The 56,927-nt window shown below is 66.8% G+C and carries 50 protein-coding genes and 2 tRNA genes (1 of these 52 running past the window's edge); 25 read left to right on the top strand and 27 right to left on the bottom strand.

Features of this window, described 5'->3' with window-relative positions; translation table 11 throughout:
* The 10 genes from HPA01S_RS14680 to rpsB form a co-directional block, all read right to left on the bottom strand.
* Positions 1-101, bottom strand: the start of a protein-coding gene (locus tag HPA01S_RS14680; protein WP_066271410.1) for an OmpH/Skp family outer membrane protein. The gene continues 418 nt to the left of window position 1, outside the view; 101 of the gene's 519 nt are visible here — the first part of the coding sequence; the start codon lies at positions 99-101; its stop codon lies off the left edge, out of view.
* Positions 101-2,425 carry an outer membrane protein assembly factor BamA gene (gene bamA, locus HPA01S_RS14675; protein ID WP_066271409.1) on the bottom strand — a complete coding sequence of 775 codons (2,325 nt, stop codon included), beginning with the start codon at positions 2,423-2,425 and terminating at the stop codon, positions 101-103. Before bamA ends, HPA01S_RS14680 begins: the two co-directional genes overlap by 1 nt.
* A gap of 13 nt (positions 2,426-2,438) precedes the next feature.
* A complete protein-coding gene (gene rseP, locus HPA01S_RS14670) occupies positions 2,439-3,803 on the bottom strand; it encodes an RIP metalloprotease RseP (protein ID WP_066271478.1) in 1,365 nt (454 codons plus the stop codon).
* A gap of 49 nt (positions 3,804-3,852) precedes the next feature.
* Positions 3,853-5,040, bottom strand: a complete 1,188-nt coding sequence (gene ispC, locus HPA01S_RS14665) for a 1-deoxy-D-xylulose-5-phosphate reductoisomerase (RefSeq protein ID WP_066271408.1) — start codon at positions 5,038-5,040, stop codon at positions 3,853-3,855.
* Between the two features lie 4 nt (positions 5,041-5,044).
* Positions 5,045-5,866, bottom strand: coding sequence for a phosphatidate cytidylyltransferase (locus HPA01S_RS14660; protein WP_066271407.1), 822 nt, complete (start codon positions 5,864-5,866; stop codon positions 5,045-5,047).
* The gene (gene uppS / locus HPA01S_RS14655; protein ID WP_066271404.1) at positions 5,859-6,608 is read right to left on the bottom strand and encodes a polyprenyl diphosphate synthase; all 750 of its coding nucleotides are present in this window, start codon (positions 6,606-6,608) and stop codon (positions 5,859-5,861) included. Before uppS ends, HPA01S_RS14660 begins: the two co-directional genes overlap by 8 nt.
* Before the next feature lie 26 nt (positions 6,609-6,634).
* Complete coding sequence (frr, locus tag HPA01S_RS14650) at positions 6,635-7,195, bottom strand: ribosome recycling factor (protein ID WP_066271402.1); 561 nt, start codon at positions 7,193-7,195, stop codon at positions 6,635-6,637.
* 46 nt (positions 7,196-7,241) lie between these two features.
* On the bottom strand, positions 7,242-7,952 hold the full coding sequence (gene pyrH / locus HPA01S_RS14645; protein ID WP_066271399.1) for a UMP kinase: 711 nt from the start codon (positions 7,950-7,952) through the stop codon (positions 7,242-7,244).
* A gap of 146 nt (positions 7,953-8,098) precedes the next feature.
* On the bottom strand, positions 8,099-9,016 hold the full coding sequence (gene tsf / locus HPA01S_RS14640; protein ID WP_066271396.1) for a translation elongation factor Ts: 918 nt from the start codon (positions 9,014-9,016) through the stop codon (positions 8,099-8,101).
* Positions 9,017-9,131: 115 nt separating this feature from the next.
* Positions 9,132-9,887, bottom strand: coding sequence for a 30S ribosomal protein S2 (gene rpsB, locus HPA01S_RS14635; protein ID WP_066271395.1), 756 nt, complete (start codon positions 9,885-9,887; stop codon positions 9,132-9,134).
* A gap of 364 nt (positions 9,888-10,251) precedes the next feature.
* On the opposite strand from rpsB, the gene HPA01S_RS14630 reads away from it, so the two are divergent.
* Positions 10,252-11,535, top strand: coding sequence for an FAD-dependent oxidoreductase (locus HPA01S_RS14630; protein ID WP_066271394.1), 1,284 nt, complete (start codon positions 10,252-10,254; stop codon positions 11,533-11,535).
* Between the two features lie 109 nt (positions 11,536-11,644).
* Entirely contained in the window at positions 11,645-13,243 is a 1,599-nt protein-coding gene (locus tag HPA01S_RS14625; RefSeq protein ID WP_245638664.1) for an NAD(P)H-hydrate dehydratase, read from the top strand.
* Positions 13,244-13,254: 11 nt separating this feature from the next.
* Here HPA01S_RS14625 and HPA01S_RS14620 read toward each other — a convergent pair whose 3' ends face one another.
* The 3 genes from HPA01S_RS14620 to rnr form a co-directional block, all read right to left on the bottom strand.
* Positions 13,255-13,806, bottom strand: a complete 552-nt coding sequence (locus tag HPA01S_RS14620; RefSeq protein WP_066271393.1) for a YggT family protein — start codon at positions 13,804-13,806, stop codon at positions 13,255-13,257.
* 63 nt (positions 13,807-13,869) lie between these two features.
* Positions 13,870-14,796 (bottom strand): gamma-glutamyl-gamma-aminobutyrate hydrolase family protein, encoded by a 927-nt coding sequence (locus tag HPA01S_RS14615; RefSeq protein ID WP_084360701.1) that lies wholly within the window; start codon positions 14,794-14,796, stop codon positions 13,870-13,872.
* Positions 14,797-14,820: 24 nt separating this feature from the next.
* On the bottom strand, positions 14,821-17,115 hold the full coding sequence (rnr, locus tag HPA01S_RS14610; protein ID WP_245638663.1) for a ribonuclease R: 2,295 nt from the start codon (positions 17,113-17,115) through the stop codon (positions 14,821-14,823).
* Positions 17,116-17,174: 59 nt separating this feature from the next.
* Between rnr and HPA01S_RS14605 the strand changes: the two genes are divergently transcribed.
* A tRNA-Leu gene (locus HPA01S_RS14605) sits at positions 17,175-17,259 on the top strand.
* A gap of 160 nt (positions 17,260-17,419) precedes the next feature.
* On the opposite strand, the gene rimO is transcribed toward HPA01S_RS14605, so the two are convergent.
* The 6 genes from rimO to HPA01S_RS14575 form a co-directional block, all read right to left on the bottom strand.
* Positions 17,420-18,805, bottom strand: a complete 1,386-nt coding sequence (gene rimO, locus HPA01S_RS14600; protein ID WP_066271385.1) for a 30S ribosomal protein S12 methylthiotransferase RimO — start codon at positions 18,803-18,805, stop codon at positions 17,420-17,422.
* 93 nt (positions 18,806-18,898) lie between these two features.
* The gene (phaR, locus tag HPA01S_RS14595; RefSeq protein WP_066271383.1) at positions 18,899-19,441 is read right to left on the bottom strand and encodes a polyhydroxyalkanoate synthesis repressor PhaR; all 543 of its coding nucleotides are present in this window, start codon (positions 19,439-19,441) and stop codon (positions 18,899-18,901) included.
* Positions 19,442-19,769: 328 nt separating this feature from the next.
* Positions 19,770-21,710 (bottom strand): acyltransferase family protein, encoded by a 1,941-nt coding sequence (locus HPA01S_RS14590; RefSeq protein WP_066271380.1) that lies wholly within the window; start codon positions 21,708-21,710, stop codon positions 19,770-19,772.
* Between the two features lie 339 nt (positions 21,711-22,049).
* Positions 22,050-22,126 (bottom strand) — tRNA-Val (locus tag HPA01S_RS14585).
* Positions 22,127-22,188: 62 nt separating this feature from the next.
* Positions 22,189-24,513 carry a RelA/SpoT family protein gene (locus HPA01S_RS14580; protein ID WP_066271378.1) on the bottom strand — a complete coding sequence of 775 codons (2,325 nt, stop codon included), beginning with the start codon at positions 24,511-24,513 and terminating at the stop codon, positions 22,189-22,191.
* 18 nt (positions 24,514-24,531) lie between these two features.
* Positions 24,532-25,452, bottom strand: a complete 921-nt coding sequence (locus HPA01S_RS14575) for an alpha/beta fold hydrolase (protein WP_066271376.1) — start codon at positions 25,450-25,452, stop codon at positions 24,532-24,534.
* A gap of 88 nt (positions 25,453-25,540) precedes the next feature.
* Here HPA01S_RS14575 and HPA01S_RS14570 point away from each other — a divergent pair, with 88 nt between their 5' ends.
* On the top strand, positions 25,541-26,311 hold the full coding sequence (locus tag HPA01S_RS14570) for a 3-hydroxybutyrate dehydrogenase (protein ID WP_066271374.1): 771 nt from the start codon (positions 25,541-25,543) through the stop codon (positions 26,309-26,311).
* Between the two features lie 74 nt (positions 26,312-26,385).
* On the opposite strand, the gene HPA01S_RS14565 is transcribed toward HPA01S_RS14570, so the two are convergent.
* Both HPA01S_RS14565 and HPA01S_RS14560 read right to left on the bottom strand, forming a co-directional pair.
* Positions 26,386-27,141, bottom strand: coding sequence for an SIMPL domain-containing protein (locus HPA01S_RS14565; RefSeq protein WP_066271370.1), 756 nt, complete (start codon positions 27,139-27,141; stop codon positions 26,386-26,388).
* Positions 27,138-27,452: a hypothetical protein gene (locus tag HPA01S_RS14560; RefSeq protein WP_157085037.1), complete on the bottom strand. Its 315-nt coding sequence runs from the start codon at positions 27,450-27,452 to the stop codon at positions 27,138-27,140. The genes HPA01S_RS14565 and HPA01S_RS14560 overlap by 4 nt, the downstream gene beginning before the upstream one ends.
* 148 nt (positions 27,453-27,600) lie before the next feature.
* Between HPA01S_RS14560 and ompR the strand changes: the two genes are divergently transcribed.
* The gene (gene ompR, locus HPA01S_RS14555) at positions 27,601-28,332 is read left to right on the top strand and encodes an osmolarity response regulator transcription factor OmpR (RefSeq protein WP_066271365.1); all 732 of its coding nucleotides are present in this window, start codon (positions 27,601-27,603) and stop codon (positions 28,330-28,332) included.
* Complete coding sequence (locus HPA01S_RS14550) at positions 28,332-29,735, top strand: ATP-binding protein (RefSeq protein WP_066271363.1); 1,404 nt, start codon at positions 28,332-28,334, stop codon at positions 29,733-29,735. Before ompR ends, HPA01S_RS14550 begins: the two co-directional genes overlap by 1 nt.
* A 20-nt stretch (positions 29,736-29,755) precedes the next feature.
* Here HPA01S_RS14550 and ispF read toward each other — a convergent pair whose 3' ends face one another.
* The gene (gene ispF / locus HPA01S_RS14545; RefSeq protein WP_066271361.1) at positions 29,756-30,277 is read right to left on the bottom strand and encodes a 2-C-methyl-D-erythritol 2,4-cyclodiphosphate synthase; all 522 of its coding nucleotides are present in this window, start codon (positions 30,275-30,277) and stop codon (positions 29,756-29,758) included.
* On the bottom strand, positions 30,274-30,996 hold the full coding sequence (ispD, locus tag HPA01S_RS14540; protein ID WP_066271358.1) for a 2-C-methyl-D-erythritol 4-phosphate cytidylyltransferase: 723 nt from the start codon (positions 30,994-30,996) through the stop codon (positions 30,274-30,276). Before ispD ends, ispF begins: the two co-directional genes overlap by 4 nt.
* Positions 30,997-31,112: 116 nt before the next feature.
* Between ispD and mfd the strand changes: the two genes are divergently transcribed.
* The 4 genes from mfd to HPA01S_RS14520 all read left to right on the top strand — a co-directional run bounded on the left by mfd (position 31,113) and on the right by HPA01S_RS14520 (position 37,046).
* Positions 31,113-34,604: a transcription-repair coupling factor gene (mfd, locus tag HPA01S_RS14535; protein ID WP_066271356.1), complete on the top strand. Its 3,492-nt coding sequence runs from the start codon at positions 31,113-31,115 to the stop codon at positions 34,602-34,604.
* 128 nt (positions 34,605-34,732) lie between these two features.
* Complete coding sequence (locus HPA01S_RS14530) at positions 34,733-35,713, top strand: Bug family tripartite tricarboxylate transporter substrate binding protein (RefSeq protein WP_066271473.1); 981 nt, start codon at positions 34,733-34,735, stop codon at positions 35,711-35,713.
* 27 nt (positions 35,714-35,740) lie between these two features.
* Positions 35,741-36,475: a phosphoserine phosphatase SerB gene (gene serB, locus HPA01S_RS14525; protein ID WP_066271354.1), complete on the top strand. Its 735-nt coding sequence runs from the start codon at positions 35,741-35,743 to the stop codon at positions 36,473-36,475.
* Positions 36,476-36,488: 13 nt separating this feature from the next.
* On the top strand, positions 36,489-37,046 hold the full coding sequence (locus HPA01S_RS14520) for a redoxin family protein (RefSeq protein ID WP_066271353.1): 558 nt from the start codon (positions 36,489-36,491) through the stop codon (positions 37,044-37,046).
* Positions 37,047-37,059: 13 nt separating this feature from the next.
* Here HPA01S_RS14520 and HPA01S_RS14515 read toward each other — a convergent pair whose 3' ends face one another.
* Positions 37,060-37,434 (bottom strand): translation initiation factor Sui1, encoded by a 375-nt coding sequence (locus HPA01S_RS14515; RefSeq protein ID WP_066271347.1) that lies wholly within the window; start codon positions 37,432-37,434, stop codon positions 37,060-37,062.
* 50 nt (positions 37,435-37,484) lie between these two features.
* Here HPA01S_RS14515 and HPA01S_RS14510 point away from each other — a divergent pair, with 50 nt between their 5' ends.
* Positions 37,485-38,759: a DEAD/DEAH box helicase gene (locus HPA01S_RS14510; RefSeq protein ID WP_066271346.1), complete on the top strand. Its 1,275-nt coding sequence runs from the start codon at positions 37,485-37,487 to the stop codon at positions 38,757-38,759.
* Here the strand turns inward: HPA01S_RS14510 and HPA01S_RS14505 are convergent.
* Entirely contained in the window at positions 38,756-39,691 is a 936-nt protein-coding gene (locus tag HPA01S_RS14505) for a LysR family transcriptional regulator (protein ID WP_245638662.1), read from the bottom strand. The two genes, HPA01S_RS14510 and HPA01S_RS14505, sit on opposite strands and share 4 nt — an antisense overlap.
* Before the next feature lie 163 nt (positions 39,692-39,854).
* Here HPA01S_RS14505 and HPA01S_RS14500 point away from each other — a divergent pair, with 163 nt between their 5' ends.
* The 14 genes from HPA01S_RS14500 to HPA01S_RS14435 all read left to right on the top strand — a co-directional run bounded on the left by HPA01S_RS14500 (position 39,855) and on the right by HPA01S_RS14435 (position 54,934).
* On the top strand, positions 39,855-41,093 hold the full coding sequence (locus tag HPA01S_RS14500) for an NAD(P)/FAD-dependent oxidoreductase (protein ID WP_066271342.1): 1,239 nt from the start codon (positions 39,855-39,857) through the stop codon (positions 41,091-41,093).
* A 9-nt stretch (positions 41,094-41,102) separates the two neighbouring features.
* The gene (locus HPA01S_RS14495; protein WP_066271340.1) at positions 41,103-43,064 is read left to right on the top strand and encodes a hydantoinase/oxoprolinase family protein; all 1,962 of its coding nucleotides are present in this window, start codon (positions 41,103-41,105) and stop codon (positions 43,062-43,064) included.
* On the top strand, positions 43,061-44,635 hold the full coding sequence (locus HPA01S_RS14490) for a hydantoinase B/oxoprolinase family protein (protein ID WP_066271337.1): 1,575 nt from the start codon (positions 43,061-43,063) through the stop codon (positions 44,633-44,635). Before HPA01S_RS14495 ends, HPA01S_RS14490 begins: the two co-directional genes overlap by 4 nt.
* A gap of 48 nt (positions 44,636-44,683) precedes the next feature.
* Positions 44,684-45,685 (top strand): tripartite tricarboxylate transporter substrate binding protein, encoded by a 1,002-nt coding sequence (locus HPA01S_RS14485; protein ID WP_066271336.1) that lies wholly within the window; start codon positions 44,684-44,686, stop codon positions 45,683-45,685.
* A gap of 16 nt (positions 45,686-45,701) precedes the next feature.
* Positions 45,702-46,106 carry a RidA family protein gene (locus HPA01S_RS14480; protein WP_084360699.1) on the top strand — a complete coding sequence of 135 codons (405 nt, stop codon included), beginning with the start codon at positions 45,702-45,704 and terminating at the stop codon, positions 46,104-46,106.
* A 110-nt stretch (positions 46,107-46,216) separates the two neighbouring features.
* On the top strand, positions 46,217-46,900 hold the full coding sequence (locus HPA01S_RS14475) for a TetR family transcriptional regulator C-terminal domain-containing protein (RefSeq protein WP_066271333.1): 684 nt from the start codon (positions 46,217-46,219) through the stop codon (positions 46,898-46,900).
* A gap of 276 nt (positions 46,901-47,176) precedes the next feature.
* On the top strand, positions 47,177-48,109 hold the full coding sequence (locus HPA01S_RS14470; RefSeq protein WP_066271332.1) for a PDR/VanB family oxidoreductase: 933 nt from the start codon (positions 47,177-47,179) through the stop codon (positions 48,107-48,109).
* Positions 48,110-48,117: 8 nt separating this feature from the next.
* Positions 48,118-49,392, top strand: a complete 1,275-nt coding sequence (locus tag HPA01S_RS14465) for an amidohydrolase family protein (protein WP_066271327.1) — start codon at positions 48,118-48,120, stop codon at positions 49,390-49,392.
* 20 nt (positions 49,393-49,412) lie between these two features.
* Positions 49,413-50,270: a creatininase family protein gene (locus HPA01S_RS14460; RefSeq protein ID WP_066271324.1), complete on the top strand. Its 858-nt coding sequence runs from the start codon at positions 49,413-49,415 to the stop codon at positions 50,268-50,270.
* Between the two features lie 83 nt (positions 50,271-50,353).
* The gene (locus tag HPA01S_RS14455; protein ID WP_157085036.1) at positions 50,354-51,352 is read left to right on the top strand and encodes an ABC transporter substrate-binding protein; all 999 of its coding nucleotides are present in this window, start codon (positions 50,354-50,356) and stop codon (positions 51,350-51,352) included.
* An 84-nt stretch (positions 51,353-51,436) separates the two neighbouring features.
* A complete protein-coding gene (locus HPA01S_RS14450; protein WP_066271472.1) occupies positions 51,437-52,258 on the top strand; it encodes an ABC transporter ATP-binding protein in 822 nt (273 codons plus the stop codon).
* Positions 52,255-53,067 (top strand): ABC transporter permease, encoded by an 813-nt coding sequence (locus HPA01S_RS14445; RefSeq protein ID WP_066271319.1) that lies wholly within the window; start codon positions 52,255-52,257, stop codon positions 53,065-53,067. Before HPA01S_RS14450 ends, HPA01S_RS14445 begins: the two co-directional genes overlap by 4 nt.
* 24 nt (positions 53,068-53,091) lie before the next feature.
* Positions 53,092-54,450 carry an FAD-binding oxidoreductase gene (locus HPA01S_RS14440; protein ID WP_066271317.1) on the top strand — a complete coding sequence of 453 codons (1,359 nt, stop codon included), beginning with the start codon at positions 53,092-53,094 and terminating at the stop codon, positions 54,448-54,450.
* 28 nt (positions 54,451-54,478) lie between these two features.
* Positions 54,479-54,934, top strand: coding sequence for a RidA family protein (locus HPA01S_RS14435; protein WP_066271314.1), 456 nt, complete (start codon positions 54,479-54,481; stop codon positions 54,932-54,934).
* 21 nt (positions 54,935-54,955) lie between these two features.
* Here the strand turns inward: HPA01S_RS14435 and HPA01S_RS14430 are convergent, their stop codons facing one another.
* The gene (locus HPA01S_RS14430; RefSeq protein WP_066271312.1) at positions 54,956-56,158 is read right to left on the bottom strand and encodes an HD-GYP domain-containing protein; all 1,203 of its coding nucleotides are present in this window, start codon (positions 56,156-56,158) and stop codon (positions 54,956-54,958) included.
* Positions 56,159-56,223: 65 nt separating this feature from the next.
* Entirely contained in the window at positions 56,224-56,841 is a 618-nt protein-coding gene (locus tag HPA01S_RS14425) for a hypothetical protein (RefSeq protein ID WP_066271309.1), read from the bottom strand.
* Positions 56,842-56,927 lie beyond the last annotated feature (86 nt).

The raw sequence follows: 56,927 nt of genomic DNA, 5'->3' as shown, positions 1-56,927 counted from the left end.
AAACCGATGCGCAGATCCTGGGCCGTCGCCGTGAAGGCCAGTAGGCCCAGCGCTGCAGCCAGCAGGTTGCGTCGGTCGAATATGCGGGAAAGAGTCTTCATCAAAAGGAGGTTCCGATCTGAAACTGGAATTTCTGGATTCTATCGCCAGGGAATTTGCGGATGGGATTGGCGATGGCGAAGCGCAAGGGTCCGACGGGCGAGATCCAGCTCAAGCCCACGCCCACGGAAGCGCGCAAATCTCTGGCGTTCGCACGGGTGTCATTTTCCCCGTACACGTTGCCCACGTCCACAAAGCCAAACATGCGCAGGGTGCGGTCGTTGCCGGCCCCCGGGAACGGCGTGATGAACTCTGCGCTCATGGCAATACTGCGATTGCCGCCGATGTTGACGAGTTCCCCGGCCTGCGCCCCCGACAGGATGGCCGAGGTCGGACCCAGGGTGCCCTGGTCGAAGCCGCGCACCGAACCGAGGCCGCCACCGTAGAAGTTCTTGAACAACGGGAACGGACGGCCGCCCAGGCCCTTGCCGTAACCCAGCTCGCCGTTGAAAGCCAGTGTGTACTGCTTGCTCAGCGGAATGTACTGCTGGATCTGGTAGTTGGCCTTGAGGTAGCGGGTGTCGCCACCAATGCCCAACTCGGTGTTGAAACGCTGCAGGCGCCCTTGCGTGGGCACCAGCGAGCTGTCTCGGCCATCGCGCGCCCAGCCGATGGTCAAGGGCACCGAGGTGCTGCTCTGACCGAAGGTGTCGGAGTAGGTCTGGTAAGCGCCGGGCAAACCGGTGCCGGGTTCGATGCGGGTCTGCTCGAAGCCGATGCCGAAGAACACTGTGTCTCGCTCGGTGAAAGGCACACCGAACTTGATGCTCATGCCGGGCGTGACCAGGCGGTAATCACCACCCTGCTGTGAGTACGGCTGGGTGGTGCGGTAATAGACGTCGATGGCGCGCGAGACACCGTCGGCGGTGAAGTACGGGTTCACCGTGCTCACCACGATCTGGCGGTTGTAGTCGCTGGTGTTGACGTCCACGCCCAGGTAGTTGCCCGAACCGAACACGTTTTCCTGCCGGATGCCGGCGATCAGCGACAGCTTTTCCGCCTGCGAGTAGCCCGCGCCGAGCGACAGGTTGCCGGTGGGCTTTTCGGCCACGGTGATGGTCATGTCCACCTGGTCGGGCGTGCCCGGCACCGGCTGGGTGTCGACCTCCACCTGGGTGAAGAAGCCGAGACGGTCCACGCGGTCGCGCGACAGGCGGATGCGGTCGCTGTCATACCAGGCCGATTCCAGCTGGCGGAACTCGCGCCGGATGACTTCGTCGCGCGTGCGGTTGTTGCCTTCGACGTTGATGCGGCGCACATATACGCGGCGCGCGGGCTGCGCACGAATGACGAAGGACACCTGCTTGTTCACGCGATTGATGTCGCGCGTGGGCTCCACTTGCGCAAAGGCATAACCGAAGGCGCCGAAATAATCGGTGAAGGCCTTCACCGTGGCGGACTCGTTTTCGGCGTTGTAGGCCTCGCCCGCACGCAAGGCCACCAGCGTCTTGAACTCTTCTTCCTTGCCCAGGTACTCACCCTCCAGTGCCACCGACTTCACCACATAGCGGTTGCCTTCGGTGATGTTCAGGGTGATGGACATGTCCTCCTTGTCGGGGGAGATGGCGACCTGGGTGGAGTCGATGCGGAATTCGAGGTAACCGCGCGTCAGGTAGTAGGAGCGCAGGGTCTCGATGTCGGCGTTCAGCTTGGCGCGTGAGTAGCGGTCCGACTTGGTGTACCAGCTCAGCCAGCCACCGGTGTTGAGGTCGAACAGGTTGCGCAGGGTCGACTCGGAAAACGCCTGGTTGCCGACGATGCGGATTTCCTTGATCTTGGCGACATCGCCTTCGACCACGCTGAAGTTGAGGTTGACGCGGTTGCGTTCGCCCGGCGTGACGGTGGTCACCACCTGCGCGGCGTACATGCTGCGGTTGATGTACTGGCGCTTGAGCTCCTGCTCCGCGCGGTCGGCCAGCGCCTTGTCGAACGGACGGCCGTCGGTCAGGCCGATGTCGCGCAAGGCTTTCTTGAGCACGTCCTCTTCAAATTCCTTGATGCCGGAGAAGCTCACGTCGGCCACGGTCGGGCGTTCTTCCACGATCACCACCAGCACGTCGCCATTGACCTGCAGGCGCACGTCGCTGAACAGGCCCAGGCCGAACAGCGAACGGATCGCGGTCGAACCTTTGTCGTCGTTGTACTGGTCGCCGATGCGGAACGGCAGCGAGGCGAACACGGTGCCGGGCTCCACACGCTGCAGGCCCTCCACCCGGATGTCGCGCAACGTAAAGGGGTCAACGGCCCAAGCCGGCAAGGCCGACAGCAAGGCCATCGCGAGCGCTGAAAGGGTCAGGCCGCGAAAGCCTCTGGTATTTTTTTTCATGGAAAGGAAGCGTTCAGCCAGCCAAGCGGGCCACATCATTGAACAAGGCAACGGACATGAGCGCCATGAGAACCACGACACCCCCGCGCTGCAGGCGCTCCATCCAGACATCAGACACGCTGCGCCCAGTGACACCCTCCCAAAGATAATACATCAGGTGTCCCCCATCGAGGACCGGCAGCGGCAGCAGGTTGAGCACGCCCAGACTCACGCTGATCAAGGCGAGAAACAGCAGGTAAGACGTGATACCGAGGCTGGCGGACTTGCCCGCGTAGTCGGCGATGGTGAGCGGGCCGCTGAGGTTCTTCACCGAGGCCTCGCCGATCAACATGCGGCCCATCATCTTGAGCGTCAGCCAGGACACTTCCCAGGTGCGCACCGCACCTTTGACCAGCCCGTCCACCAAGCCGTGGCGCACCGTCACCATCTCGGGCGCAGCACCGATGTAGGCCCCGACGCGGCCGACCCAGGCACCCGCCTGCTGCTCCGGCACCGGTGTGACGGTGAGCTGCAGTGTCTGACCGCCGCGCACCACCTCCCAGCGTTGTTCAACCGGCTGGCCCGCCGGCCCCGTGGCCGCGCGGATCAGGCCGCGCAGGCGGCCACCGTCGCCAACCGGCTGGCCGTTGATCTGGCGCACCACGTCGCCGGCGCGCAAACCGGCCGCGGCGGCGGCGCCGCCGTCCATGACCTCGCCCACCACCGGCGCGCTCCAAGGGCTGGTGATGCCGACCCGCTGGAACAGCGCCGCATCGGCTTCGCGCACTTCCAGCTCGCTCAAGGGCAGGGTCACCGGCCGCGTCGGCTCGCCTTCGTTCGGCGCCACCCAGAGCGTCAGGTCTTCGCTCGACAGCACGGCCTGGGTGAGGTGCCAGCGCAGGTCTTCGTAAGAGGCAACGTCGCTGGGCGTGGATTCGGGCGTGGCCACCTGTGCCACCCATTCGCCGCCGCGCAGACCGGCACGGTCGGCCAGCGATCCGGCCACCGGGCTGGCAAGGATGGGCTTGGGTTCTTCTACGCCGGTCCAGTTCAACATGGCATAGATCAGGATTGCCAGCAGCAGGTTGGCGGCCGGGCCGGCGGCCACGATGGCGGCGCGCGAGCGCAAGGGTTGGGTGTTGAAAGCCAGGTGGCGTTCGGCCGGGTCCACCGGTGCTTCGCGCTCGTCCAGCATGCGCACATAACCGCCCAGGGGTAGCGCACCGAGCGTGAACTCGGTCGGGCTGCCTTTCTTGCGCCAGGAGAACAGGGGTTTGCCGAAACCGACCGAGAAGCGCAGCACCTTCACGCCGCAGGCCACCGCCACCCGGTAGTGACCGTACTCGTGCACGGCGATCAACAGGCCGAGGGCTACCACGAAGGCAACGAGTGTGAGCATGGTGATATCGATCAAAAGTAAGTCGGCTGGGCGGGCCGGCCGCTGGCGCTCAGGCGGCCAGTGTGTTCACCCGGGCCAGCGCCAATGCCCGGGCTTCGGTGTCGATGGCCAGCAGGTCGGCCAGGTCCTGCGGCTTGGAGGGTGTGAGCGCCTGCAAAGTTGCATGGTTGACGCTGTGGATCTGGTCGAACCGCAGGCGGCGCTCCAGGAATGCCGCCACCGCCACCTCGTTGGCGGCATTGAGCACCGCGGTGGTGCCGACCGGCCCGGCCAGCGCGTCCCAGGCCAGGCGCAGGCCGGGAAAGCGCCGGTCGTCCGGCTTTTCGAAGCTGAGCGCGGCCAGGTTGGCGAAGTCCAGTGCGGCGGCGCCGGACTCGATGCGCTCGGGCCAGGACAGGCCGTAGGCGATCGGCCCGCGCATGTCCGGCGTGCCCAGCTGGGCCACCACCGAACGGTCTGTGTACTGCACCATGGAGTGGATCACGCTCTGCGGGTGGATCACCACCTCGATGCGCGAGCCCGGCAGGCCGAACAGGTAACTGGCCTCGATCACCTCCAGCGCCTTGTTCATCATGGTCGCCGAGTCCACCGAAATCTTGCGACCCATCACCCAGTTGGGGTGGGCGCAGGCCTGCTCGGGCGTGACGCTGGCCAGCGTGTCCGGGTCGCGGGTGCGGAACGGGCCACCCGAGGCGGTCAGCACGATCTTGTCGACCCGGCGCGACCAGGTAGCGGGGTCGTCGGGCAGCGACTGGAACACCGCCGAATGTTCGCTGTCGATCGGCAGCAAGGTCGCGCCGCCTTCGCGCACCGCCTGCATGAAGAGTTCGCCGCCCACCACCAGGGCTTCCTTGTTGGCCAGCAGCAGCTTCTTGCCGGCGCGGGCGGCGGCCAGGCTAGGCGCCAGGCCGGCGGCGCCGACGATGGCGGCCATCACCGCGTCCACCTCGGGCGCGCTGCTGACCTCGCACAAGGCCTGCTCGCCGGACAGCACCTCCACCTTCAGGCCGAGCTCGCGCACCCGTGCCGCCAGTTGCTGCGCGTGCGTGGCGCTGGCCATCACGGCGTAACGCGGGGTGAACTGCTGGCACTGCGCCAGAATGAGCTCCACCTGCGTGGCCGCGGTGAGCGCGAACACGGTGTAGCGCTCCGGATGGCGCGCGATCACGTCCAGCGTGCTGGTGCCGATGGAACCCGTGGAACCGAGGATGGTGACGGCTTGTGCGCGTTCGTTCATGGCGTCAGACCGAGATCAGCATCATGGCCAGTGGCAGCACGGGCAGCAAGGCGTCCACCCGGTCCAGCACCCCACCGTGACCCGGCAGCAACTGGCTGGAATCCTTGGCACCGGCGCTGCGCTTGACGAGCGACTCCACCAGGTCACCGATGACGCTCATCGCCACCAGAAACACCAGCGACAACACGGCCAGCAGCGGGCCCAGCGCCCACAGGCGTGCGTACAGGTTGTTGCCCTGTCCGTCCGCCCACAGCCAACCGGCAGCGAGCAGGCACACGCCGAGCAAACCGCTGATGGCGCCCTCCCAACTCTTGCCCGGGCTGATGGTGGGCGCGAGCTTGCGCCGGCCCAGGGCCTTGCCACCGAAGTAGGCCGCGATGTCGGCCATCCAGACCAGCAGCAGCACCGAAAGCAGAAAGTCCAGGCCCACCAGGCGCGCGTGCACCATGGCCAGCCAGGCGCAGGAGATCAGCACCAGCCCGACCACCAGGCGCAAACCGCGGGGCCACAGGCTCCAGCCGGCCACGCCGCGCGCCAGCATCACCACCGCCAGCAGCACCCAGAGCGCGCCCACCGCCAGCCACAGCAGGCGCAGCGACACGCTCAGACCACCGGCGGCCCAGATGCCGGCCATCAGCACACCCAGGCCGATGCCGATCCCGAGCGACAGCGAGGAGCCGCAGCCGTTGAGGCGCGCCCATTCCCAGCCACCGGCCACGATCAGCAGCAGGGTGAGCGCGGCGAAGGGTTCGATCGAGGGATAAAACAGGGCCGGCAGCAGAATCGCCAGCAGCAGCACGGCGGTGGTGACGCGTTGCTTAAGCATGTCGCTGGTCCGCGCCGGCCAACTCGGGCTCGGCGACCTGTTCGCCGGTCTGGCCGAAGCGGCGCTCGCGGCGCGCGAACTCGGCCAGGGAGCGGTCCAGCTCGGCGGCATCGAAATCGGGCCACAGACAATCGCTGAACACCAGCTCGGTGTAGGCAGACTGCCAGAGCAGGAAGTTGCTGATGCGCAGTTCGCCACCGGTGCGGATCAACAAATCGGGATCGGCCACGTGGGCCAGCGCCATGGCGCGCGACAGGTTGTCTTCGGTGATCTCGATGCCCTGCTCCACCAGACGCCTTGCGGCCTGCGCCATGTCCCAGCGGCCGCCGTAGTTGAAGCAGACGTTGAGCACCAGGGTCTGGTTGGCCGCCGTGTCGCGCTCGGCGGCCTCCAGGCCTTGCACCACGCGCGCCGACAGGCCGCTGCGGTTGCCGGGGAAATGCAGGCGCACGCCGTTTTTCTTCAGGCTCGGCACCTCGCGTGAGAGCGCCAGCACCAACAAGTCCATCAGGCCCGAGACCTCATCGACCGGCCGGTTCCAGTTCTCCGACGAGAACGCAAACACCGACAGCACGGGCACCCCGCGCTCGATGCAGGCTTTGACCACCCCGCGCAGCGCGTCCACGCCCTGCTTGTGCCCGGCGACGCGCGGCAGCCAGCGCTTCTGCGCCCAGCGGCCGTTGCCGTCCATGACGATGGCCACGTGTTGCGGCAAACGGGAAGGCGCGTGGGGTGCTGCCATGGGTGGTGGGGCGGGCAAAAAAGGGCTCAGACCGCCAGGATGTCCTGCTCTTTGGACGCCACCACGCGATCCACCTCGGCAATCATGCGGTCGGTGAGTTTCTGGATGTCTTCCTGCGAGCGGCGGTCGTCGTCTTCCGACGCCAGCTTGTCCTTGACCAGTTTCTTGACCGCTTCGTTGGCGTCGCGGCGCAGGTTGCGGATCGCGATCTTGGCGGCTTCGCCGTCGTTGCGCACGACCTTGGTGAGTTCCTTGCGTCGCTCCTCGGTCATGGCCGGCATCGGCACGCGGATCAGATCACCCTGGCTGGACGGGTTCAGACCCAGGTCGGACTCGCGGATGGCTTTTTCGATCTTCGCGCCCATGCCTTTTTCCCACGGGGCCACACCGATGGTGCGGGCGTCCAGCAGGGACAGGTTGGCCACTTGCGACAGCGGCAGCATGGAGCCGTAGTAGTCCACGTGCACGGTGTCCAGCAGGGCCGGGTTGGGGCGGCCGGTGCGAACCTTGGTCAAACCGTTCTTGAGCGACTCAAGCGATTGAATCATCTTGTGCTCGGCGGTCTTTCGAATGTCTTCGGTGCTCATGAATACTCCTCAATGCAGCAGGGATGGGGTGGATGCCGTGGCGGCATCAGACGTGAACCAGGGTGCCCTCGTCACCACCCTGCACCACCTTGCGCAGTGCGCCGGGCTTGAAGATCGAGAACACCTTCACGGGCAGTTTCTGGTCGCGGCAGAGTGCGAACGCGGTGGCGTCCATGACCTGCAGGTTCTTGCTCATGGCTTCGTCGAACGAGATGGTGGCGTAACGCGTGGCGTTCGGATCCTTGTTCGGGTCGGCGCTGTAGACGCCATCGACCTTGGTGGCCTTGAGCACAATCTCGGCGCCAATCTCGGCACCGCGCAGGGCGGCCGCCGTGTCGGTGGTGAAAAACGGGTTGCCGGTGCCGGCGGCGAACACCACAACCTTGCCCTCTTCGAGGTACTGCAGGGCCTTGGGACGCACGTAGGGCTCAACCACCTGTTCGATGGCAATGGCCGACATCACGCGTGCCACCAGGCCCGCTTTGTCCATGGTGTCGGCCAGGGCCAGCGAGTTCATCACCGTGGCCAGCATGCCCATGTAGTCGGCCGTGGCACGGTCCATGCCGACCGAACCACCGGCGACGCCGCGAAAAATGTTGCCTCCGCCAATGACGATGGCCACTTGCACGCCGAGGCGGGTGACGTCGGCGATCTCTTCCACCATGCGCACGATGGTGGCCCGGTTGATGCCGAAAGCGTCGTCGCCCATCAGGGCCTCCCCCGACAGTTTCAGCAGAATCCGTTTGTAGGCTGGCATGAGGCGACTTTCAGGAAATCAAAGAAAAGAGACTCAACCGGCAAGTGTAGCGAGGAGCCCGTCGACACCGGCCGGGGTGGGGCGCAAATAAGCCCCATACGGCACAACGGGCCTTGCGGCCCGTTGTTTCATGCAACCCGAAGCTATCAGGCGCCCTTGGCAGCAGCAACCTGCGCGGCCACTTCGGCAGCGAAGTCGTCCACCTTCTTCTCGATGCCTTCGCCCACCACGTAGAGGGTGAAGCCCTTCACGGTGGTGCCTGCGGCCTTGAGCATCTGTTCCACGGTCTGCTTGTCGTTCTTCACGAACGGCTGGTTGAACAGCGAAACCTCTTTCAGGTACTTCTGCACCGCGCCGTCGATGCGCTTGGTGACGATCTCGGCGCTCTGGGCTGGCTTGCCAGCGGCCACGAGTTCCTTGTTGGCTTCGTCGGCCTTGGCCACTGCCACCGAACGCTCGCGCTCGATGAACTCGGCCGGCACGTCGGCGCTGGTCAGTGCCACGGGCTTCATGGCGGCGATGTGCATCGCCGTGTCCTTGGCCGCGGTTTCGTCACCGTCGAACTCCACCAGCACGCCGATGCGCGTGCCGTGCAGGTAGCTGGCCAGCTTGGCGCCGCCGCTGTATTGCTTGAAGCGGCGGAAGCTCATGTTCTCACCGATCTTGCCAATCAGGCCGGTGCGCACGTCTTCCAGCGTCGGGCCGAAGCCATCCTGGCTGTAGGCCAGCGCGCCCAGGGCTTCAACGCTGGCGGGATTGTGTTGCGCCACCAGCTTGGCTGCGGCGTTGGCCAGCGCCAGGAAGCTGTCGTTCTTGGTCACGAAGTCGGTTTCGCAGTTGACTTCGATCACCGCGCCGGTGTTGCCTTCGATGAAGCTGGTGACCACGCCTTCGGCGGTCACGCGGCTGGCGGCCTTGCCGGCCTTGGTGCCCAGCTTGACGCGCAGCAGCTCTTCGGCCTTGGCCATGTCGCCATCGGCTTCGGTCAGGGCCTTCTTGCACTCCATCATCGGGGCGTCGGTCTTGGCGCGCAGTTCGGCGACCATGCTTGCGGTAATTGCCATGTTTCTTTTCTCCGTTCGCCGCGGCGCTCGCTCACGAGCCCGTCGGACTGTTCAATGATCGGTTGTCTTACAAAAAAGGGGCCACACGAGCCCCTCTTCCATGAGGAAGGCAGGCTCAGGCGGCCGCGTTTTCCTTGACTTCCACAAACTCGTCGCTGCCTTCGGCGGCCACGGCCTTGACCACATCGTTCACCGCGTTGTTGCGGCCTTCGATGATGGCGTCGGCGATGCCACGGGCGTACAGAGCCACGGCGCGGGCCGAGTCGTCGTTGCCGGGGATCACGTAGTCAATGCCGACCGGCGAGTGGTTGGTATCGACCACACCCACCAGCGGGATGCCCAGCTTTTGCGCTTCGAGCACGGCAATCTTGTGGAAGCCCACGTCGATGATGAAGATGGCGTCGGGCAGCGCGGTCATGTCCTGGATGCCGCCGATGTCCTTCTCGAGCTTTTCCATTTCACGAGCAAACATCAGCTGCTCTTTTTTGCTCATACTGTCCAGGCCGGCTTCTTTTTGAGCCTGCATGTCCTTCAGACGCTTGATCGAGGTCTTGACCGTCTTGAAGTTGGTCAGCATGCCGCCGAGCCAGCGCTGGTCCACGAAAGGCACGCCGGCACGGCGGGCCTCCTGGGCCACGATGTCGCGCGACTGGCGCTTGGTGCCCACGATCAGGATAGTGCCGCGGTTGGCGGAGAGTTGACGCACGAACTTGGCCGCCTCTTCGAACAGGGGCAGCGTCTTTTCGAGGTTGACGATGTGGATTTTGTTGCGGTGACCGAAGATGTACGGAGCCATCTTGGGGTTCCAGAAGCGGGTTTGGTGACCGAAGTGGACACCGGCTTCCAGCATTTCGCGCATGGAGATAGACATGAGTTAACTTTCCAGAGGTTGAGTCTAAAATCCAGCCCCGATCACCTGTGCATTGATGGCGTCGTGTTTCGACCCCTGTGCTGCAGGCGACACCCGGTTGGGCTGGTTTGCGATTTGCTTTGTCAGGCGCCACCCGAACGCTGGTCCGGATCTGCCCCTGCAAAGCCGTTCGATTATAGCCCAGCCTCTCCCGGCCTCCCCCTTGGGGGCGCTGCCCGTCCACGAGCCGCCTCCTGAAATCTTCTCTCTACCCTCTCATGCCCGATGCCCGACCTCCCGCTGCCCCACATCCAGGCGGCCCCGTTGCCCCCCATGGAAGTCTGACATCCACCCGCGCCGCCGGGGGCCGCTCTTGAGGCTCGCGGTGGTGGGTGCGGGCGTGGTGGGTACCACGACCGCTTTTGAGCTCACGCTCGACGGGCACCAGGTCACCGTCTTCGAACGCCGCAGCACCGTGGCCGAAGAAGCCAGCTTTGCCAGCGGCGCCATCGTGGCGGCGGGCTGGACGGCCCCCTGGCGCCAGCCCGAGCGCAGCCTGCGCTGGCCCTGGACGTCGCGCCCGGGTGGCATGCAGCTGCACGGCCTGCCTTCGCTGGGCGAATGGGGCTGGCTCTCGCGCTGGCGCAAGGCCGGTCTGGGCGAACGCCAGGCCGAGCAGCACCGGCAGATCCACCAGCTGGTGCGATACAGCCAGGAACGCCTGCTGTCCCTGACCGAAAGCCAATCGCTGGAGCACGACCGCAGCGAAGGCATGCTGGTGCTGCTGCGCAGCGCGCGCGAAGCCGAACAGGCTCGCCCCGCGCTGCAGCAGATGAAGGACCTGGGCATCGGCTTCCGCGAGCACGACGCCACGCAGGCGCGCGCCATGGAGCCAGCCCTCAACGCCGAAACACCGTTGCACGGTGCGGTGGAGCTGATGGGCGAGGCCGTCGCCAATTGCCGGGAGTTCGCACTATCGATCCGCGCCGAAGCCCAGCGCCTGGGCTGCGAATTCGAGTTCAACACCGCGGTGGAGTCGATTGAAAGCCGCGGCGCGAACGCGATCGACCTGCGCCTGAAGGCCTCCGGCTCGGCCCCGTCGCAACTCGCCCACACGCCCGACAGCCCGCAGCGCTTCGACGCCGTGGTGGTGTGCGCCGGCGTGCACAGCGTCGCCTTGCTGCAGTCCCTGGGCCTGCGCCTGCCGCTGCAGGGCGTGCAGGCGCACTCGCTCAGCGCCGCCATCCGCGAACCCCTGGACGCGCCGCTGTCGGCGGTGTTCGACACCCGGCACGGGGTGTCGATTGCCCGCCTGGGTCAGCGCATCCGCGTGGCCGGCGGCAACGACTTCGGTGGCACGCCGGGGCAGGCATCCAAAGACACGCTGCGCCGGCTTTACGGCGTGCTGGCCGACTGGTTTCCGGGCGCTGTTCGGCTGGCCGGGCCACGCGGCAGCGTGCAGGAATGGCAAGGCCTGCAAGCCACCTTGCCCGACGGCCCGCCGGTGCTGGGCGCTTCGCGCGTGCCGGGCGTCTGGCTCAACATCGGCCATGGCGCGGCCGGCTGGTCCATGGCCTGCGGCAGCGCCCGCGCGCTGGCCGACCGCCTGGCAGGCCGCGACGCCGACATCGCCATCACCGGTTGTTCGCCGCAACGCTTCGGCCTTTGAAGCCATCCGGCCAGGGCCGCCCGGTGCCCTGCAAACATGGTGAAATGCCTGCGCGGCGCGGCCCGAACCCCTGGGCCGCCCACCCTCACCTCTTCACAGGAGCGCCACCGTGAGCTCGCCCCATTCCAAGGCCGGGACCGGCCTGCGGCCCGTGCCTGGCACGCGGCGCGAGGCCCTGTACGGCAGCGACAGCACGCGCGAGATCGAGCGCGCGGCCGCCGCCGCCCTGCCCGCCCACACCCTCATGCAACGCGCCGGCCTGTCGGTGGCGCGCCTCGCAAGTGCCCTGCAACCACACGCCAGCGTGATCTGGATCGCCTGCGGTCCGGGCAACAACGGTGGCGACGGACTGGTGGCGGCCAGGCACCTGCAGCACTGGGCACAGGCGCGCGGTGACTCGCCGAAGATCGTGGTCACGCACGCCGCACCCGACCCGGCGCGCCTGCCGCCGGACGCACGCCAGGCACTGCAAGCCGCGCGCGAAACCGACGTGGTCTTCAGCGACACCCCGCCAACGCACTTCGATCTCGCCATCGACGCGCTGCTGGGCATCGGCCACCTCCGCCCGCTGGAAGGCGAGCTCGCGCGCTGGCTGGGCTTGCTGCGGCGCAGCGCATCGTCGGTGCTGAACATTGATCTACCCACCGGCCTGCACGCCGACACCGGCGTGCTCGCCACCACCGATGCAGAAGACGGCCCCTCCTCTTGCACCGGACCACGCCACACGCTGTCGCTGCTGACGCTCAAGCCGGGCCTGTTCACCGGCGCCGGCCGCGACGCGGCCGGCGAACTCTGGTTTGACGACCTGGGCGTCACGCCGCCAGCGTCCGTGCCGGTGGCGGCCTGGCTGGAAGACCACGGCAGATACACCACCTCCAACACCCGCCCCCACGCCAGCCACAAGGGCAGCTTTGGTGACGTGCTGGTGATCGGCGGCCAGGGCATCACGCTGCACGGCGCGGGCATGACGGGTGCGGCCGTGCTGGTGGCACGCGCGGCACTGCACGCGGGCGCGGGCCGGGTCTTTGTCGGCCTGCTGGAAGACGCCGCAGCCCCACAAACCCACTGGGATCCGGTCTGCCCGGAACTGATGTTCCGGCGTGTTGACCTGCTGCTGGAGCCAACCCAACTCCGGGCCGGTGCCGTGGTGTGCGGCTGCGGTGGTGGCGTGGCGGTGGCGGCCCTGCTGCCGTGTGTGCTGTCGGACGCGGCACGGCTGGTGCTGGACGCCGATGCGCTCAACGCGATTGCCGCCGATCCGGCGCTGCAAACCCTGCTCAGCCACCGTCTGGGCCGCGGCTGGATCACCGTGCTCACCCCCCATCCGCTGGAAGCGGCGCGTTTGCTGGGCACGGACACCGCCACGGTGATGGGCGACCGCCTGCGTGCGGCGAAGGCGCTGAGTGAACGCTTTGGCGTGTTGTGCGTGCTCAAGGGTTCCGGCTCGGTGGTGGCGGCGCCCGGCGAGGTACCGCGCATCAACCACTCGGGCAACGCCGCCCTGGCCACCGCCGGTACGGGCGACGTGCTGGCCGGCATGATCGGCAGCGCCCTGGCCCGGCCTATCGATGCCGGCGATTCGGCGCTGGCACGTGTGTGCCAGGCGGTGTTCCAGCACGGCGCGTTGGCCGACCGCTGGGACGATGGAGGCAACCGCGTCGGCCTGAGCGCAAGCCGGCTCGCCGCACGCGTGCGCGCCTGGGACTGAGGGCTGCGGCCTCAGCCCAGCAGCATCAGGCCGACCTGCAGCAGGATGATGAGCACCAGCACCGACAGGTCAACCCCGCCCACCAGCGGCACGATGCGGCGCACCGGGCGCAGGATGGGCGCACACAGGCGGTCCAGCGTGCCCATGACCGGCGACTGCGGCTGCACCCAGGACAGGATGGCGTAGCCGATCAGCAGGATCATCAGCCCCTGCAACAGGGTGCGTGCCAGAATGCGCAACGCCATGGTGAACACCAGCATCACCGAGGCTTCGGCCGTGAACGGCGCCGCCGACGCCGCGGTGGCCAGCAGCAACCACAACAGCCCGTAGGCCACAGCCAGCAGCAGCGCCGCGACCAGGCTGCCCCAGTCGATGCGGCTCTGTGCCAGACCACGCGGCAGCACCCGGCGCAACGGCACCACCAACCAGTCGGTCACCGCCATCGCCAGCCGGCCCGGCTGGGCCGACATGTGCACCCGCAGATGGTTCATCCAGGCGCGCAGCAGAGCCGCCGCGATCAGGAAGAAGAACAGGGTTTCGAGCAGGAAAAAGACGATGCGCATGGCGTGAGGAGGTCTGAAAACGACAGCCGAGTGTAGGACCTGTGCGGCGTGCCGCAAGCCGCCTCAGGCGCCCAGGCGCAGCGGGGCCCGTGGCACCCGCGGATCCGGCTCCAGGCCAGCCGCCAGGCGCGTGAGCGCCGCCTCGCGCGAGGCCTCCAGGAAGTCCAGCATGATGGGGGAGCTGTCGGCCAGCGCGTCACGCCCATGGTGGAACTCGGGGTGCCACTGCACGCCGCGTGCATAGGCCTCGCCGGTCCAGCGGATCGCTTCCACCATGCCGTCCAGCGTGGACACCGCCTCCACCACCATGCCCTTGCCGAGCTCGGCCACCGCCTGGTGGTGGATGCTGGTCACGCGCAACTGCGAGGCATTGGGGTAGAGCCTGGTGAGCGCCGTGCCCTGCAGAAAGGTCACGTCGTGTTCAAGCTGGTCGTACAGGTCAGTGTCGACGTGCGCGTGCGCCGCCGGGCATTGCGTGGGGATGTCCTGGTACAGCGTGCCGCCAAACGCCACGTTGAGCAGTTGCGCCCCGCGGCACACGCCCAGCACCGGTTTTTTCTGCGCGAGAAAGGCGCGCAGCAGGGCCAGTTCATACCGGTCGCGCACCACATCGCCCTGCCAGCGCGGATCCATCGGCGTCTGGCCATAGGTCTGCGGCGCCACGTCGGCGCCGCCTTGCAGCACCAGCGCGTCCAGCTCCTGCACCACGTGCTCCACCTTGAGGTGTCGCGCCGCGTGTTTGCTGTCGTGTGCCACCGCCGGCACCATGAAGGCCACGGCCCCGTGCTCCATGATCCAGTGCGCCAGCGACTGCTCGATGTACTGCAGGATCTTGTTGCGAAAGCCCAGCTCCTGCGGCGCCTGGTGCAGCAAGCGCGCCGACACGCCGATGCGCAAGGCTCGGCCGATCGGCACCGTGCTCGTCGCAGCGCGTTGAGCCTTCGCCAGCTTGTCGACGGCCTTCTTGGCGGTGGCGGCTGAAACAGGCATGGTTCTCTTCAGCGTGGCGCCGGCTCAGCGCCGGCTCTTGCGGGACTGGCTGGCGGTGCTGCGCGCGCCACCCCGCTCGGTCTTTTTGCCCGCCGCCTTGCGGCCTGCGGCCTTGGCCTCCGCTGCTGGCGGCTTGGCACCACCGGAGCGCTCCTTGCCACCGGCACTGCGCCGCTCCTTGCTGCTGCGGCCTCCGGCGGGTACGCCGCCGCCGTCGGATGCACCCGGCGACGAGCCCGTCTTGTCGCGCATGGCACGCAACACCAGATCGTCGTTGCCGCTGACCAGACGGAAGTCGATGCGGCGGCCGTCCAGATCGACGCGGCTCACCTGCACCTGCACCCGGCTGCCCAGCGCATAACGGATGCCGGTGCGCTCGCCACGCAACTCCTGGCGCGCTTCGTCGAAACGGAAGTACTCGCCGCCCAGTTCGGTGATGTGCACCAGGCCTTCAACGTACATCGCATCCAGCGTGACGAACAGGCCGAAGCTGGTGACCGAACTGACCACACCGCTGAACTCTTCGCCCAGGTGCTCGCGCATGTACTTGCACTTGAGCCAGGCTTCGACGTCGCGGCTCGCTTCATCGGCGCGGCGCTCGTTGGCGCTGCAATGCAGGCCCGCGGCCTGCCAGGCCAGGGTGTCGGCAGAAGGCTTCTTGACCGGCTCGCCCGGCACCGGTGGTTTGACACGGCTGGCCAGGCGCTTGCTCAGCTTCGCGTGGGCCTCGCCCGGTGTCGGCAGCGCAGGCAGTTCATAACGCTTGCGCGCCAGGATGGCCTTGATCACACGGTGCACCAGCAGATCGGGATAGCGCCGGATCGGACTGGTGAAGTGGGTGTAGGCCTCGAACGCCAGGCCGAAGTGGCCGCTGTTGATCGGGGTGTAGATCGCCTGCTGCATGGAGCGCAGCAACATGGTGTGGATCTGCTGCGCCTCCGGGCGGTCCTTGGTCGCGTTCGCGATCGCCTGGAAGTCACCCGGCTTGGGGTTGTCGCCGATGGTCTGCGACACGCCCATGGCCTTGAGATAGTTGCGCAGTATTTCCTGCTTCTCCGGCGTCGGGCCTTCGTGCACCCGGAACAGGCCGGTGTGTTTTCCCTGGTTGATGAAGTCGGCCGAACACACGTTGGCGGCCAGCATGGCTTCTTCGATCAGCTTGTGCGCGTCGTTGCGGGTGCGCGGGACGATTTTTTCGATGCGGCCGGACTCGTCGCACACGATCTGGGTCTCGGTGGTCTCGAAGTCCACCGCGCCGCGTTCGCCGCGCGCCATGAGCAGTGCACGGTAAACGTCGTGCAGGTTGAGCACGTAGGGCACCAGGCCCTTGCGCTGAGCGGCTTCCGGCCCACGCGTGTTCTGCAGGATCGCGGCCACCTCGGTGTAGGTGAAGCGCGCGTGGCTGAACATCACCGCCGGATAGAACTGGTAGGCATGCACCTCACCCTTGGCATTGACCAGCATGTCGCACACCATGCACAGGCGCTCCACGCCCGGGTTGAGCGAACACAGGCCGTTGGAGAGTTTCTCCGGCAACATGGGAATGACACGGCGCGGGAAATACACCGAGGTCGCGCGGTCGTAGGCGTCGACGTCGATGGCTGAGCCCGTTTCCACGTAGTGGCTCACGTCGGCGATCGCAACCAGCAGGCGCCAGCCCTTGCCCTTGCCGACCTTCGCCGGCTCGCAGTACACCGCATCGTCGAAGTCGCGTGCGTCTTCGCCGTCGATGGTCACCAGCGGCACATCGCGCAGGTCCACGCGATGCTTGTGGTCGGCGGAACGCACATGGTCCGGCAGCGCACGGGCCTGCGCCAGCGCGGCGTCCGAGAATTCGTGCGGCACGCCGTACTTGCGCACCGCGATTTCGATCTCCATGCCGGGGTCGTCGATCTCGCCCAGCACTTCCTTCACGCGTCCGACCGGCTGGCCGTACAACGCGGGCGGCTCGGTCAGCTGCACCACGACCACCTGGCCGGGCTTGGCGGAGCCGGTGGCACCTTTGGGAATCAACACATCCTGGCCGTAGCGCTTGTCTTCCGGAGCCACCAGCCACACGCCGCTCTCTTGCAGCAGGCGGCCGATGATCGGGGAGTCCGAGCGCTCGACGATCTCCGTCACACGGCCCTCGGGCCGGCCCTTGCGGTCCAGGCGCACGATGCGGGCCTTGACCCTGTCCTTGTGCAGCACCGCGCGCATCTCGTTGGACGGCAGGTAAATATCGGCCTGTCCATCATCGCGAATCACAAAACCATGTCCGTCTCGGTGGCCAGACACAACACCTTCATATTCGGCCAACAGGCTATTTTTTTCGTTCAATTTTTTTCTCAGCTTTTTTCGAGCAAATTTTCTCTGCTATACTTGCGTTTTTCCTGAAAGCCCAGGTGGCGGAATTGGTAGACGCACTAGTTTCAGGTACTAGCGAGTAACATCGTGGAGGTTCGAGTCCTCTCCTGGGCACCAATCATAAGGGCTTGCAAACGCAATGTTTGCAAGCCCTTTTCTTTTGTCTTCGCGACACGAAAAACCTGCAGGCAGGCTTCACGCACCGTGAGACATTGCTTCGCTTCCTGAAGCGCCCGGCACGATGGCCGGGCGGGTGATGACGTCAACGGGAAACCCGTCAAACCGGCACCGCCAACAGGTCATGCCCTTGTGCAGCGACCACGCGGGCCTTGGTGAATTCACCGACCTTCATGGTCTTGCTGATCTTCTCCGGCGGCAGCAGCCGCACGACGCCGTCGATCTCGGGCGCATCGGCATAGCTGCGGCCAATGCCACCCTTTTTCCCCAGCCCGGGTGCCGAGTCCACCAGCACCTGCATGGTCGCGCCCACGCGCTGCTGCAGCTTCTCGGCCGACACAGTCTCGGCCACGGCCATGAAACGCGCACGGCGCTCTTCGCGCAATGCATCGGGCACGGCGTCGGGCAACTCGTTCGCCGTCGCACCCGGCACGGGCGAATAGGCAAAACAGCCTGCACGGTCGATACGCGCCTCGCGCACAAAATTCAACAGATGGTCGAACTCGGCCTCGGTCTCACCCGGGAAACCGGCGATGAAGGTGCTGCGCACCACAATCTGCGGGCACAGCTCGCGCCAGCGCGCAATGCGTTCCAGATTCCTTTCGCCGCTGGCCGGACGTTTCATGCGGCGCAGCACATCGGGGTGGCTGTGCTGCAGCGGCACGTCCAGGTAAGGCAGACACAGGCCATCGGCCATGAGCGGGATGATCTCGTCCACATGGGGATAGGGGTACACATAGTGCAAGCGCACCCATGCGCCGTAGGCCTGGGCGATCTCGCCGAGGGAGCGCACCAGGTCGAACATGCGGGTCTTCACCGGCTTGCCGTCCCAGAAGCCAGTGCGGTACTTCACATCCACACCGTAGGCCGAGGTGTCCTGGCTGACCACCAGCAACTCTTTCACGCCCGACTCGAACAGCTTGCGCGCTTCGGTCAGCACATCGCCGATCGGGCGGCTCACCAGATCACCCCGCATGGACGGGATGATGCAGAAAGTGCAGCGGTGGTTGCAGCCTTCGCTGATCTTCAGATAAGCGTAGTGGCGCGGCGTGAGCTTGATGCCCTGCGGCGGCACCAGATCCACGAACGGATCATGCGGCTTGGGCAGGTGCTCGTGCACCGCGGTCATCACCTCATGGGTGGCGTGCGGACCGGTGACAGCCAGCACGCTGGGGTGCATCTGGCGCACCAAGTTGCCGCCGCCCTCGCCTTCGCGCGCGCCAAGGCAGCCAGTGACGATGACCTTGCCGTTCTCCGCCAGCGCTTCGCCAATGGTGTCCAGGCTTTCGCGCACCGCGTCGTCAATGAAGCCGCAGGTGTTGACGATCACCAGGTCGGCGCCGGCAAAGGTCTTGGAAGTTTGATAGCCCTCGGCGCTGAGTTGCGTGAGGATGAGTTCGGAATCGGTCAGTGCCTTGGGGCATCCCAGGCTGACAAAACCGACTTTGGGCGCCGCGTGGGGCGGCATGGCAAGCGTTTCAGACATGGTCCGATTGTCTCAGACCTGCCCACAAAACACACTTGAAGAAAAAACGACCTACCCCGGCACCCTCAGGTATGGCGGCAGGTCGGCCGGGTGTTATCGCTTGAGCCCCAGCGCTGCCAGCATCTGCTCGCTGTTCTTCTGCATCTGTTCCTGCATCTGCGTGAAAGCATTGCGCGACTGCTCCAAGTATGTGCCCATCATGCCCTGCATCATGGGCGACTGCACGTTCATGAACTGCTTCCACGCCTCCGGATTGGCACCGGTCGACTGCTCGCTCATCTTGTGCTGCAGGTCCATGAAAATCTGGACGTTCTTCTCCAGGTAGGCTCCCATGAAGTCCTGCATGGCGTGGCCGTAGAAACGGATGATGTTCGCCAGCACCTGCTCGGTGAAGATCGGCACGCCCGCGGTTTCTTCTTCCAGAATGATCTGCAGCAGGATGCTGCGCGTCAGGTCGTCGTTGCTCTTGGCATCACGCACCACGAAGGACTCGTTGTCCATGACGAGCGCCTTCACCTCGGCCAGCGTGATGTACGACGAGGTGTCGGTGTCGTACAGACGCCGGTTCGGGTACTTCTTGATCACACGCACGGCTGGCGCACGCTCGCTGCCGCTACCGGCCTTGGTTTTTTGCACTGCAGGACTTTCTGGAAAGGGGGTCACAAGCGCCCCACATCAGCGGGGGAGGATACGGCACATTCTAAAAAGGCCGCCGCGCCCGCCGGACATGGGTTTTCCCTGTGCGGGAAGCCCTGCGACAAGAATCCAGGAAACACGCCAGTGAGGCGATAACGCCGCCCGTCAATCACGCCAAGCGCGCGGAAGGCCCGATGCGCAGACGGCTCCTGCCCAGTTGCGTCACGCTTGTGCCGAGGAAAAGGCCACGGGGCTTGAAATCCTTTGAGAGCACTGCAGGCTCCCACCAGGATTCAACAATGCAAGAAAGACTTCGGGAGCCCTGATCTCACGGCTTGCCGCCATGAGCGATTAGGGCCAGTTTGGGCTGCACGACCTGCTGATAGATGCGAGCCTTCTGAAACGCGTCAGCGACGACCAGCGCCCCCTCAAGGGTGATGTGCATGCCATCCAGACTGTATGGCAGCGTGTGCCCTGACTTGGCATAGGTATCCGATGGCGCGAACAACTGCTCACGCTCCAGGAAAAGCACGTTGCTCAAGTCTTTGGCATCCTCACGCAAGCTCGCGTAAGCCTCTTCTTCCTGCTTGTCGCCACCCTTGGCGTACTGCCCCAGATCAAACGGCGTTTGGTAAAAAAGGCTGCGCTGAAAGCGTTTCAACACGTTGGTGTCGTACCGGGTTGGCGCCGGCATCACCATGACCGAGGGAACCATTCCGGCCGTTTGGCGCACCGTCTGCATCACCTCGTTCAGATAACCGGCCTTCAGTCCATTGCTCCATTGCCCGGCAAAAACGACCAAGTCGTAGTTGGCCACCTCCGCCGCCAGCATCCGGCGATTCAGCATGCATTGTTCATAAGCAGGGTGACTGGGCGGACCATCAAAAGCGGTGCCCGCGATGGGGATGCACCAGTTGGTCGTCACCGCATTGATCGCCACAGCATTGGCCTTGCCAAGTTCATCCCAGAAGGGCTCAAAGTGCCCAGCGAAAGAATCGCCAAAAAGCAATACCTTGGGGCGTTTGCTGCGGTCCCCCAACGTACAGACGATCGCATCTTTCGAGGGCACCAGGCGGGTGTCATTGTTGAAATCGTAGAAGCAGTAGCCATTGTCCCGCCGCGGCATCACCTGCTGCCCTGTCACCGACAGGTACTGAGGACTCAAACGCGATTCAAACCCATTCTGGTAGACGATGACCGCGCATGCGATGGCCGCCACCACGAACAAACCTCCAAGATTGGGGCCCAGCACCCTCGTCCAAAAGGAAGACGGCAACATCCATCTTTTTCGGTTTTCAACAATGTAGTAAGACAAGGCCCCCAACCCCACCGACAACAACATTCCGGCAGCCATCCAGACAAGATCGGTACCCTTGCCCGCATAGTTGAGCCATACCACCAAGGGCCAGTGCCACAGGTAAACGGAGTAAGACACGGCACCAAACCATTGGAAGACCCCATTGCCCGTGATCCGGGAGTCTTCACGGGAGGCCACAATGACCAAGACCGTCCCCAACACCGGCAAGGCGGCCGCATACCCCGGCCAGGCAACCGCCTCCGAGAACGCCACGTAGGCGACGAGAATCGCCCCAACGCCCAAGGCCTCAGTCCATTTTTTGGCCGTGCTTGTCAGCTGGATGGGATACAGGAAAGCCAAGCCACCCACCAGCATTTCCCAGGCGCGCGTAGGCAAGAGATAAAACGCCGAGCTGGGCCAACGCCCCGTTGCATAGACACACAGTGCAAACGATGCAACGGCACCCGCAGCCAACACGTAGCGCAAGGGCTGCAAGCGCATGAATCTGCGCAGAATCACCAGCGCAATCGGGTACAGCACATAGAACTGCCATTCCACGGACAGAGACCACGTGTGCAGCAACCACTTCTCTTTGGATGCTTCATCAAAGTAGCCGCTTTCCTTGAGATACACAACGTTGGAGCTGAAGGAAAGACTGCCCAGCGCGTGTTTGCCCAACGTGCCGAAGTCAGTTGGGTGAAGAAAGAACCAACCCAACACCACCAGGACGCCACAAAGCACCGCCAGGGCAGGAACGATCCGCTTGGCCCGTGCCAGGTAAAACGCGCTGATTTTGAAAGTCTGCGCTTCCATGCCTCGAAAAATGATGGAGGTCATGAGGAAGCCGGAGATGACAAAAAAGACGTCTACCCCCGAAAAACCACCAGGCAACACTGCTCCCAAAAAATGAAAGAGCACAACACCCAGCAACGCAATGGCACGCAATCCGTTGATGTCGGTACGAAAATTCATGTTGGATCGGATCGTCTGATAAGGGCCGGAGCGGCAACGGCACCACGGTAAAAACCGGCATGGCGGGCGCCATATTAGCGACACCTCCAGAATCATTGGCGCAGGCTTGCCGCATTGCCATGACATACGCACGCTCTACAACCGAATCGGGAAGGATGGTCCGTCAAGCCGGTGAAGCACGGGTTGAACAAGCATCTGCCTGATCCGCGACGTCCATCAATCGTACCGGATGTACGCTTGGGGCCCAGGGGCAGAAGGGACGCTGCGCTTGACGTGCACCTCGCCCCGAAGGCTGGAAAGCAAAAAGCCCTTGCAACTCAATAAATTGCAAGGGCTTTTTGGTAGGCGCGATTGGACTCGAACCAACGACCCCCACCATGTCAAGGTGGTGCTCTAACCAGCTGAGCTACGCGCCTACAAACGATCCGAAGCCTCGCAGTATAGCAGTCTTGGAGCGCTCTTCCGAGCGCTCCTGCATTTATTTGCGGCGCACCACGCGCACACCCGCCACATCGCCCACCACTGCCATGGCTCGCGCCACCTGGCGCGCGTCGGCCACCTCGATGGTGAAGGTCATCCAGGCGATGTCACGCACAGACTGCGTCTGCACGCCGATGACGTTCATCTTCTCCCGTGCGAACACGTCCGAGATGTCGCGCAGCAGGCCCTGACGGTCTTGCGCTTCGATGGCGACGTCCACCGGGTATACCGCCGCACGCCCGTCCCGGTCGGGCGCCACGTGGCCGGTCCATTGCACCTCGATCACCCGGTCGGGGTTCTTGCGCTGCAGATGTGCGAAGTCGCTGCAGTCGGCGCGGTGGATGCTCACGCCCTTGCCGCGTGTGACAAAGCCACCGATCTCGTCCGGCGGTGCCGGCTTGCAGCATTTCGCCAGCTGCGTCATCAGCGAGTCCACCCCCACGACCAACACACCACCATTCGGTTGGGCTGACGGTTTGCGTGGCTTCTTGAGCCAGGTCGGGATTTCCGACGGCGCTTCGGGCTCGGGCGGGCGCAACTGCGTTTCGATCGCACGCAGCGACAGCTCGTCCTTGCCGACCTGTTCAAACAGCTCCTGGGCCGAGGCCAAGCCCATGGCCACCGCCAGGTCGTCGAGCTTGGTCGCGGTTTTGCCTTCACGCTGCAAGAGTTTTTCCACCGCCTCACGGCCGCGCGCCATGGTCTCTTCCATGGCCTGGGCGTTGAACCAGGCGCGCACCTTGCTCTTGGCCCGGTGGCTGACCAGGTAACCCAGCTCGCCGTTGAGCCAGTCGCGCGACGGCCCACCCTCTTTGGTGGCCGTGATCTCCACCGTCTGCCCGTTCTGCAGCGGTGTGTTGAGCGTCACCATCGCGCCGTCCACACGCGCGCCGCGGCAGCGGTGGCCGAGGTCGGTGTGCACCGTGTAGGCAAAGTCGACCGCCGTGGCGCCCTGCGGCAGTTCCACGATGGCAGCGTCGGGCGTGAGCACGTAGATGCGGTCGTCGAACAGCCCCTTCGCAGAACCGCTCAGGTCACGCTCCCAGGCCAGCAGTTGGCGCAGCACGGCGATCTTGGCGTCGTACTCCGAACTCGCGGCCACACCGGCGTAACCCTTGGCACCAGCTTCCTTGTAGGCCCAGTGCGCGGCCACACCGTGTTCGGCGTGGTCGTGCATTGCCTGGGTGCGGATCTGGATTTCGAACGCCCTGCCCTCCGCATCGCGCACCACGGTGTGCAGCGACTGGTAACCGTTCGGCTTGGGTTTGGCGATGTAGTCGTCGAACTCGTTGGCCACCGGCGTGTAGCTGGCGTGCACATGGGCGAGCGCGGCGTAGCAGTCGTCCACGTTCGGCACGATCACGCGCAGCGCCCGGATGTCGAACACCTGGTCGAAGTCCAGCGACTTGCCGCGCATCTTCCTGACGATGCTGTAGATGTGTTTCGGGCGGCCCTGCACCGATGCCGTCACGCCCTGCCGCTGCAGGTCGATCTCGAGCAGCTGGCGCACCTGCTCCACATGGGCCTCACGCTCGACGCGTTTTTCATCCAGCAGGCGCGCCACGTGTTTGTAGGTCTGCGGCTCCAGAAAACGGAAGGCGAGGTCTTCCATCTCCCATTTCAGTTGCCAGATGCCGAGGCGGTTGGCCAGCGGCGCAAACACGTGCAGGGATTCGCTGGCCAGGGCCTCGCCGGGATCGCCTTTGCAGGCGGCGTAGTAGCGCAGCGTCTGCAGGCGCGAGGCCAGGCGCAGCATGACCACGCGCAGGTCGCGCGAGAACGCCAGCAGCATCTTGCGCACGTTCTCGGTCTGGCTCGCAGCGAGTTCGGACACCGGCGTCTTGCCCGGGGTCGTGACCGGCAGCGAAAGGTCTTGCGCGGCCTGTCGCTCCTCGTCCTTCTTGGCCTGCGCTGCGGCGGTCTTTATGCGCGCCAGGCGCTGCAGCTGGACCAGTTTGGTGGTCTCCAGCGCCAGCGCCGCAAAGTTGTCGCCAAATGCCTTGGCAATCACCTCCTGCGGCCGGTTCAGGTGCTGGCAGGCATACACCAGGTAGACCGCGGCCTGCATGGCCTCGGAGCCGCCGATTTCTTGCAGCACACCAGCCACCGCATCGGCATGCGCCAGGGTGTTTTCACCGGTATCGAGTTGCTCGCTGTCCAGCAGGGGTTCCGCGAATGCGCGGGCACGGGCCAGCGCGTGGGCCTGCCTGGGCAGACTGTCGGAGGTGGCGGCCACGATCGCGGACGGCACCGCCGAGGGGAGTTCGGGCAAGGCCACTGTGGCGGGTGCGTCAGCGGAAGGAGGCGGATTCGATCGCTTCATGTCTTGTTCAACGCGGGTTCAATCGGCCCAAAGAAAATCCCTGACGGCGGCCAACTGATCATCGGCCACCAAGGTCGGCGCATGGCCGACGCCCTGAAACACCACGCAGCGGGCCTTGGGACCACGCGCCCCCATCTCGCTGGCCGTGGCCTCGCTCAACAGGTCCGACTGTGCGCCGCGCAGCAACAAGGTGGGTGCCGTGATGCTGTCGTACATGCCCCAGAGGCTGGCTTCGCCGTCGCTGGCGATCTGCCGCGCCTGGGCCTGGTCGGCCATGCCGGTCAGCGCCTTGAGCGGCATCGCAATGGCCGGGTCGTAGTGGAGGTGCCAGCGCCGGTCGCGCTCGCGCAGCAGCGGCAGCGACAAAGCCCGCCACTGCGCCTCGGTGTGCGGCCCGAAGCTGGCGGAAATGGCGGCCAGGTAGTCCATGGCGGCTTGCTCGCTGTCGAACGACGGATCCAGGCCCAGGTAGGTTGCGATGCGCTGCAGCGCCTCCCACTGGATGCTGGGGCCGACGTCATTGAGCACCAGCCGACGCGGTGCCAGTGGTGGCTGTGCCGCCACCACCATGCCTATCAGGCCGCCCATGCTGGTGCCAACCCAGTCGATCACGGCCTGCGGGTCCTGCGCGCGCAGCTGCATCAACAAGGCGGCCAGGTCGGCGGCGTACGTGGGAATCTGGTAGCCCATCGGGTCGGCCAGCCAGTCGCTGTGGCCGCGACCGGCCACGTCGACGGCAATGACACGGGCGCGCTCGCTCAGCGCCCGGGCCAGCGTGTCGAAGTCACGCCCCTGGCGCGACAGGCCGTGCACGCACACCACCACGTGGTGAGAGCCGTTCTGCGCGCAAGGCCAGTCCCAGTAAGCCAGCCGACGGGGTTCACCGCTGCGGGAGGCCTGGCCGTTGACGGTGAGATGCTGAAGGGTCGGTTCTGCCATGGGGATGTTGTGTTTGGAAGACCAGGGACGTCCGTGATAATGGTTCAAGCGCTTTTTCAACCCATCGTACTGGAACTGGAATACACCCATGCTCGCCAACAAGACCGCCCTCGTCACCGGCTCCACCAGCGGCATCGGCCTGGGCATCGCCAAGGCCCTCGCGCGCCAGGGCGCCAACATCGTGCTCAACGGTTTTGGCGACCCCGCGCCGGCCAAAGCCGAGATCGCAGCGCTCGGGGCCAAGGTGGCCTACCACGGCGCCGACATGAGCCAGCCCGATCAGATCGAAGCCATGATGGCCTTCGCGGCCAGCACCTTCGGGCAGGTCGACATCCTCGTGAACAACGCCGGTATCCAGCACGTCGCGCGGGTGGAGAGCTTTCCGGTGGAACGCTGGGACGCGGTGATCGCCATCAACCTCAGCAGCGCCTTCCACGCCACCCGGCTGGCCCTGCCGGCCATGCTCAAGAGCAATTGGGGGCGCATCATCAACGTGGCCTCGGTGCATGGGCTGGTGGGCTCGGCCGAAAAGTCGGCCTACGTGGCGGCCAAACACGGCGTGGTGGGCCTGACCAAGGTGACCGCGCTGGAAAACGCCACCACCGGCGTGACCTGCAACGCGATCTGCCCGGGCTGGGTGCTCACTCCCCTGGTGCAGAAGCAGGTGGATGCGAAGGCCGAGGCCAAGGGCATCTCCAATGACGAGGCCACCCGGCAACTGCTGGGTGAAAAGGAGCCCTCGCTGCAATTCACCACGCCCGAAGAGCTGGGCGAGCTGGCGGTGTTCTTCTGCTCGGCCGCGGGCAACAACGTGCGCGGCGTGGCCTGGAACATGGACGGCGGCTGGGCCGCTCAATAAGCCCTCTGGCGCACGCCACAGGAAGCAAAAAGCCCGCGGCATGCGGGCTTTTTTGCGTGACGGGCTCAGCGCTCTCAACGCAGCTGGATCGAGCCCGACACGGTGACGTTGACGGTCGACTTGCCCGCCTCCACCGGCACCGCCGCGTCCGACATGGCGGCCTTGGCTTCCATCGCCAGCATGCGCGGCTGGTGCGGGCGGCTTTCCTGGTCGGCCGAGCTCACCGACACCTCACGCAGGCTGTAGGCGGTGAAGCCAAAACCCTTGCTGACTTCGTCGGCGCGCGCCTTGAAGCGCTCGATGGCCATGGCCTGCACGTCCGATTCCAGCTTGCGGCGGGCATCGCGCGACAGCGAGAAGCTGGTGCCGGACATGGTCAGGGTCTGGATCTTGCCGGCCGTGGCGCTGATCGCCGCAAAGTCACGGCCTTCGATCACCAGCTCCGTGCTGCCCTGCCAGCCATTGATCTTGCCGTTGCTGGTGTAGCGCGGGTAGAGGCTGAACTGGCCGGTGCGCACTTCCAGCTGCTGCGGCTTGGCGTTGGCACGGGCAATCGCCAGTGCGGCGTCCAGGGCCTGCTTGAGCTGGTTCTGCACGGTGGCGGCATCGCTGCCTTCGCGCGTGGTGTTCAGGCTCATGCTCAGCCAGTCCTGCGGCACTTCCAGGAAACCGCTGGCAGAGATGTTCACGACGTTGGCGGGCACGGGGGCGGAATTCTGGGCCATGGCGGCGGTACTGGCGCCGAGCCCGAAGGCCAGCAGTGCGGGAAGAAGAAGACGGGTGGGAACGAAGGAAGAACGGGCAGAAAGGTTGAGAGTGGACAGGGTCATGGTTTGAATTTGAAGTCCTGGTAGGGCTGGTCACGCAGCTGCTCGCGCAGGCGCTGGCGTTCCTCCTGGGACAGTCGATAGGGTTTTCGAGTGTCGTCCATGTCATCGAAGGGCTGCCGCAGGGCATCGCGCAACCGCACGGTCGTGCGGGGATCGGCCTCTTCGGCCACGATCGGCATGACGACCACCGGCGAACCCGCCACCAAGGCATGCACGCGCTGGTCTTCCGGGGCGGCGACCGCCGGACCCAGGGTCGCCAACAACAAAGCACTTGGTAGATACGTTTTCATGGTGCACTCAAGTATGGTCATTGCGGCGATTGTGTGATGTGCCTCAGGTGAAGCCGTTGCCAGCGCAGGCAATATCTGTAACAGCGTGTCAAGAAAATAAAAATCGTGTCCTGACAAGCACTTGGCGCTGCCACAATCGCGTTTGTTACATTTATCGGAAGTTGCTCTTATGCCACAAACCAACGCCCGCCCCAACAAGGTACTGGTCGTCGACGACGACGTCCGCATCCGCGACCTGCTGCGCCGCTACCTGATGCAGGAAGGTTTCGAGGTCATGCTGGCCGAAGATGGGAAGGCCCTGAACCGTGTCCTGCAGCGCGACTCGGTCGACATCATCGTGCTTGATCTGATGATGCCCGGCGAGGATGGCCTCTCGATCTGCCGCCGCCTGCGCGCCAATGGCGACCGCACTCCCATCATCATGTTGACCGCCAAGAGCGAGGACGTGGACCGCATTGTGGGCCTCGAAGTCGGTGCCGACGACTACCTGGGCAAACCGTTCAACCCGCGCGAGCTGCTGGCGCGCATCCACGCCGTGCTGCGCCGCCGCCCGCCAACCGAAGTGCCGGGCGCACCCTCGCAAGACCAGGAAGTCGTGAAGTTCGGCCCGTTCGAGTTCGACCTGAGCTTGCGCACCCTGCGCAAAGACGGCGCCGACCTGCCCCTGACCACCGGCGAATTCGCCATGCTCAAGGCCTTGGTGCGCCACCCGCGCCAACCGCTGTCGCGTGAAAAACTGGCCCAGCTGGCACGCGGCCGCGAGTTCGAGCCGTTTGACCGCAGCCTGGACGTGCAGGTCTCGCGCCTGCGCAAGCTGATCGAGGAAGACGCCGCGTCGCCACGTTACCTGCAGACGGTGTGGGGCGTGGGCTATGTGTTCGTTCCCGACGGCAACGCCTGATGAGCGACGAGTCGCGCGTACTCTTCGAGACCGAACCCATCGCCTTGGAAACCGCACCGGCCCCGCTGGAAATGCGGCCTTCGCGGGGCGTAAGCCTGTTCTGGCGCACCTTCTTCTTCCTGTCCCTGCTGCTGATCGGCTGCATCGTGGCCTGGTTGCAGACCTTCCGCGCCCTGGAATACGAACCGCGTGCGCTGCAGAGCGCCAACCAGCTGGCCTCGCTGGTCAACCTCAGTCGCGCTGCGCTGGTGCACTCGGACGCCATCGCCCGGGTGTCCCTGATCAAGACCCTGGCGAGTGAAGAAGGACTGCGCATTGCGCCGCGCGAGCCGGCCGACACCTTCCGCCTCTACAACACCGACGCGCTGAGCCGCAACGTGGCCGAGCGGCTCAGTGGCCGGCTCGGGCCCGACACCCTGGTGGCGCGGGAGGTGAATGGCACGCCCGGGCTTTGGATCGGCTTCACGATCGACGGCGATCCGTACTGGCTGCTCACCGACCCTTCGCGCATCGGCCCGGTGGCGGGTACCACCTGGCTGATCTGGCTGGGCATGGCCGCCGTGCTGTCGCTCGCTGGCGCCGCGTTGATCGCGCGCCTGATCAACCGGCCGTTGAAAAAGCTGTCGTTCGCGGCCGGTCGCGTGCGCGAGGGTGATTTCAACGCCAGCCAGCTCAACGAAGCGGTGGCCACGAGCGAGATCCGTGAGGTGAACATCGGCTTCAACCGCATGGCCCAGCGCCTGTCCAAGATCGAGCAGGACCGCGCGCTGATGCTGGCCGGCATTTCCCATGACCTGCGCACGCCACTGGCGCGGCTGCGGCTGGAAACCGAAATGAGCGTGGACGATCTGCAGGCGCGGGAGCACATGGCGGCCGACATCGACCAGGTCAACGCCATCATCGACAAGTTCCTCGACTACGCGCGGCCCGACCACCTCTCGCCCTCACGCGTCAACCTCAACCAGGTGGTGGACGCCGCGATCTTCGCCGTCGGCCAGGACGCCAGCACCTACATCAGCACCAACATCCCGCTCGACACCGAGGTGATGGGCGATGCGGTGGAGCTGCAGCGGGTTTTTTCCAACCTGCTGGAGAACGCCTTGCGCTACGGGCGCGACCCCGAAAGCGGCATCGTCAAGGTTGAGATCGCGGCCAAGGCGAAGGACGACATGGTGCTGGTCAAGCTGCGTGACCATGGGCAAGGTGTGCTTCCCGAGCAACTGCAACAGCTCACACAGCCGTTCTTTCGGGGTGATGTCTCACGCTCCGCCGCAACCGGCACCGGCCTGGGCCTGGCCATTGTGGAGCGCGCGATCACGCGCATGGGCGGGCGTTTTGCGCTGGCCAACAGCAGCACGGGTGGCCTGGCCGCACACATGAAGCTGGTGAAGGCCCCGGCCTGATACCGGCGCCGGGTGGCCGCTCAGGCGGCTGCCCGGTTGGTGGTGCTCACCACCAGCAACACCGCCGCACGCGCCTCCATCGACAGGCCTTCGCCCACCGGGCCGATCTTCTCGGCCGTCTTGGCCTTCACGTTGACCTGCCCCACCGCCACGCCCAGCGTGCGTGCGATGTTGTCGCACATCGCGCCGATGTGCGGCGCGAGTTTGGGCGCCTGTGCGACCACCGTGCTGTCGACGTTGCCGATCTCGAAACCCGCGGCCCGCACGCGGCGTGCGGCTTCGGCCAGCAAGACGCTGGAATCGGCGCCCTTGAACTTTGCGTCGGTGTCGGGAAAGTGGCGACCGATGTCACCCAGCGCCGCGGCGCCGAGCAGCGCGTCGGTGATGGCGTGCAGCAGCACGTCGGCATCCGAGTGGCCGAGCAGCCCCTTGCTGTAGGGAATGTTCACCCCGCCGATGATGAGCGGGCGGTCGGCCACGAGGGCGTGCACATCCCAGCCCTCACCAATGCGAAACGGAGGCAATGGGGAAAACGGGTTCATGTTCGGCTCCTGATGACGGCTTCGGCCAGGGCGAAGTCTTCGGGGTAAGTGATCTTGAAGTTCTGCGCGCTGCCGCGCACCAGCAGTGGCCGATGGCCCGCCATCTCCATGGCACTGGCCTCGTCGGTCACGCCGGCAAAACCGCTCGCGGCGCGGGCGGCCAGGGCATGGTGCAGCGCGCCGAGGCGGAACATCTGCGGCGTCTGGGCCAGCCATTTGCCACCGCGATCCACGGTGGCGGCCACACGCCCATCCTGCTCGGCCTTGAGCGTGTCGGGCAGCGGCAGGGCCAGCAGGCCGCCCACCGCGTCGTCCTGGCAGGCGTCGATCAGCTGATTCACCTGCAGGGGGGTGACCAGGCAACGCGCCGCGTCGTGCACCAGCACCCAGTCGTTGTCGTCAGCGCCCTGCTCGCGCAAGGCCTGCAGGCCGTTGAACACGCTGTCGGCGCGCGTGGCACCGCCGCAGCGCGCGAGCAGCGTGCCCACCGGTTGGGCGGACCAGAAGGCGTCGTCGGGGGCGATCACCACCACGCAGAGGTCCAGCCGGGTAACGGCGCGCAGCGCGTCCAGGGTGTGCATCACCATGGGCTGGCCGGCGATGGGCTGGTACTGCTTGGGCTGTTCGGTGCCGGCCCGGGAGCCGGTGCCGGCGCAGGGCAGCAGCGCGTGGCAGCGGGGTGTGGACTTGGAGGGCAATTCGGAAATGGCGTCGGGCATGTGTGAGCGCATTCTAAAATCAGGCCTTCACACCCCCTGCCGATCGCGGCCGGGGGTGTTCGTCGTTGCCGTTCCGGCCGCCCGCTTTCCCAGCCCTCCTGCACGCCACCTGCTCCATGGACTTGCCCATCCTCTCTCCCGGCAAACGCCACACCCTGCCCCACCCCGGCGGCTCGGCCGATGCCCTGCTGCTGGCCCAGCTGGGGGCGCGCGAGAAGGCGGCCGGCCGGCTCACCGCCATCGTCACCGCCGACGCCAACGACGCGCAGCGCCTGATCGACGAGATGGCGTTCTTTGCGCCCGATCTGCGCGTGGCGCTGTTTCCCGACTGGGAAACCCTGCCCTACGACACCTTCTCGCCGCACCAGGACCTGATCAGCGAACGCCTGGCCACGCTCTGGCGCATCTCGCAGCGCGACAAGGACACCGGCGCCGACGTGGTGCTGATTCCGGCCACCACCGCGCTGTACCGGCTGGCACCGCCCTCCTTCCTGGCCGGCTACACCTTCCACTTCAAGGTCAAGCAGAAGCTGGACGAGGCCAGGCTCAAGGGCCAGCTCACGCTGGCGGGTTACCAGCACGTGACGCAGGTGGTGAGCCCCGGCGAGTACGCGGTGCGCGGCGGCCTGATCGATCTCTTCCCGATGGGCAGCCTGGTGCCATATCGGGTGGACCTGTTCGACGACGAGATCGACAGCATCCGCACCTTCGACCCCGACAGCCAGCGCAGCCTCTACCCGGTGAACGAGGTGCGCCTGCTGCCCGGGCGCGAGTTCCCGATGGACGACGCGGCGCGCGCCAAATTCCGCAGCCGCTGGCGCGAACTGCTCGAAGGCGACCCGACCAAGAGCCGCATCTACAAGGACATCGGCAACGGTGTGGCCACCGCCGGCATCGAGTACTACCTGCCGCTGTTCTTCGACGACACGGCCACCGTGTTCGACTACCTGGGCGCAGACGCCACGGTGGTGCTGCATGGTGACCTGGAGCCCGCCTTCCAGCGCTTCTGGCAGGACACCAAAGACCGCCACCGCCTGCTGCGCGGCGACACCGAGCGCCCCGTGCTGCCACCCGAGGCCCTCTTCCTGGCCACCGACCAGTTCTTCACCTGCGCCAACCAGCACGCCTTGTTCGTGGTGCGGCCTCCTCAACAGGACATCGAACACGGCGCGCACGTGCAGAAGCTGGGTGACCTGTCCGTGGTGCGTGGTGCGGAAGACCCGCTGTCGCGCCTGCAGGCCCACATCCGCAACACCGCGCACCGCGTGCTGCTGCTGGCCGAGAGCGATGGCCGGCGCGAGAGCCTGCTCGATTTCCTGCGCGCCAGCGGCGTCAGCCCACCTGCCTTCGATTCGCTGGCCGAGTTCCAGGCCAGCGACGAAAAAACAGGCATCGCCACCGCCGCGCTGCACGTGGGTTTTTCGTGGCTGGACGATGGCATCGACTTCGTCACCGAAACCGAACTCTTCGCCGCCGGCCCGACCACGCGCCGGCGCAAGAAGCAGGAACAGGTCAGCGACGTTGACGCGCTCATCAAGGACCTGTCCGAACTCAACCTCGGCGACCCGGTGGTGCACAACGCGCACGGCATCGGTCGTTACCGCGGCCTGGTCAACATGGACATGGGGGAGAAGAACCCCGACGGCACGCCGGCGCTGATGGAGTTCCTGCACCTGGAGTACGCCGACAAGGCCGTGCTCTACGTGCCGGTGAGCCAGCTGCAGCTGATCGGCCGCTACACCGGCGTGAGCGCCGACGAGGCGCCGCTGCACAAGCTCGGCAGCGGCCAGTGGGAGAAAGCGAAACGCAAGGCCGCCGAGCAGGTGCGCGATGCGGCCGCCGAGCTGCTCAACATCTACGCCCGCCGCGCCGCGCGCCAGGGTCACGCCTTCCGCTACTCGGCGCAAGACTACGAGGTGTTCGCCAACGACTTCGGCTTCGAGGAAACCGCCGACCAGCGCGGCGCGATCCACGCGGTGGTGCAGGACATGATCAGCCCGCGCCCGATGGACCGCCTGGTCTGCGGCGACGTCGGCTTCGGCAAGACCGAGGTGGCCCTGCGCGCCGCCTTCGTGGCCGTCACCGGCGGACGCCAGGTAGCGTTTCTCGCGCCCACCACGCTGCTGGCCGAGCAGCATTTCCAGACGCTCTCCGACCGTTTTTCGAAATGGCCGGTGAAGATCGCCGAGATGAGCCGCTTCCGCTCGGCGAAAGAAATCACCGCCGCCGCCAAGGGCCTGGCCGATGGCTCGGTGGACATCGTGGTCGGCACACACAAGCTGCTCAGCGAGAGCGTGAAGTTCAAGGACCTCGGCCTGCTCATCATCGACGAGGAACACCGCTTCGGCGTGCGCCACAAGGAGCAGATGAAGGCCTTGCGCGCCGAGGTGGACGTGCTCACGCTCACTGCCACGCCGATCCCGCGCACGCTGGGCATGGCGCTCGAAGGCCTGCGCGATCTGTCGGTGATCGCCACCGCGCCGCAGCGCCGCCTGGCCATCAAGACCTTCGTGCGCAGCGAGAGCAACGGCGTCATCCGCGAGGCCGTGCTGCGTGAGCTCAAGCGCGGCGGTCAGGTCTACTTTCTGCACAACGAGGTGGAGACGATCGAGAACCGGCGCCAGAAGCTGGAAGAAATATTGCCCGAGGCACGCATCGCCATCGCGCACGGCCAGATGCCCGAGCGCGAGCTGGAGCGCGTGATGCGCGACTTCGTGGCGCAGCGCTTCAACGTGCTGCTGTGCTCCACCATCATCGAGACCGGCATCGACGTGCCCACGGCCAACACCATCGTGATGAGCCGGGCCGACAAGTTCGGCCTCGCGCAGCTGCATCAGCTGCGCGGGCGCGTCGGCCGCAGCCACCACCAAGCCTATGCCTACCTGATGGTGCCGGACATCGAAGGCCTGACCAAACACGCGGCACAGCGGCTGGACGCGATCCAGCAGATGGAAGAACTCGGCAGCGGCTTCTACCTCGCCATGCACGATCTGGAGATCCGCGGCGCCGGCGAGGTACTGGGCGAGAACCAGAGCGGCAACATGCTGGAAGTGGGCTTCCAGCTCTACAACGAGATGTTGAGTGAAGCGGTGAGCTCGCTCAAGGCCGGCCGCGAGCCCGACCTGCTCTCTCCGCTGTCGGTCACCACCGACATCAACCTGCACGCCCCCGCCCTGCTGCCCAACGACTACTGCGGCGACGTGCACCTGCGCCTCTCGTTCTACAAGAAGCTGGCGACGGCGAAGAACACCGACCAGGTCGATGCGCTGCTGGAAGAAATCGTCGACCGCTTCGGCAAGCTGCCACCGCAGGCACAAACGCTCATCGACGTGCACCGACTGCGCTGCATCAGCGCGCCGTACGGCGTGGTCAAGGTGGACGCGGCGCCGGGCGTGATCCAGATCACCTTCCGCCCGAACCCGCCGTTCGACTCCATGCGCATCATCGAGCTGATCCAGAAGAACCGCCACATCAAGCTGGCGGGCAACGAGAAGCTGCGCATCGAACGCGCCCTGCCCGAGGTGAAAGACCGCGTGCAGATGGTGCGCGACATCCTGCGCTCGCTCGGCCAGCCGCAGCCCGTGCAGGCCGCGGTGCCGGCGCCCTAGGCTTCAGGGCCGGGGCGGGTGCGCCCCGTATTCAGCGGCATGGAATTTGCGTAGATTGGCAGGGCCGCTCCAAAGGGGTGGCCCTGATCCTTTCCAACGCACACGCCATCCCCGATACGGAGCCCGCCATGTTGATCCACCGCCGCACCTTCCTGCCCGTCGCCAGCGCCCTGCTGGCATTCACCCTGAGCGGCCCCGCGCTGGCGCAGAGCACGTACCCCGACCGCGTGGTGAAGATCGTCGTCGGCCTGCCGGCCGGTGGCAGCGCCGACATGATCGCGCGCACGCTGGGGCAGAAACTCAACCAGCAGTTCGGCCAGCCGGTGGTGATCGAGAACCGCGCCGGTGCGTCGGGCCAGATCGGCATGCCGGCGGTGGCCCGCGCCGCCGCCGACGGCTACACGCTCACGGTGTCGCCCGCCTCGTTCCTGACCACCAACAAGAGCATCTTCAAGGCCCTGCCCTACGACCCCGAGGCCGACTTCATCCCGATCTCCCGGCTGGTGAACCAGCCCATGGTGCTGGTGGTGAACAACAAACAGAAATACCCCACCGCCGCAGCGTTCCTGGCCGCGGCCAAGGCCGCACCGGGCGGCATCACCTACGCCTCCTCGGGCGACGGCAGCCCGCAGCACCTGGCCGGCCTGATGTTCGAAACCCGCACCCAGGCGCGCATGCTGCACGTGCCCTACAAGGGTGGCGCGCTGGCCGTCAACGACACCCTGGCCGGCAACGTGGACGCCATGTTCGCCGTGCTGCCCGAAGCCCTGCCGCACATCCAGTCCGGCAAGCTGCACGCGCTCGGCCTGCTGAGCCCGCAGCGTTCGCCGGTGCTGTCCGCCGTGCCGACCATGGCCGAAGCCGGCCTGGCAGACCTGAACCTGTCGGCCTGGGTCGGCCTGCTGGCACCGGCGAAAACGCCGCGCCCCATCATCGACCAGCTCAACCGTGCCGCGCAGACCGCCATGGACGCCGAGTTCAAGGCCAAACTCGCCGCCAGCGGCATCGAGGTTGCGCCCAGCACACCCGAAGAACTGCAGCGCATCATCGCGTCCGAGATCAAGCTGCACGCCGAGCTGGTCAAGGCCGCCGGCCTCACGCCGCAGTGAGCCGCCATGGCAGGGATAATCCCGGCCATGACACAAGCTCCCGCCGCCACCGAGTTCGCCCCAGGCCTGATGGTCCGGGGTTTCACGCCGCCGTTGAAGCTGAGCGACTTCAAGCTCATCGCCTTCGACATGGACTCCACGCTGATCAACATCGAGTGCATTGACGAGATCGCCGACGCGGTGGGCAAGAAGGCCGAGGTGGCCGCCATCACCGAAGCCGCCATGCGTGGCGAGATCACCGATTTCAAGGACAGCCTGCGCCTGCGCCTGGCCCTGCTGAGCGGCGTGACCATCGCCGACATGGAGCAGGTCTACACCGAGCGCCTGCGCATCAACCCGGGTGCGGCCGAGCTCATCCAGGCGTGCAAGGCGGTGGGCATGAAGGTGCTGCTGGTCTCGGGCGGCTTCACCTTCTTCAGCGAACGTGTGCGCGACACGCTGGGCATCGACTTCATGCGCGCCAACATCCTGGAAATTGAAAGCGGCCCCAACTGCGGCCAGCTCACCGGCCGCCTGGTGGAGCAGGCCTGGGGCGACATCTGTGATGGCGCCGAGAAGCGCCGCACGGTGCTCGAAGTGGCCTCGCTGCTCGGCATCGAGCCCGCGCAATGCATCGCCATGGGCGACGGCGCCAACGATTTGCCCATGATGCATGCGGTCGGCCTGTCGGTCGCGTACCACGCCAAACCGGCGGTGCGTGCGCAGGCCAACGTGGCGATCAACGAAGGCGGGCTTGATCGCCTGCTTGAAGTGCTGCGCTGAGCGCTGCCACAGCATGGCCCGCACCGGTCGCCTCGCCCGCTGGGGACAGTCACTGCGCCAGCAGTGGAAGAACCACCTGCTGACGCTGCTGATGGTGTGTGGGGTGCTGTACGGCGTGCAGGCCTGGCAGACCCGCGACGTGCCGGCCGGTGCCGCGCCCGAGCTGGCCTTCAGCCTGCTGCAGCCCGACGGCAGCCGCACCCAGACCACGCTCGCGCAATGGCGTGAGCAACACCCCGGCCAGCCGGTGGCGCTGCACGTGTGGGCCGAGTGGTGCCCCATCTGCCGCGCCGAAGAAGACAGCGTGACCCGCCTGGCCGGCGACTGGCCGGTGCTCACCGTCGCCATGCAGTCCGGCCCGGCCGAGCAGGTGGCCGGCGTGCTGGCCCGGCGCGAACTGCCCTGGGCCACGGCCATCGACGCGCGCGGCGCCATCGCCCGCGAACTCGGCTTCAAGGCCGTGCCGGCCTTCGTGGTGGTGGATGCGAACGGCCAGCTGCGCAGCGCCACCGTGGGCTACACCAGCGAAATCGGCATGCGCCTGCGCCTCTGGTGGGCGCAGCTGTTCTGAACCGCAGCGGGCCTTAGCCGCCTGCGCGCTTGACGGTGTGGCCCTGCGCCTTGAGCGCAGCCATCACCTTGTCGATGTGGTCGCCCTGGATTTCGATCACGCCGTCCTTCACCGTGCCACCGGTGCCACAAGCGGCCTTGAGCTGTTTGCCCAGCGCCGCCAGCGCCACCGCATCGAGCGCCACGCCCTTGACCACGGTGACTGCCTTGCCACCCCGGCCCTTGGTTTCGCGCGACACGCGCGCCACACCATCGCCCGCGGCCAGGGCGGCAGCCGCAGCATTGGCCTTGCAGCGGCAGTCGGCCAGCGGCTGGCGGCAGTCGGGGCACATGCGGCCGGCGTCGGTGGAATACACGAGGCCACCCAGGGAAGAAAGCGCTTTTTTCATGGGCTCGCATCGTACCCGCGCGCACCCGGGCCGGTACACTGGCCCGATCCATGCCATTCACCGCCCTGGGCCTTGCGCCCCCTCTCGCCCGCGCCGCCGCCGAACTCGGCTTCACCACGCCCACACCGATCCAGCACGACGCCATCCCCGCCGTGCTCGCCGGCCACGACCTGCTGGCCACGGCACAGACCGGCTCGGGCAAAACCGCCGCCTACGCCCTGCCCCTGCTGCACAGCCTGCAGGCCACCGATGCCCGGCACACGCCCCGGCGCGTGCGCGCGCTGGTGCTCGTGCCCACGCGCGAACTGGCCGCGCAAGCCGGTGAGGTGCTGCGCTCGCTGGCCCAGCACCTGCCGCAGCGTCCCAAGCTCGCGGTGGTGTTCGGCGGTGTGTCGATCAACCCGCAGATGATGGCGCTGCGCGGCGGTGCCGACGTGGTGGTGGCCACACCGGGGCGTCTGCTCGACCTGGTGCAGCACAACGCGCTGCGCCTGTCGGACGTGCAGCTGCTGGTGCTCGACGAGGCCGACCGCCTGCTCGACCTGGGTTTTGCCGAAGAGCTCGACCGCGTGCTCGCACTCCTGCCGGCGCGCCGGCAGAGCCTGTTCTTCTCGGCCACCTTCCCGCCCGAGGTGCAGGCCCTCGCGGGCGTGCTGCTGCGCGAACCCTTGCGCATCGACGTGCCTTCTGCGCCCGTGGAAGAAGCGGTGATCCTGCAGCAGGCATACCGGGTCGACACGAACCGCCGCACCGAGTTGCTGCGTCGGCTCATCAAGACGCAGGGCTGGCAACGTGTGCTGGTGTTCGTCGCCACGCAATACCTGGCCGACCGCGTGGCCAGCAAGCTGCACCAGGGCGACCTTTACGCCACCTCCTTCCACGGCGGCCTGAGCCAGGGCGCGCGGCAGCAGGCGCTGAAGGAGTTCAAGGAAAAACGCTGGGACGTGGTCGTCACCACCGACCTCGCGGCACGTGGCATCGACATCGAACAGCTGCCGGTGGTGGTGAACTACGACCTCCCTCGTTCGGCAGTGGACTACGTGCACCGCATCGGCCGCACCGGCCGTGCAGGCGAGAGCGGGCTGGCGGTGAGCTTCGTCAGCCCGGCCAGCGAGGCCCACTGGCACCTGATCGAAAAACGCCAGGGCCTGTCGCTGCCGCTGGAAGTGCTGCCCGGGTTCGAGCCCACGGAAACGGCACCACCGTCGGCGCCCGGCGATGGCGGCCAGGGCAACGGCGGCATCAAGGGCAAACGCCCGAGCAAGAAGGACAAGCTGCGCGCCGCAGCTGCCGCCGCCGCGGCAGACGGCCACAAGCCCGACTAAGCCGCCGCCTTGCTGCTGCGGCGCCGCGGCGTGGCACCGCCGCCCCGCGCCCGCAGCATCGCCAGAAAAGTTGCCGCCGCCGGCGACAAGGACTGCCCCTTGCGCTGGTACACGAAGTACTCGCGCTGGATGGCCGGAGCCCGCAGCGGCACGAAACGCACACCGAAGTTGTCGGCAAAACCGCGCGCGTACTCGGGCGCCAGCAACACCCCCATGCCATGGCCGGCGAGCGCCATGGCGGTGGTGAGATAACCCACATCACTCGCCGTGTTGAGCGAAAAGTCGTGCCCATGGGTGTGCAGCACACGCTCCACGTGACGGCTGAATTCCTTCGAGTACACGATCCAGCGCTCGTCGCTCAGGTCCTTCCACGCCATGCTGGCGCGGCCGTGCGCCGGATGGGACTGCGCGCACACCAGGTGGATCGGCACGTTCATCAGGAAACTGCGCGTCACGTCGTCGCCCGTCACCCGCTCGGGGCCGATGCCGAGCTCCACCGCACCGTGGCGCACGGTGTCCACCACGTCGTCCGCCACCGCGTCCACCAGCCGCAGGTTGATGCCCGGGTGTTGCTGGCCGAACTCGGTCAACACCGAGGCGACCCAGGTGCAGGCCATCATCTGCGAGGCCGCCACACGCAGGAAGCCGCGCCGCAAGGCGCGGATCTCGGAGGCGCCCTCCACCACCTGCCGCAGGTCCTCCAGGATGCGCTGCGCCAGCGGCAGCAGGTTCTTGCCGGCCTCGGTGAGGGTGATGGCGGTGCGGCTGCGGTCGAACAGTTGCAGGTGCAGCTCCTGCTCCAGCTGCTGCACCAGCATGCTCACGGCCGACTGGGTCAGGTTGAGCTGGCGCGCCGCGCCCGTGAAGCTGCCGCTCTGGGTCACGGCGGCAAAGGCCCGCATCTGTCGCAGGCTGATGTTCATACGGTTCATGGGCGCACCAGAAAATGGCTGGGGTCACGGCGGCGGTGCGTGCATGCACCTCCATCAATTTTCATGATGAATGTATCAAAAGAATTGGCTTGTCTGATAGACAAGGCGGTTCATAGAATGCCGCGAGCCTCCCCCTTCCACCCCCTGAGAGTCCGCAGACCCCATGCACATCGCCGTCATTGGCACAGGCATCGTCGGCGCCTGCACAGCCGCCTGGCTGCAGCGCGACGGCCACCAGATCACCTTCGTCGACCCACTCGAGCCGGGCGAAGCCTGCTCGTTCGGCAATGCCGGCTCGCTGTCGCCCAGCGCCTGCCTGCCGGTGGGCATGCCCAACATGTGGAAGAAAGTGCCGAGCTGGCTGCTTGATCCGCTCGGCCCGCTGACCATCCGCACCGCCTACCTGCCGCGCGTGGCGCCCTGGCTGCTGCGCATGTTGCAGCACTCCACGCCGCAAGAAGTGACGCGCATCGCAACCGCGCTGCAGACCTTGTTGCGCCCCATCTTCGAGTGCTACGAGCCCCTGCTGCAGCACGCCGAGGCCGGTGCACTGGTGCGCCGCAGCGGCTGCCTCTATGTCTATTCGTCGCGCGAAGCCGCCGACCAATGGAAATGGGGCATGGCCTTGCGCAAGTCGCTGGGCGTGAACCTGGTCAACGTGGAGCGCGACGAGCTCGAAGAACTCGAACCCGACCTCAAGGGCCGTTTCCGCTTCGGCATCCTGGCGCCCGACAACGGCTCCACGCTGGACCCGTCGCAACTCGTCAAGGCCCTGGTGGCGCAGAGCGTGCGCGACGGTGCGCGCCACGACCACCGTTCGGTCACCGGCTTCGAGCGCCAAGGCCGGCGCGTCACCGGCCTGCGCATGGACAGCGGTGAACCGCTGGCGGTCGATGGCGTGGTGGTGGCCGCCGGCGCCTGGTCGGGGCAGCTGGCGAAACAGCTCGGCGACCGCGTGCCACTGGAAACCCAGCGCGGTTACCACGTCACCGTGCGCAGCTCCAACCTGAAGCTGCGCCACACCGTGATGGCCTCGGAGAACAACATCATGGTCAACCCCATGGCCATGGGCCTGCGGCTGGCCGGCACGGTGGAGTTCGCCGGCCTCAAGCCGGCACCCAACTACGCACGCGCCCAGGCGCTGCTGCGCCAGGGGCAGTTGCTGTTCCCGCACCTCGACACCTCGGAAGTCACGCAGTGGATGGGGCACCGCCCCTGCATGCCCGACAGCCTGCCGGTGATCGACCGCAGCAGCCAGGCCGACAACGCCTGGCTGGCCTTCGGCCACGGCCACATGGGCATGTGCATGGGCGCCAGCACCGGCCGCGAGGTGGCCCACCTGGTGGCCGGTCGCGCCACCCAGGTGGACCTGTCGCCCTTCAGTGCAAAACGTTTTCGCTGAGGGCCGGCCATGACCACCACGCGCTGGGCCATCGGCATCGACATGGGCGGCACCTTCATCGACGTGGTGGCCTGCTCCACGGACGGTGCGCTGCGAAGCCTCAAACACCCGCGTGAAGCGGGCCAACTCGTGCAGCCGATCCTGCAGGCCGTGCAGCGCATGCTGGACGAGAACGGCATTCAGAGCGCGCAGATCGCGCGCATCGTGCACGGCTCCACCGTCGTCACCAACCTGCTGCTGGAACAGAACGACGGCCCGATCGCCGTGCTCACCAACACCGGCATGCGCGACGTGCTGGCGCTGGCGCGCCAGGACCGGCGCGACCTGTACACCGCCGCCGTCTTGCCGCCCACGCCCGAACGCCGCCTGTTCCCGGCGGCGCAGCGGCACGAGATCGCCGGCCGCGTGGACGCCCAGGGCGCCGAGGTCGAAGCGCTCGACCGCGACCAGGTGCTGGCGCTGGCCCGGAAGATCCACGCCGCCGGCGTGCGCGCGGTGGCGGTGTGCCTGCTGTTCTCGCACCTGCGGCCCGCGCACGAGCAACAGGTGCGCGCCTGGCTGCTGGAGGCACAACCGTCGCTGATGGTCTCGATCTCGAGCGACGTCGATCCCAAGCCGCGCGAGTTCGAGCGTTTCCTCGCCACCGCCTTCGACGCCTACAGCAAGCCCATGGTGCAGCAGTACCTGCAGACGCTCGGCGGCGCACTGGCCGAGCGCGGCCTGCCCGCACCCGAGCTGATGCGTTCCGAAGGCGGCATCGCGCCCTGGCGGGACGCGCTCGCGCGCCCGATCACCCTGGCCATGTCCGGCCCCTGCGCCGCCTTGCAAGGGGTGGCCGCCAGCCTGCCGCACACCGATGCCGCGCAGGTCGTCATGTCCATCGATGTCGGCGGCACCAGCACCGACATCGGCATTCTGGAAGCGGGCCGCCCGCTGTTCACCGACACCCTGCTCTGCGGCGATCTCACGCTGCGGCTGCGCTGCGCCGATGTGGAGTCGCTCTCCATCGGCGGTGGCAGCCTGGCCAGCGTCAACGCCGGCGGCGGGTTGCGCCTGGGGCCACGCTCCCAGGGCGCCTGGCCCGGCCCGGCCGCGTATGGCCTGGGCGGCACCAACGCCACGCTGACCGACGCCCTGTTGCTGTTGGGCCGGTTGCCGCAGCGGCTCTCCGGAGGCGTGACGCTGGACCTGGCCCTGTCCGAAGCGGCCGTGGCGCGCGACATCGCCGAACCGCTGGGCATCTCGGTGCGCGACGCGGCACAGGCCATCGTGGCAACCGCCGCCACCGCCATGGCCGAGAGCGTGAAAATGCGCGCCTTCCAGCGCGACATCCATCCGGCCGACTGCCTGCTGGTGGCCGCCGGCGGCGGTGGTGCACAACACGTGGCAGAGGTGGCCGAGCTTGCCGGCGTTTCGCAGGTGCGCGTGATCGCCAACGCCGGCGTGGTCGCCGCGCTCGGCCTGCTGGCATCGGCGCCCACACAGACGGTGGAGAAGGCCTGCAGCCTGCCGCTGTCCGCCGATGGCTTGGCCGGGCTGGTGGCGCTGCGCGACGCACTGCAACCGGACACCCCGTGCGCCGCGATCCGCTGGAGCCTCGAAATCCTGCACCGCGGCCAGGGCAGCCCGGTCGAAGTGGCCTGGTTGCCCGAGGACGATCTGGCCACGCTGCAAGCGCGCTTTGCGGCGCGCTACGAAGCCTTGCGCGGCCAGATGCCGGCACGCAGCGACGCGCAGGTGGGCCTGCTGCGTGGCGTGTTCGAACAAGCCGTGCCCCAACCCGGCATCAACGCCAAGCACCTGCGCCCCGACGCCGCGCTGTGGGACGGCTGCGCAGCACGCGGCACCGGTCCACAGGCCTTGTTTGCGGCCACCACCACGGTGTGGGTGCCGGCCGGCTGGCAATGGCTGCAGGAGGCCGATGGCTCCTTGTTGCTGACCCACACCGCAACCACGGGAGAACCGGCATGAACACGCACCTGATCCTGATGGAGCCCGTGCGGCTCGCGCTGCAAGGCATCGTCGACCGCATGCAGAGCCGCATGATGCGCGCGGCCTACTCGTCGATCGCACGCGAAGGCGGCGACTGCGCGGCGGCGGTCTTCCTGCCCGACGGCCGCCTGCTCGCGCAGGCGCGTTCGCTGCCGCTGCTGCTGGGCTCGCTGATCCCGGCCGTGGCCGGCGTGCTGCAACGTTTTCCCGCCGCGCAGATGGCCGATGGCGACGCCTTTCTGATGAACGACCCCTGGTCCGGCGGCACCCACCTGCCCGACCTGATCGTGGTGCGCCCCATCGTGCACGACGGCGCCGTGATCGGCCTGGCCGCGGCCATCCTGCACCACCAGGACGTGGGCGGCATGGCAGCGGGTTCGATCCCGCCCAACGCCACCGACATCCACCAGGAAGGCCTGCGCATCCCGCCGGTGCGCTGGCGCAGCGCGGGTGTGGTCGACCCCAACATCGAAACCCTGCTCACCGCCAACAGCCGCACGCCGGGCAACCTGCTGGGCGACCTGAACGCGCAGTGGTCGGCCGTGAGCCTGGGTGCGCACGAAACGGCGGCGCTGCAGGCACGCACAGGCAGCAATTTCCACGCGGTGTGTGATGCGCTGCTGGCGCAGTCCGAACGCATGACCCGCGACGCACTGCTCGCCGTGCCCGATGGCAGCTGGCACTGGCAGGACCAGCTCGACGGCGACGGCATCGACACCACGCCGGTGCAGATCGCGGTGCGGCTGCACAAGCAGGGCGATACGCTCACGATCGATTTCACCGGCTCGTCGCCACAGACGCGTGGCCCGGTCAACGCATCGCCGTCGAGCATGATGTCGGCCATCCTGTTCTTCATGCGTTCGCTCGCACCACAGGCGCCGAACAACGCCGGCTGCCTCGCACCCGCCACCTGGGTGTTGCCCGAAGGCAGCGTGGTCAACCCGCGCCTGCCGGCGGCGGTGAACGCACGCACCGCCACGCTCAAGCTCGCCTGCAACGCCATGCTCAGTGCCTGGTCGCTCGGCGCGGCGCGTGAACCGCTGGCGTCCAACGCGGGTGTGGCCACGGTGCTGTCGCTCGGCGGCACAGCGGCAGACGGCCAGCGCTGGCTGATGACCGAGATCATCGCCAGCGGTGCCGGCGCAAGCGCACACGGCGATGGCACCAGCGGCATCTCCACCGACGTCGGCAACGCCCGCAACACGCCGGTGGAAGTGATCGAAGCCGAAGCGCCGCTGCGCGTGAAGACCTACGCCATCCGCGAAGGTTCTGGCGGCGTAGGCCGCTTCGAAGGCGGCCACGGCGTGCGCCGGGTATACGAATTGCTAGAAGGACATGGCAGCGTTTCCTACCGGGGCGAACGCCATGTCAGCCGCGCACGCGGCAGCCAAGGCGGCGGCGATGGTTCACCATCGGCCGCGCGCATCGAAAGAGCCGATGGCCACGTTGACGTCCTGCCCGCACGGGCACGTGTCGAGTGGTCGGCCGGAGACCGACTGGTCATTGAAACGGCCGGAGGAGGCGCATGGGGTGCCGCAGCAGAACGCTGAGGCACCAACCTCCAACCCCCAACCCCTTTGAATGAAAGTGGCATCCACATGACCCGCATCAACTTTCCATCGCGCACCCTGAGCGCACTCGCACTCGCCGCCACCGTCGGCCTCGGCGCCCTCGCCGCACCCGCGGGGGCCCTGGCGCAGAGTTACCCCAACAAGCTGGTGCGCATCGTCGTGCCGTTCCCGCCCGGTGGCAGCACCGACCTGCTGGCGCGCAAGCTGGGCGAAAAACTCGGCACCACCTGGAAGCAGACCGTGCTGGTGGACAACCGGCCCGGCGCCGGTGGCACCGTCGGTGCAGACCACGTCTCCAAATCCGAACCCGACGGCTACACGCTGCTGCTCGGCGTGACCGGCAGCAACGGCATCGCCGGTGCGCTGTACCCGAACCTGCCCTACGACGTGGTCAAGGGTTTCACGCCGGTCACCGCGGTGGTCAGCGCTCCGCTGCTGATCGTGAAGAACCCGAACCTGCCAGCGAAGACGCTGCCCGAACTGATCGCCGCCGCGCGCGCACGGCCTGGCTCCATCACCTACGGCTCGGCCGGCAGCGGCACCTCCATGCACCTCACGGGCGAGATGTTCAAGCTGGCCACCAAGGCGTCGCTGCTGCACATCCCGTACCGCGGCAGCGCCGGCGCGCTGAGCGACCTCATGGGTGGCCAGATCGACCTGATGTTTGGCGACATCCTGGTGGTGCAGCCGCAGATCGCAGCCGGCAAGCTGGTGCCGATCGCGGTGACCTCGAAAGAACGGCACCCGCTGTACCCGAACGTGCCGACGGTGGCCGAAAGCGGTTACCCCGGTTTTGAAGCCCTGTCGTGGCAAGGCCTGTTCGCGCCACCCGGCACACCCGCCGCCGTGGTGGAACGGCTCAACAAGGACGTGAACGCCGCGCTGGCAAGCCCCGACATCCAGGACTACTTCGTCTCGCGCGGCTTCAAGCTCGGCGGCAGCAGCGCCACCGACTACAAGAACTTCATCGAAGCCGAGGCCAGCAAGTGGGCCGGCATCGTGAAGGCCTCCGGCGCCAAACCCGATTGACCGACTGACCGATCGAATGACAACCCCAAACCCCGGCATTGAATACGTGGGGCCGCCCGTGCAACGGGCTGGCCTGGTGCAACCCATTTCGCCCGCCGTGGTGGTCGAAGACCGCTTGGTCTTCGTCGCCGGGCAGGTGCCAATGCGCAACGGCCAGCCCGCGGGCGAAGACATCGCGAGCCAGACCCACTACACGCTGGACCTGATCGAGGACATCCTCAAGCGCGCGGGCTGCACGCTGGCCGACGTGGTGAAGACCACGGTGTGGCTGGTCAACGCACAGGACTACCCCGGCTTCAACGCCGCGTACGCCGAACGTTTCCCGGCCGCCACCGCGCCGGCACGCTCGACCGTGATCTCGGGCCTGATTGCCCCGGTGCTGGTGGAGATCGAAGCCACCGCCCTGCGTCCGCCGCGCTGAACACACCGTGCGGGGCCGTTCCAGGGACGCACCAAAACGGCGCGCCTGCTATCATGAAATCCCTCTTTTCAGCGCCTGGCAGCCGCCGTCTTCCAGCGCGATCCCGGACCATGACAGCAGCACGATCTCCGGCGCGGCCCACGCCCCGCGCCGATGCCCACACGCCCGCTCGACCCGTTCGCGCCGTGCGGGAAAGCCGACAGCGCATCCTGGCCGCCATCCGCGAAGCCGCCATCGAAGAGTTCAGCCTGCATGGCCTCAAGGGCACGTCCACCCAGGCCATCGCCGAGCGTGCGGGCCTCACCAAACCGCAGCTGCACTACTACATCACCGGCAAGGAAGAGCTCTACAGCGAGCTGCTCGACTCCGTGATGAAGGCCTGGAAGATCGAGTTCGCGCCGCCCGGGCTCACCGAGCCGGCCGACATCCTGGCGCACTACATCCGGCAGAAGCTCGACCACGCGTTCGACCAGCCCACGGTGTCGCGCATCTTCACGCGCGAGATCCTCGACGGAGGCCACAACCTGGACCGCTACTGGCCCAATGCACGCATCTGGATCCAGAAGGAAGTGGCCATCATCAACGGCTGGATCGCACGCGGCCTGATGCGGCCGATGAACGCCCACCTGCTGCTGATGCACATCTGGGCCATGACGCAGCACCACGCCGACTTTGCACTGCAGGTGCGCGAGATCTGCGGCAGCGAACGCGACCCGGCACCGCTGGACCGCGAGACGGTGGCGCACGACCTGGTGCCGTTCGTGCTTCGCGGCTGCGGCCTGATGCGCGACTGAACACCGCGCAACACCTCACCCTGCCTCAAGGCGGCGCCGTCTTTCAGCGCCGCGCCACCAACACCACGCCACCGCCTGTTGCCCTGTTGCATCCGATGAAAAGCCGAGGGTTTTCACGGTTTTCCGACGGTCTTTTTTTCTTATACTGACCAAATAGTCAAATTAAACGGTCAGAAATTGAGCTCCCTTTCCACCGCGGCCACACCAGTTGTCCCGGACACCCCCTCTTCACAGACCCCAACCCCGCGTGGCGAGATCACGATCCGGGTATCCCAGGTGCTGCGCCACACCTCAGAGGTCAGCGGCTTCGTGCTGCAGCGCATCGACGGCCACCCCCTGCCCACCTGCGAGGCCGGCGCGCACATCGACGTGTACCTGCCCGGTGACCTGGTGCGCAGCTACTCGCTTTGCGGCGACCCGGCGCGCAGCCACGAGGCCTACGAGATCGCGGTCAAGCGCGAAGACCGTGGCCGCGGCGGTTCGCGCGCGGTGCACAGCTGGGTGCGCGAAGGCGAAATCCTGCGCATCGGCGCGCCACGCAACCTGTTCCCGCTCGCGCCGCAGGCGCCACACCACCTGCTGCTCGGCGGCGGCATCGGCATGACGCCGATGGTGGCCATGGCGCACGCCCTGCATGCGCGTGGCGAGCCGTTCACCCTCGCGGTGTTTGCGCGCAGCGCAGCGTACCTGCCGCTCAAGAACGTGCTCGACACCGCGCCCTGGCGCGACCGTGTGCAGACCCACTTCGACGACGCCCCCGTGCGGACCAGCCCGGCCTCGCTGGTGGCGGCCGCGCCAGCCGGCTCGCACGCCTACTACTGCGGGCCGGAAGGTTTCATGCAGCACGTGCGCGAAGCCTGCCAGCACTGGCCGGCCGAGCGTGTGCACTTCGAGTACTTCAACGCACCACCCAAGAGCGAAGCGGCCAGCGCCGCGGCACCGGCAACGGCCGGTTTCGAGGTGGTGCTGGCGCGCAGCCAGAAGCGGCTGACGGTGGGGCCCGAGCAGAACATCGCCCACGTGCTGCAAAGCGCGGGCGTGCGTGTGGACACCGTGTGCGAACAAGGCATCTGCGGCTCCTGCATCACGCCCTACCTGGACGGCACACCCGATCACCAGGACTTCTGCCTGACCGAAGACGAGCGCGCGACGCACATCGCCATCTGCTGCTCGCGCAGCCGCACGCCCACGCTGACCCTGGACCTCTGACCCGCCCCATGAGCCTGCCGCCCTCACGCCCTCCTGCCGCTCCCGAGGTGATCAGCAACGCGCGCCTGCCGCGCTGGCTGCTGGCGCCCGACTGGCCGGTGCAGGGCCACACACCATCGCTCGCGCGCATCGAGCTCGCCGCAGGCCGTGTCGCCCGCGTGCTGCCCATGACGGCGGCCACGCCGGTGGCGCAAGGCGACTGGGATGTGCAAGGCGCGCCGGTGCTGCCGGGCTTCGTGGACGCGCATACCCACCTGGACAAGGCCTTCATCCTGCCGCGCATGGGCGCGGCGAAACCCGGCCTGCTCGGTGCCATCGACGCCGTCATCAGCGACCGCGCGCACTGGACCCATGCTGACCTGCGCGCACGCGCCGAAAAAGGCCTGCAGTGGGCCTGGCAGGCCGGCACCACCCACATGCGCACCCACATCGACTGGTGGGACCCGCAGACGCCGCCACTCGCCTGGCAGGTGATGACGGAGCTCGCGGCCGAATGGCGCGGCCGCGTCCACCTTGAACAGGTGGCCCTGATCAAACTGGCGCCGTTCCAGAACGCCGACGATGCCCTGCGCCTGACGCGCAGCGTGGCCGAGACCGGGCCACACGCGCTGCTCGGTGGTTTCGTGCACTCCAGCAACTGGGACGCCGCCGCCCTGCGCAACCTGGTGCTGGCCGCGCAGGCGGTGGACCTGGACCTGGACCTGCACGTTGACGAAGAACTCAACCCCGACGCACAGGGCCTGGCCTTTGTTGCCGGCCTGCTGCGCAAGATCGGCTTTGGCGGCCGGGTGGTCTGCGGCCACAACTGCGCCCTCGCCGCGCAGGACGAGGCCCGCGTGCAGGCCACGCTGGAAGCGGTGGCGCGCGCGCCCATCACGCTGATCTCATTGCCCATCACCAACCTGCTGCTGCAGGACGCGGTGACCGGCCGCACGCCGCGACTGCGCGGCCTCACGCTGGTGAAGGAAGCGCGCGCGCACGGCATTCCGCTGCTGTTCGCCAGCGACAACGTGCAAGACCCGTTCTGCCGCGCCGGCAGCCTGGACCCGCTCGAAGCCATGCAGGCGGGCGCGCTCACCGGCCAGCTCGACAGCCCTTTCGACCTCTGGTCCGACGCCCTCTGCCGCAGCGACTGGCTGCTGCGCCACCCGCTGGCGCGCCCCACGCTGGAAGGCGCCAGCGCCGACCTGGTGGTGTTTCACGACAGCGACGCCCACGCCTGGCCGTCACGCAGCGCGGCGCGCAGCGTGTTGCGCCAGGGCCATCTTCTCGCCTCCGACTGACCTCCCAAGGACCCCGCCCCATGATGCACGGCTACTTCCCTCCCCACCGTTTCCTGCCCTACTTGGCCTGGACGGAAATCACCGCGCTGCCGGACCGCGAGAACACGGTCATCGTGCTGCCGGTGGGCGCCACGGAACAGCACGGCCCGCACCTGCCCTGCTCGGTGGACACGGTGATCGCCGCCGGCGTGATCGGCAAGGCCTTCGAGCGCCTGCCCGCCGAGATCCGCGCCTTCGGCCTGCCGCCCATCACCTACGGCAAGTCCGAAGAGCACCTGCACTTCGCCGGCACCATGACGCTGACCGGCACCACGCTGCTGTCGACCATGATCGAACTCGGCGAGTCGGTCTACCGCTCGGGCTTTCGCAAGCTGGTGTTCGCCAACGGCCACGGCGGCCAGCCGCAGGTGCTGGAGATGGCGGCGCGTGAACTGCGCCTGCGCCATGGCGACTTTGTCGTCGTGCCCTACGGTGTCTCGCGCGTGCCCAACGTCTCGGGCAAGTTCATCAGCGACCAGGAGCGCAAGCTCTCGATGCACGCCGGCCATTCGGAAACCGCGCTGATGCTCGCGCTGGCGCCCGACACCGTGCACATGGAGCGCGCCGCCGCCTACTTCCCGCCCCCGTTCCCGAGCAAGACGCTCTCGGCCGACGGCCGCCCGGCCTGTGCCTGGGTGGCGCGCGACTTCGGCCCCAGCGGCGTCATCGGCGACCCCACCACCGCCACCCGCGAACAGGGTGAAGCCATCCTCGACAGCCTGGCCGATAGCTGGGTCCAGGCCATCACCGAGCTCTACACCATGCGCTGGGTCGTTCGCGACGAAGCGACCTGGGAACGTGGCCACCACACCGGCCACATCCAGCAGACCCTGGACTGAAACCTGCTTACTGTTTTTTCGTTTCCGTTTTCCTCCCCTCGCGCCACCTCGCCCCACCCCACCCTTCGACAAAAAGGCCTGCCATGACCGCTGCTTCCACAATGCCCCGCCTGTGCCGCGCCCTGAGCGCCACCGCCCTGGGTGTGCTGACCCTGACCGCCGCCCAGGCGCAGGAAAAGTTCACCTTCATGACCAACTGGTACGCACAGGCCGAACACGGCGGCTACTACCAGGCGATTGCCAACGGCATCTACAAGAAGCACGGCCTGGACGTGACCATCAAGATGGGTGGCCCGCAGATCAACATCATCCAGGTCATGGCCGCCGGCCAGGCCGACTGCATCATGGGCGCGACCGACACGCAGATGATGGTGGCGCGCGGCAACGGCCTGCCCATCGTCAACGTGGCGGCGATCTTCCAGAAAGACCCGCAGGTGCTGATCGCCCACGAAGACGTCAAGTCCTTCGAGGACATGAAGGGCAAGACCATCCTGATCGCCCCCACCGCGATGCGCGGCATGTGGTCCTGGCTCAAAGGCAAGTACGGCTACACCGACTCGCAGGTGCGCCCCTACACCTACAACATCCAGCCCTTCGTTGCCGACAAGAACATCGTGCAGATGGGCTTCCTCTCGTCCGAGCCCTTCGCCATCCAGAAGGCGGGCGTGAAGGTCAACACCTTCCTGCTGGCCGACCAGGGCTACCCACCCTACGCCAACCTGATCTCCTGCATGGAGAAGACGGTGAAGGACCGTGAGAAGGCCGTGACCGCCTTCGTGAAAGCCACCGCCGAAGGCTACAAGAGCTACCTGGCCGACCCCGCGCCGGCCAACGCCCTGATCAAGAAGGACAACCCCAACATGACCGATGACCAGCTCAACTACGGCATCGGCAAGATCAAGGAGATGGGCATCATCACCAGCGGCGACGCGGCCAAGCTGGGCATCGGCGTGATCACGCGCGAACGCCTGATGAAGACGCACGCCTTCCTGGTGGAGAACGAGATGATCGACCCGGCCAAGGTCAACGTCGACCAGGCCTACCGCTTCGACATCTCCCGCGAGGCCAAGGTCCTGCCCTGACCTGACCCGTCAACGCGCCTCGCACCGGTGCGCCGCTTCGGCTGGCGCACCGGCCTGCATCCGCTTCCAGCCCACGAACATCACATGACGACGACGAAGACAGACCAAGCGTCCAACAACACCCTGGCGATCGATATCCAGGGCGTTCAGAAAACCTACCCCAACGGCACCGTGGCCTTGCAGCCGGTGGACCTGCAAGTTCGCGAAGGCGAATTCGTGACCTTGCTCGGCCCCTCGGGCTGCGGCAAGAGCACGCTGCTCAAGATGGTGGCCGGCCTGCTGGAACCCACCAGCGGCAGCCTCAAGCTGTGGGGCCAGGGTGTCAACCAGTTGGAGAAGTCGGGCCATCGCCTGTCCTTCGTGTTCCAGGCACCGACGCTGATGCCCTGGGCCAACGTGCAGACCAATGTGCGCCTGCCGCTGGACCTGGCCGGTGTGCCACGTGCCGAGGCCGACGCACGCGTCGCCGATGCGCTGGCGCTGGTGGGCCTGTCCAAGTTCGCCAAGGTCTTGCCGCGTGCGCTGTCGGGCGGCATGCAGATGCGCGTGTCGATCGCGCGTGGCCTGGTGGTCGAGCCGACCCTGCTGCTGATGGACGAACCCTTCGGTGCGCTCGATGAAATCACGCGCCACAAGCTCGACGCCGACCTGCTCGAACTCTGGCAGAAGAAGAACCTCACCGTGGTGTTCGTCACCCACTCGATCCACGAGTCGGTGTTCCTCTCCAGCCGTGTGGTGATGATGGCCGCGCGCCCGGGCCGCATCGTGGAAGAGTTCCACATCGACGAACCCTACCCACGCAGCCCGGACTTCATGGTCTCCACCGAATTCAGCCGCCACGCCAAGCAACTGCAGGAAAGCCTGCTGCGCGCCAGCCGTGACACCACCGAGGACGCCCGCGCATGAACACGACGCACAACACCCCCTTCCTGAAACAGCCGCGCGTGCAGCGCATCCTGTACCCGGCGCTGGTCGCCATCGTCCTGATCGCTGCGTGGCAGGGCCTGGTGGTCGGCTTCGAGCTGCCGCCGTACCTGATCCCCTCGCCCGGCCTGATGATGGAGACCCTGATCAAGGATTGGGGCACGCTGTTCAACTCCCTGGTGATCACCATGAAGATCACCGTGCTGTCCTTCATCCTCGCGGTGGTGGTCGGGGTGCTGATCTCCTTCCTGTTCGTGCAGAGCCGCCTGATCGAGACCGCGCTGTTCCCGTATGCCGTGCTGCTGCAGGTCACGCCCATCGTGGCGATTGCCCCGCTGATCATCATCTGGGTCAAACAGCCGACGGCCTCGCTGGTGGTGTGTTCCGCGCTGGTGGCGCTGTTCCCCATCATCTCCAACACCACGCTGGGCCTGCGCAGCGTCGACCCCGACCTGCAGAGCTACTTCAAGATGAACCGTGCCACGCGCGGCCAGATCCTGTGGCGCCTGCGCATCCCGAGCGCGCTGCCCTACTTCTTCGGCGGCCTGCGCATCTCCTCGGGCCTGGCGCTGATCGGCGCCGTGGTGGCCGAGTTCGTGGCCGGCACCGGCGGCACCAACACCGGTCTGGCCTACCAGATCCTGATGGCCGGTTACCAGCTCGACATCCCGCGCATGTTCGCCGCGCTGCTGCTGATCTCGTTCGCCGGCGTTTTCCTCTTCGTGCTCATGGCCTGGCTGACCAAGGTGTCGCTGGGTTCCTGGCACGCCAGCGAAATCGCACAGGACTGATCCACCGTTTCCGAAAGACACGCCATGAACGCCCCTCAAACGCCCATCGAACAACTGCAGCACGAGCTGCCCGACCTCGACTGGATCACCGACCCCCTGAAGGTGGGCCGCCTGTCGCAAGACTTCTCCTGGTTCAGCCCGGTGCTCAAGCGCCAGCTGGTCGGCAAGCGCGCCGACATCGTCGTCAAGCCGCGCACCGAAGAAGAGATTCGCAAGGTGGCCAGCGCCTGCGCGCGCCGCAACATCCCGCTCACCCTGCGTGGCGCGGGCACCGGCAACTACGGCCAGTCCACACCGCTGCACGGTGGCGTGGTCCTGGACATGAGCGGCTACAACGCCTTCCTCTGGTCGCGCCCCGGCGTCGGCCGCGCGCAGGCCGGCATCCGCCTCGGTGACTTCGACACCGCCACCCGCCCCATGGGCTGGGAGCTGCGCTGCATCCCCTCCACCTTCCGCAGCGCCTCGCTGGGCGGCCTGTTCAGCGGCGGCTTCGGTGGTGCGGGTTCGATCAACTACGGCCCCATCGGCGCCGCCGGCAACATCATCGGCATCCGTGCCATGAGCATCGAAGCCGAGCCGCAAGTGGTGGAACTGCGTGGCCCCGAAGCCCTGCTGATGCACCACCTCTGGGGCACCAACGGCCTGGTGCTCGAGGTGGAGATGGCGCTCGCGCCAGCCCACCCGTGGCTGGAGATGATCGTCACGTTCGAAGACGGCGACCGCGCGCTCGACTTCGGCAACGCCCTGGCCCACGGCCCCGGCATCGTGAAGAAGAACATCGCCGTGCTGGCCGACCCGGTGCCGGCCTACATGACGCCGCTGGCCGAGTACCTGCCCAAGGGCTGCCACGCGGCGCTGGTGCTGGTGGCCGAGTTCTCCGAAGCGGCGGCACTGCAGGTGGCCGCGGCACACGGCGGCAAGGTGACCTACCGCCGCACGGCCGACGAGGTGAAAGCGCAGCACCACACGCTGGTGGAGTACTGCTGGAACCACACCACGCTGAACGCGCTCAAGGTCGACAAGGGCCTGACCTACCTGCAGACCACCTTCACGCCCGGCAAACACCTGGACCAGGTGCGCACCATTCGCTCGCTGTTCGGCGACGAGGTGCTGATGCACGTGGAGTTCCTGCGCAGCATGGACGGCTTCACCACCTGCACCTCGTTGCCGCTGGTGCGCTTCACCACCGAGGAACGCCTGAACGAGATCATCCAGATCTTCCGCGACAACGGCATCCGCGTGAACAACCCGCACACCTTCATCATCGAAGAAGGCAAGGTGGGTGGAGACCTGCCGCAGAACGTGATCGACATGAAAAAACGTTTCGACCCCGCCGGTCTGCTGAACCCGGGCAAGATGCGCGCCTGGGGCCTGCCCGGCTGAGCACCGCACCTTCACACGGAGAACCCCCATGAGCACCGGCACCCCCATGGCCCACTACGCGGCCGCCCGACGCGTTGGCGATTTCGTGTTCCTGAGCGGCGTGGTGGCGGTCAACCCCACCACCCGCCAGACCGTGAGCCGTTACGAGGAGCTTCCCGCCGAAGCGCTGCCGCCGCTGCGCGGGCTGGGCTACGTCACCGGCCAGATGTCGGTGGACGTGTTCGAGGCGCCCATCGTGGCGCAAAGCTGGTTCGTTCTCGACCGCATCCGGGCCATCGCCGAAGAACACGGCGGAAAGATGGACGATGTGGTCAAGCTGGTGCAGTACTTCCGGCACCTGCCGCACTACGCGCAGTACAACCGCGTGCGTGGCCTGTTCTACCCCGGGCAGCCACCGGTGAGCACCGTGCTGGAGGTGTCGCGCTTCCTGCCGAGCGACGACGCCCTGATCGAAGTCGAAGCGACGATGTACCTGCCCCGCTGAGCGGCACGGCCAGCTGGCCGGCTAGCGCCGGCTCAGCAGGCGGGGGATGTTCACCACCACCCGCACATCACCCGGCGGCAGGCCGGCCTTGATCTCGTGCTGCGGGTCCTGCGTGTCGCGCGCACGCGGTTCGCCCAGCGGCATGCCCTGCCGCCCCACGATGGCCAGCACCTGCGGTGCATTGGCCTTGCTGGTGCGCCGCGTCACCACCGCCACCTCGCCACTGGCCAGGCGCACATAACTGCCCGGCGGGTAAAAGCCGATGTGTTTGATGAACAGCGCGCCCAGCGGGTCGGGCTGCCGGTCGGGGCCAAGGTAGAGCTCGCGCGCAACCTGCTGCGCCAGCAAACCTCCACGGCCCTCGCGCGGGCTGATGCAGGCCGCATACACATCCGCCATCTGCAGCAGGCGCTGCGCCAGGTCCGTCACCAGCTTGCCGGCCGGATAACCGCTGCCATCGGCGCGTTCGTGTTGCTCTTCCACCAGCTGCAGCCAGAACGGATCGTTGACACCCAGCGCGCGCAGCATCGCCGCGCCGCGCACCGGGTGTTCGTGCACGGCCTGGCGTTGCGCGGAGTTGAGTTCAGCAGACTGGCGGGCCATGGCGTCGTGCGCGCGCGTCATGCCGATGTTCATGCTGAGCGCGGCACGAAACAACGTGTCCTGCTCGCTCGGCGACAGGCCGGTGGACGGCGACACCAGCGCACACAGGCCGGCTGAAAGCAAGGCGTGGCTTGCGCTGTAGCCCACGCGCGCATCAAACAGCAGTTGAACCAGCACCAGCAGGCTGTCGTCGGGCACCGAACGCCACATGCCTTGCGCGCGCGCAGCCAGGCGTTCGAAGCGCTCGTTGAACTGCGTGGCCGCCTCGCCTTGCAGCAGGAGCTTGCCGAGGGACGCGTGGGCGTCGGACCAGAACTCCAGCGGGCCGACGTCGTCGCGCGCCACCGCATTCGGCACCTCCACCGCGTGGCTCAGGCTGGCGATCTGGCTGATGGAAACGTTGTCGCGCACCATGCGGTCGAGCTCGGTGGTGTAGCTGTAGTTCCAGGCACGCCAGTCGGCCTCCAGCACCACCGGCGAGTGCAGCATGAGCAGGCCGCGATGTTGTTCCGAGGTGATCGCTTCGCCCTTGCGCAACAACAGCACACCCTTCGGATCCCACACGTTCACGGGAACCGGCTGCTGCAGCGCGATGGCGTCCAGGGGAAGCGACTTGTACATCGCACCGAATCTACGCGCCTGCGCACGTCACGAATGCCCGAAAAGCCGTCAAAAAACCGCCAAGTTCAGGGGCACAGACCGGCGGCCAGGCACAGCTTGTCGGCCACCACCGAAGCCACGTCACCCAGCACGCTGTTGATGAAGGCCACGGCAGCCGCCGTGGCAACACCGAGGAACGCGCCCACCGCGGCGATCAACGCCGCCGGCAAGGCGATGCCGGCACCGGCCGCCCCGGCAGCCGCCACGATGGCCACCGCCAGCGCCTTGGCCGTGCTTCGGCAGACCCGACAACGCAGCCGCGGCGCCTGCGCGGCGGCCGGAGCCGGGTGGAATGCCATGGCGCTGAGGCCCACCGGCGACCCGTCTCGGTAGATGGACGCGATCCACGAATGGCCCTCGGGCTGTATCAGGATGGCCACCTGCCGGTCGGGCGACAGGTACTGCCGTTCGGAAGGGCCTTGCCACTCGAACGGGCGCAGGTCGTTGTCGAGCAGGGTCAGGCGCGCATCCAGCTCGGGCGACCAGGTGCCCTCGGGCGTGGCCGCGGTGAACACGACAAACTGCACGGGGTGGCGGGTTTCGGCACCGAGCACCAGGTTGGCGGTGTCGGGCTGCTCCGGCTCGTTCAACACCAGCTCGGCCGACGTGGCCCAATCGGGATCGCTCACCCGGTAGATCTGCATGCTGCCCCCCCCCGAAAACAACGCGTAGGGCGGCAGGATAGCGCAGGCCAGGCACGGTGCACAGCCCGTCTGGCGGGCAAAAAGGG

The sequence above is a fragment of the Hydrogenophaga palleronii NBRC 102513 genome (genome assembly GCF_001571225.1).
Classification (GTDB): domain Bacteria; phylum Pseudomonadota; class Gammaproteobacteria; order Burkholderiales; family Burkholderiaceae_C; genus Hydrogenophaga; species Hydrogenophaga palleronii.
The sequence above is the reverse complement of the archived record's forward strand: the minus strand, read 5'-3'. Positions and strand labels throughout refer to the sequence as shown.

Excerpts from the sequence above, each read along its gene's own strand:
- HPA01S_RS14590 (WP_066271380.1), bottom strand. The coding sequence starts at position 21,710 with ATGAATTTTCGTACCGACATCAACGGATTGCGTGCCATTGCGTTGCTG.
- HPA01S_RS14490 (WP_066271337.1), top strand. The coding sequence starts at position 43,061 with ATGAACACGCACCTGATCCTGATGGAGCCCGTGCGGCTCGCGCTGCAA.
- frr (WP_066271402.1), bottom strand. The coding sequence starts at position 7,195 with ATGAGCACCGAAGACATTCGAAAGACCGCCGAGCACAAGATGATTCAA.
- ispC (WP_066271408.1), bottom strand. The coding sequence starts at position 5,040 with ATGAACGAACGCGCACAAGCCGTCACCATCCTCGGTTCCACGGGTTCC.
- HPA01S_RS14510 (WP_066271346.1), top strand. The coding sequence starts at position 37,485 with ATGCCATTCACCGCCCTGGGCCTTGCGCCCCCTCTCGCCCGCGCCGCC.
- HPA01S_RS14425 (WP_066271309.1), bottom strand. The coding sequence starts at position 56,841 with ATGCAGATCTACCGGGTGAGCGATCCCGATTGGGCCACGTCGGCCGAG.
- HPA01S_RS14560 (WP_157085037.1), bottom strand. The coding sequence starts at position 27,452 with ATGACCATACTTGAGTGCACCATGAAAACGTATCTACCAAGTGCTTTG.
- mfd (WP_066271356.1), top strand. The coding sequence starts at position 31,113 with ATGGACTTGCCCATCCTCTCTCCCGGCAAACGCCACACCCTGCCCCAC.
- HPA01S_RS14500 (WP_066271342.1), top strand. The coding sequence starts at position 39,855 with ATGCACATCGCCGTCATTGGCACAGGCATCGTCGGCGCCTGCACAGCC.
- rseP (WP_066271478.1), bottom strand. The coding sequence starts at position 3,803 with ATGCTCACACTCGTTGCCTTCGTGGTAGCCCTCGGCCTGTTGATCGCC.
- rimO (WP_066271385.1), bottom strand. The coding sequence starts at position 18,805 with ATGTCTGAAACGCTTGCCATGCCGCCCCACGCGGCGCCCAAAGTCGGT.
- HPA01S_RS14480 (WP_084360699.1), top strand. The coding sequence starts at position 45,702 with ATGACAACCCCAAACCCCGGCATTGAATACGTGGGGCCGCCCGTGCAA.
- ompR (WP_066271365.1), top strand. The coding sequence starts at position 27,601 with ATGCCACAAACCAACGCCCGCCCCAACAAGGTACTGGTCGTCGACGAC.
- HPA01S_RS14455 (WP_157085036.1), top strand. The coding sequence starts at position 50,354 with ATGACCGCTGCTTCCACAATGCCCCGCCTGTGCCGCGCCCTGAGCGCC.
- HPA01S_RS14485 (WP_066271336.1), top strand. The coding sequence starts at position 44,684 with ATGACCCGCATCAACTTTCCATCGCGCACCCTGAGCGCACTCGCACTC.
- bamA (WP_066271409.1), bottom strand. The coding sequence starts at position 2,425 with ATGAAAAAAAATACCAGAGGCTTTCGCGGCCTGACCCTTTCAGCGCTC.
- HPA01S_RS14495 (WP_066271340.1), top strand. The coding sequence starts at position 41,103 with ATGACCACCACGCGCTGGGCCATCGGCATCGACATGGGCGGCACCTTC.
- HPA01S_RS14505 (WP_245638662.1), bottom strand. The coding sequence starts at position 39,691 with ATGAACCGTATGAACATCAGCCTGCGACAGATGCGGGCCTTTGCCGCC.
- ispD (WP_066271358.1), bottom strand. The coding sequence starts at position 30,996 with ATGCCCGACGCCATTTCCGAATTGCCCTCCAAGTCCACACCCCGCTGC.
- tsf (WP_066271396.1), bottom strand. The coding sequence starts at position 9,016 with ATGGCAATTACCGCAAGCATGGTCGCCGAACTGCGCGCCAAGACCGAC.
- HPA01S_RS14550 (WP_066271363.1), top strand. The coding sequence starts at position 28,332 with ATGAGCGACGAGTCGCGCGTACTCTTCGAGACCGAACCCATCGCCTTG.
- HPA01S_RS14615 (WP_084360701.1), bottom strand. The coding sequence starts at position 14,796 with ATGCCTGTTTCAGCCGCCACCGCCAAGAAGGCCGTCGACAAGCTGGCG.
- HPA01S_RS14430 (WP_066271312.1), bottom strand. The coding sequence starts at position 56,158 with ATGTACAAGTCGCTTCCCCTGGACGCCATCGCGCTGCAGCAGCCGGTT.
- HPA01S_RS14565 (WP_066271370.1), bottom strand. The coding sequence starts at position 27,141 with ATGACCCTGTCCACTCTCAACCTTTCTGCCCGTTCTTCCTTCGTTCCC.
- uppS (WP_066271404.1), bottom strand. The coding sequence starts at position 6,608 with ATGGCAGCACCCCACGCGCCTTCCCGTTTGCCGCAACACGTGGCCATC.
- HPA01S_RS14475 (WP_066271333.1), top strand. The coding sequence starts at position 46,217 with ATGACAGCAGCACGATCTCCGGCGCGGCCCACGCCCCGCGCCGATGCC.
- HPA01S_RS14575 (WP_066271376.1), bottom strand. The coding sequence starts at position 25,452 with ATGGCAGAACCGACCCTTCAGCATCTCACCGTCAACGGCCAGGCCTCC.
- HPA01S_RS14520 (WP_066271353.1), top strand. The coding sequence starts at position 36,489 with ATGGCCCGCACCGGTCGCCTCGCCCGCTGGGGACAGTCACTGCGCCAG.
- HPA01S_RS14465 (WP_066271327.1), top strand. The coding sequence starts at position 48,118 with ATGAGCCTGCCGCCCTCACGCCCTCCTGCCGCTCCCGAGGTGATCAGC.
- HPA01S_RS14460 (WP_066271324.1), top strand. The coding sequence starts at position 49,413 with ATGATGCACGGCTACTTCCCTCCCCACCGTTTCCTGCCCTACTTGGCC.
- HPA01S_RS14450 (WP_066271472.1), top strand. The coding sequence starts at position 51,437 with ATGACGACGACGAAGACAGACCAAGCGTCCAACAACACCCTGGCGATC.
- HPA01S_RS14445 (WP_066271319.1), top strand. The coding sequence starts at position 52,255 with ATGAACACGACGCACAACACCCCCTTCCTGAAACAGCCGCGCGTGCAG.
- pyrH (WP_066271399.1), bottom strand. The coding sequence starts at position 7,952 with ATGCCAGCCTACAAACGGATTCTGCTGAAACTGTCGGGGGAGGCCCTG.
- HPA01S_RS14660 (WP_066271407.1), bottom strand. The coding sequence starts at position 5,866 with ATGCTTAAGCAACGCGTCACCACCGCCGTGCTGCTGCTGGCGATTCTG.
- rpsB (WP_066271395.1), bottom strand. The coding sequence starts at position 9,887 with ATGTCTATCTCCATGCGCGAAATGCTGGAAGCCGGTGTCCACTTCGGT.
- HPA01S_RS14620 (WP_066271393.1), bottom strand. The coding sequence starts at position 13,806 with ATGCGCATCGTCTTTTTCCTGCTCGAAACCCTGTTCTTCTTCCTGATC.
- HPA01S_RS14570 (WP_066271374.1), top strand. The coding sequence starts at position 25,541 with ATGCTCGCCAACAAGACCGCCCTCGTCACCGGCTCCACCAGCGGCATC.
- HPA01S_RS14530 (WP_066271473.1), top strand. The coding sequence starts at position 34,733 with ATGTTGATCCACCGCCGCACCTTCCTGCCCGTCGCCAGCGCCCTGCTG.
- HPA01S_RS14435 (WP_066271314.1), top strand. The coding sequence starts at position 54,479 with ATGAGCACCGGCACCCCCATGGCCCACTACGCGGCCGCCCGACGCGTT.
- HPA01S_RS14440 (WP_066271317.1), top strand. The coding sequence starts at position 53,092 with ATGAACGCCCCTCAAACGCCCATCGAACAACTGCAGCACGAGCTGCCC.
- serB (WP_066271354.1), top strand. The coding sequence starts at position 35,741 with ATGACACAAGCTCCCGCCGCCACCGAGTTCGCCCCAGGCCTGATGGTC.
- HPA01S_RS14580 (WP_066271378.1), bottom strand. The coding sequence starts at position 24,513 with ATGAAGCGATCGAATCCGCCTCCTTCCGCTGACGCACCCGCCACAGTG.
- ispF (WP_066271361.1), bottom strand. The coding sequence starts at position 30,277 with ATGAACCCGTTTTCCCCATTGCCTCCGTTTCGCATTGGTGAGGGCTGG.
- HPA01S_RS14515 (WP_066271347.1), bottom strand. The coding sequence starts at position 37,434 with ATGAAAAAAGCGCTTTCTTCCCTGGGTGGCCTCGTGTATTCCACCGAC.